This window comes from Chryseobacterium sp. YR221 (genome assembly GCF_900176315.1).
Lineage (GTDB): Bacteria > Bacteroidota > Bacteroidia > Flavobacteriales > Weeksellaceae > Chryseobacterium > Chryseobacterium rhizosphaerae.
Genome location: NZ_FWXM01000001.1, coordinates 749,727 through 807,397, shown reverse-complemented (window position 1 = coordinate 807,397; position 57,671 = coordinate 749,727). Strand labels below are relative to the sequence as shown.

The following is a 57,671-nucleotide window of genomic DNA, read 5'->3' as shown; positions in this document are numbered from 1 at the left end:
CAAACCCTGTTATCGCGAAAGATTAATAAAAAAGCCAATGGAACGACAGAAAACCTGGATACCTATTATGTATATGATGAGTTTGGTAACCTTTCGCTGGTGATTCCTCCAAAAGCTTCAGTCTCAGTATTAACTTTGGCTTTACAGGACCAGCTCTGTTACCAGTATAAATATGATAAATACAACAGAGTTGTAGAGACAAAGCTTCCAGGGAAAGGCTGGGAATACATGGTATACGATCAGCAGGGGCGCGTTGTGCTTTCTCAGGATGCTAATCTGAGAACGACAGGCAATAATTTCACCAAAAGAGGCTGGCTGTTTACTAAGTATGACAAATTCGGAAGAACGGTTTATACCGGGTTCTTTGCTAATACAGCGGAAAGAGCTGCAATGCAGGCTGCATTGAATAATATGTCTGCTAATGCCAATAATAACGAAACTCAAAGTACCACTCCATTTACCCTTAACGGGATGGATATTTACTATACAAAAACAGCTTTCCCAACAGAAAGCATGACCATTTTGGGTGTTAATTATTATGATGAATATCCTGTAGGATCACCAGACCAACCGGCACTAATACAAAACCAAACCACCTTAGCATCGGTTCCAACAACTATTGTTTCTAATGGATTAAGCTCAGTGAGAAGCACAAAAACACTTCCTACTGCAAGCTATACTAAGAATGTAGAGAATGACAGCTGGTCGTCTTCATTTGTCTGGTATGACACCGTAGGAAGGGTAATTGGAACCTTTGGTAACAATCATTTAGGAGGGTCTACACAGACCGAAGTACAACTGGATTTTTCCGGAACACCGCAAAAAACCTTTACCTATCATGCCCGTAAAGCAAATGAACCTGGGGTCACCATTAAAGAACGGTTCATCTATGATGCACAGAAAAGACCTAAACAGCATTATCATCAGGTAAATAATAAACCGGAGGAGCTTCTGACAGAAAATACCTATAATGAGCTTTCTCAACTGATCAACAAGAAAGTAGGAAACAATCTGCAGAGTATTGATTATACCTATAATATCCGGGGCTGGCTGACAGACATTAACAAAAACCAGATGGGGCTAGCTGATCTTGGTGGGAAGTTATTTACTTACAGAATCAAATACGGCCAAAAAGAAGGAATTGATAATCCCGATCAGGTTCAGTTCTCAGGAAAGAATGTGACTCCGAAATACGACGGCAGCATTGCGGAGATCGACTGGAGAGCTGTAGAAACAGTAGGGGTAAATCCACCTTTAACTCCAAAAAGATATGGATATTCATATGACAGTATGAACAGGATTCAGGCAGGATATTACCAAAACCCCAATAATCCTTACAGCAAAGAGAATACGGAATCTTTGGACTATGATCTGAACGGGAATATCAATAGCCTGTACAGGACTTCAGTAATAGCATCCGGAAGCAATACCGCTACGATGATAGATAATCTAAGCTATACCTATACGGGGAATCAGGCAATAAAGATTACCGATGATTCTCAAAATTTTGCCGGCTATGAAGGGGGAGGAGGTCCTATCACTTATGATGCGAATGGAAATATGATTACCATGCTGGATAAAGGAATACAGTCTGTTAAATATAATTTCCTTGATCTTCCTGCTGAAATGCTCATGACCAAAAACAGTAATGAGCTTGTTGCAGTAAAGACTTTATACAGGGCAGATGGAACAAAATTGAGAAAAGAGAGCAGTACCAGTATAACAGGAGTTGTAGGTTCCATTACTACAAAAAATACTACAGATTACCTGGATGGCTTTCAGTATTTGACCACTGAAAATGTTGATACAGGGGGTGGTACAGGATTAGAGATGCTTTCTTTATCCGGCAGGGCAATGGAACCGGAGGCTTTTTCCCCAGATGTAGTAAGAAAACTTACTCCCAAAACTCCCGATCTACAGTTTTTTGCCACCGCAGAAGGATTTTATGATTATGCAAAAGATCAGTATATTTACCAATACATAGACCAGCTTGGAAATGTAAGGGTTTCTTACGGAAGAAACAGCACAGGAGCTCTTGAGATTACAGATGCCAATGATTACTACCCATTCGGGATGAATCATTTAAAAACCGGGAACTCCTATTTTGCCCAGGGTAGCTATAAAAGCAATAAATACAACGGTAAAGAATTACAGGAAACCGGAATGTACAGCTACGGCTGGAGAGAATATATGCCGGATATTGCCAGATGGAATGGGATAGATCAGCTAGCAGAAAGTTATTATTCTCATTCTCCTTATGCTTATGTGATGAATAATCCGATCAATTTGTTTGATCCCAACGGAATGGTATCCCAAGCATTTATAGATGAACTATTGGACGCTCCTCACGGAACTACGTGGACAAACACAGGAAATGGCTTTACCAATAATTGGGGAGGACAGATGGATTATGACGGAAACCCAACCAATTACAATGGATATAGCAATATGGTTAATGGAGTTGGTAAGAAGAATCCAAATGATGGACCTAGCTTCGAAGTTCCTGAAGTTATTATTAAGGCCAAGGGAGGTATGTCAGGATGGAGTAATCATAAAAATATTGGAGAGAACAGCTTGTTAATGTATAGCAAGTTTACCGGAGTTTTAGGAGAATTTACATTTGATCAAAATAATTCATTGCTTTATGATGCCATAGAGAACACCAAAGTAGGACAGTCGGTATCAGCTGCTGAAAGGTTTCTGTTTTTGGAATTACCTGGTTCTTTTGTGGGAGGTGAACTTTTATCTGCTGGTTGGAGGGCTGCCGGACTAAGTAAAATTATCTGTGGTCCTCTTGGAAGACTTACCAATGGTTTGATAAAGATCTGTTTTACAGAGGGTACACTGGTGGTAGCAGAAAACGGAAATATAAAGATTGAAGACATTAAAGAAGGGGACCTTGTCTGGAGTTACAATGAAGAAACAGGCAAAAAAGAATTAAAAAGAGTGATAGCCTTATCTCGTAATACTTCTTCTTTATTGGTGAGAATTTCTGTAAATGATACAGAAATTAGCTGTACACCAGAACATCCATTTTATGTAAGTGGAAGCTGGATAGAAGCTAAAGACCTTACCGAAGGAATGCCTCTTACTACTTTAGATGGAAAAATTTCTCCTGTAGAATCTATTACATTTTTGGATGAGAAAGTAAAAGTTTATAACTTTGAAGTTGAGGGCAATCATAATTATTATGTTTCTGAGAAAGGAATTTTAGTGCATAATGATTGTGGACTTCCTCAGTTACTTTCTAGAGTAGAAGGTAATATGATTGGTGGAGAATTTAAATATGCTAGTGGGGAAATAATAGATTTTTTAGGATATCATAATGCTAAGGGAAGTACATTAGAAATAACAGAAATGGTTTTTTACCCTAGAGGTGCTGTTGGAAACGAAATGGCTAATCAATTTGGAAATAGACAAATGATTCAAAGTCTTAAAGTACTCCAAAACTATGCAAGGGAAAATGGATTTACACATTTAAGACTTCAATTTGAGAGAGCAGCTAACAGTTCAGCAAAGAATCCTGGTCATATACTCGATCAACTTTTTAAATTATAAAATATGAATAATACAGAGTTATTGGAAAAATATAAAGATTACACGATCACTAATATTGAAGATTTAATATTAAAAATGAAATTAGAAGATGATTTATCTATGATGCAATCAACAATGTTATTAGTTTTAAAATTTAAATTAAAAATTTCTGAAGCTGATAATTATGTATTAAATTCTAAAGCTTGGTCTGATCGTAAAGAGTCAGTAGAAAAACTTCGGGATAATATTTTTGATAAACTAAAAAATCAACATTAAATAAAAAGAAGTCGACTCAATGAAATGAGACGGCTTCTTTCTTTTTAAAAGTTCACAAATTTGAAGTAGAAGGTAACCTATTATGTTTCTGAGAAAGGGATTTTGGTACATAATATGTGTAATGAAGGGAAAAAATGCCCAGAGACTGAAGTTGCTGAAATAATAGAATATATTTTGAATCTTAATGTAGATAATTATGATAATATTCCATTAATAGAATCCTAAATAATAAAGAAGAGTAGTGTGAAAAGCTACTAGCTGCGCAAAGTTTATAACTTTGAGCTGATATAACAAAACCTCACAAAAAGTGAGGTTTTTACATTTTAAAATGATTGATTTGCATTCTAAAGAGAACTTTAATCCAGAAATGTTTTTAAGTTTATTATTGGGTGTTATGAAATATTTATATTTACTAGTACATAGACCAGTTTGGAAATGTAAGGGTTTCTTACGGAAGAAACAGCACAGGAGCTCTTGAGATTACAGATGCCAATGATTACTACCCATTCGGGATGAATCATTTAAAAACCGGGAACTCCTATTTTGCCCAGGGTAGCTATAAAAGCAATAAATACAACGGTAAAGAATTACAGGAAACCGGAATGTACAGCTACGGCTGGAGAGAATATATGCCGGATATTGCCAAATGGAATGGTATAGACCAGTTAGCAGAAAGTTATTATTCTCATTCTCCTTATGCTTATGTGATGAATAACCCGATCAATTTGTTTGATCCCAACGGAATGGTATCACAAGCATTTATAGATGAATTATTGGATGCTCCTCCTGGAACTACCTGGACAAACACAGGAAATGGCTTTACCAATAATTGGGGAGGACAGATGGATTATGACGGAAATCCAATCAATTATAAGGGATATACTAATATGGTTTATGGAGTTATCGCCATTCCTAATATCTCTCTTAAAGGAAAGGGAACGGCTTCTACGTGGAATAAGGAGGGTAATTATTTTCCTAATGTAAAGGCCATGATGGATGGCTTTAGTATGGCAGCCGATTTATTGAAAGGCAGAATAGAGAATGAAGCTTATCGAGAAAGTATGAGGTGGGTAAGTAGTGATCGAGGCATTGATATGATTGGCGGAGCCGGAGATCCTATAGGTTTATTTGATGTTGCAGGACAAATAATGAGCAATTGGAAGCCACAAAATAGATATCTTGCAATGATGGCAGGAATTCTTGGAGCTGTTGCCTTGAAAAAACCAGGAATAGCTACTGCTGAAATCCAAGCGGAAAAGAATCTTGCATTAGGTTTAGGTGATGATTTGTTCACCTTTGCAAAAAAAAATTCATTTCATACTTATAGAGATTTTTCTACAGGATTTAATCAAAGTAAAATATTAGATGCTATGAATAGTTATGATAAAATACATTTTAATACAACAGGATTTGGTAAAGTAAATTTTTCTAGATTTGATCCAACAGCTCCCCTTTCATACAAAAACTATACAAATTGGGAAATGCATACTATTATAAATAATCCTTCCTTATTAAAGAAGACGGTTTTCTACAGAAAAGCTACTGATGGTAGTTATCAAATATTGGACAGTTATTCACCTAGTTTTTAAAAATATAAAGTTTATGATATTTTATTCAAATAGAAAATTTAAAATGTGGGGCTATATTGCAAGCCACTCTTCATTGCTATTGCGCAGTGAAATGAAATATTCTGATGAAGATAATTATTCAGAAGATAATTCTTATAATATTGATTTCGAATTTTGGGCAGTAAATTACATGAATATTCCAACTTCTCTTTGCGAGATTACTATTAAAGAAATATCAAAAGATAAGTTGCTTATGGAAATTGATGAAGATTTATTGAAATATGATATGAAAATTTTTGAATTAGAATCAATGGGTAGAAAATATTACATTATTGCAGGAGGCCTCTTAATTGGCAAAAATGCATGGGGAAGCCAAGACAGAATTTTTGATTACAATCTAAATCTAAAGCATGATGAAATAATATTTCAAAGTAATTAGTATATACCCCTACTGATAAACATTCTAGTTACGCAAAGTTTATAACTTTGAGCTGATATACCAAAACCTCACTTTTTGTGAGGTTTTTACATTTTAAAATGATTGATTTGCATTCTAAAGAGAACTTTAATCCAGAAATGTTTTTAAGTTTATTATTGGGCGTTATGAAATATTTATATTTACCAATATACATAGGCCAGTTAGGAAATGTAAGGGTTTCTTACGGAAGAAACAGCGCAGGAGCCCTAGCTGCGCAAAGTTTATAACTTTGAGCTGATATAACAAAACCTCGATTTGGACATCATGGACATCAGATCCAAATGTAGCACGAGATTTTGCAACAAATTATGGAACATCATCTGGTGTTGTATTATCTAAAAGATTTAAAGTAGGTGTTAATGCCATTCCAAATGTATCACCAACAGGGAATTCGATGCAAGAAAGAGAATAGTTGATTTTTGGTCCAGTGATAAGAGCTGGTGTACAACATATAAAACCGTAGAGTATGAAAACAATAGAAGATATTTTTAATATAATAAAAAAAACTATCAATCTTAAAGATGATTTCATTGAATATGAAATTAGATTAAGTAATGGTACGTTTGAAAGAGATCATTTAATTAACATCTATAATATAAGGAAAGGTATAGCCATCCGTCAGGAAAATCACAAACGGACAGAGCAAATACAACACCTTCTTAATGGATTAGAAAATTATTCTGAAAAATTTTTAAAAGTCGCAGATATTTCAAATAATAACTATTTTACAATGTTTTATTTAAGCCAAGATTGGAATAGGGTCATTGGGTATTTAGAAAATGATATTAATGATGGCACTGGAATTTAGTAAAAGATTTCAAACTTTATTATTGAAGCATAGATTAACAGAGATGCTCAATTGGAGAAATGATTTAAATAATATACTGGTACTTTGATAATTCTTGTTCTTTGTAGGCATACCAATAACAATAATTGATAGGCAGTCTAGCTGCGCAAAGTTTATAACTTTGAGCTGCTATAACAAAACCTCACAAAAAGTGAGGTTTTTACATTTTAAAATGGTCAATATCTAAACAGTGGTATAATAGAGTAAAAAACCTATGCTGCCGCACGAATCCTTTCGTGTGGCATTTTTTTATTACCAATTAGTTATATTTACCAGTATAAAGACCACCTTGACAGATGAGTAAAAGAGAAGCTTTTATGAAGACTGCGAACGTAGTTCAGCCGGAATAAGTTTTACTAAAGCCATCGCAGGCTCTCTTGATCTCAGAGATATTAATGATTATTAGTTATTTAAATAAAAACATGCGCAAATTCATGAAAATTTGCACATGTTTTAGTTTGTAAACTTGACAGGAATTTATTCAACCCCTTTTTTAATTTTTTATGGCTCGAGTCCAGGACCACCACATGAGTTATAGGGAACGCATGTTAATTTATCATTGACAAAACATAGCCTGGTACAATCTGCACCTCCGACAATTGTTTTTAATGCTGCTTTTTCAAGTTTTTTTAAATTTTTCATATTAAAAATATTTTATGTTGTGGAACAAATTTCAAAAATAATTATTACATACTAGTTAAAATTAATAAATTTTAACTTTCAAAAATTACATATTATTTTTCATTGCTGTCTGATAAACAAGACTCCCAATTACTGCTTTTGGATTAACAACAAACGAAGCTGCAAGTCGACTATGACTGCCTCTGCGTTTTTGGGGTTTTAACCTTTTTTTGAAAATATCTCCACAGGGATCAAAATAGTCGTCCAGCACAAGGTACATACACTTACAATTTTTATTGGAGTTGTCATTTTAATTGTACTTTTGTGCGCCGAAAATACTTGTTTTCATTACTTGTAAACGTCTATAAGCATGAGAACCTTATATAAAAAAAACTATGACCAGAAAATTATCCCTATTACCATTTTTTATTTTAATCTGTAGTTCTACTTTTTCCCAGGAAAAATATGAAGACAGTATTAAAAACATTATTAAAAAGGATTTTGTCAACATTAAGACAACAGACTTTAAAAATTTAGTTCCTTATGAAACTGAAAAAGGGATGGGGTATTTAAACTCAAAAAACAATAAAATAGTTGTTTTGCCTAACTATTACCAATTAGATTTTGCCAAACCAAATTTAAGAGGGAACTATAATAATATTGCCTATTTTGAAATAAATAACAACACAAAGGAGATGGAGGTGTCTTTGCAAAACTGGGAGATTTTTGAAAATTCGTCAACAAAAAATCCTATAAGAAAAGAGTATTCAAAAGGGTTTTATGTTGTTAATAATGCTATTTTTTCTTTTTCAGGCACTTATACTTACTGTCCACAATTATTCAAATACAAGAATGAGGATTTTGCTATCGCTATTAAAGAAAATAGATATGCTGTTATAAAACCAAGTGGTGAAACTTTAAAAAATCTAGATTTTGATTATTCACATTTAGACCTAGTTTATGTAGGAAATGATAAGATTTGGTTCAAGTACAAAACTACGGAAGGAGAACAGGGGTTCATAGATATGGGTGGAGAAAAAAAACTCATAAATGATATAATCAGTAATAGTAGAAGTCAGACAGAGGGCTATTTCGCTTTTATTGATTCTGAGCATTCTATAAAAAGGAAATACTATGGGTATTCCATCGAATCAAATGATGAATTGTATGGAGTGTTAGATTTGTTAACAATGAATTGGTTAATCAGACCACAGAAAATATTTAAAATTGAGGAAATTAACTACAGTACGGATAAGGATCTGGGGGAAGGGTATAATGTAGAAGATAGGAAAAACTTAAAATTTTATTTCCTGGTTCGCGAAGGGGAAGGAGAAGCATCATATTACATTGACGACAAATTAAAAAAATTTATACCAAAAAGATAAACACTCTTGAATCTTTCTAGTATCATATATTTTTTTGATATAGTCTGTAACAAGAATAAGCCCTAGCTATGCTAAGTCTCCTGGCTTTGCGTTGATAAAAATAAAAACCATTGCAACTGCAGTGTTTTTTTCTTGCTGTAGGAGAACTACTATAATGCCTACATTATTTAAAAAGTAGCCCCACCAGGAATCGAACCTGGATCTAAAGTTTAGGAAACTTCTATTCTATCCATTGAACTATGAGGCCCTTTGAATCATAAAGATACATATTATTTAAACCTCTTTTGATAAGTTGAGGATGATAGAATGGAGGAGATGCATATTGATTGATCCATTAAAAAATAAAAGAACCCGCTCTTTAGGAGCGGATTCAGTAGATAATACATCTCATTTTTTTAATTAGACAACAATAAAAAGCACAGCCGACAATGCTGTGCTTAAATTTTTATTTCAAATTTAATTGCAATTTCAATAGTAGTAAGAAAAGCAAATAAAGTTTCCACTTCGATTATTATTACATAGTAAATGTACAAATAATTATAATACGAAATATGAACTTAATGTTAAAATTCACAAGTTATTCACAATTTTTTGTGGATAAGTATGGTTTTACGAATTTTCCGGTTCATAGAATAAGAGAGATAAAAAAACAGAGAGCTCACTGGCTCTCTGTTTTATAGTTAGTTTTCAAGTTTTTCCTTGATATATTTTGCGGTATAAGACTTCTTGTTTTTTGCCAGATCTTCCGGGGTTCCGGCGAATACTACTTCACCACCATGTTTTCCGGCTTCAGGGCCGATATCGATAATATGGTCTGCACATTTGATAATATCCGGCTGGTGCTCAATAACGATCACAGAATGGCCAAGATCAATCAGTGCCTGCAGGGATTTCAACAGTTTCTGAATATCATGGAAATGAAGCCCAGTAGAAGGCTCATCAAAAATAAACAGTGTTTTATCTGTTGTAACGCCTTTAACAAGGAATGATGCCAGTTTTACACGCTGTGCTTCACCACCGGAAAGGGTAGAAGAGCTCTGTCCCAGCTGCAGATAGCCCAGCCCAACCTCCTGTAAAGGTCTTAGCTTGGTAACAATCTTTTCTTCATTATTATCTTTAAAGAATTCCAGTGACTCATCTACGGTCATATGAAGGATATCGGAAATATTCTTTTCATCAAACCTTACTTCAAGGATCTCATTTTTGAAACGTGTTCCTTTGCAAACTTCACATTCCAGTTCTATATCAGCCATAAACTGCATAGAAACATTGATCACCCCTTCACCTTTACATTCGTCGCATCTTCCGCCATCTACGTTGAACGAGAAGTGTTTAGGTTTGTAACCCATCATTTTAGATATTTTCTGCTTGGCAAACAGATCACGGATGTCATCGTATGCTTTCAGATAGGTTACAGGGTTGGAACGGGAAGACTTTCCGATCGGGTTCTGATCGATTAGTTCAATATTTTTAATCAGTTTTTTAGGGAATTCCACAGAATCATAATCGCCTTTTTTACCCCCCATTCCTAATTGGATCTGGATATCATTGGTGAGGATTTCTTTCATTAACGTAGACTTTCCGCTTCCTGAAACTCCGGAGATTACCACCAGGCTTTCCAAAGGAATATCTACATCAATATTTTTAAGGTTATTCTGACGGGCTCCCTTGATATGAATCCATTCTTTACCTTTTCTGCGTTTTGTCGGAACTTCAATTTTCAGCCTTCCGGTAAGGTATTTTGAAGTAAGCGTATCTGCATCTTTCAGGTCTTTGTAATTACCGGCAAATACCAGTTCTCCACCAAGATAACCCGCTTCCGGACCAATATCTATAATATAATCGGCGGTTCTCATTACATCTTCATCATGCTCTACCACAATAACCGTATTTCCTAAGTCACGAAGGTTTTTCAAGACTTCGATCAGGTTTTCCGTATCCTTTGAATGAAGACCGATAGAAGGTTCATCCAGAATATAGATAGATCCTACTAAAGAACTTCCTAAGCTTGTTGCCAGATTAATTCTCTGACTTTCACCACCGGAAAGTGTATTGGAGGTTCTGTTTAACGTTAAATATCCTAAACCAACCTTTAATAAAAATTCCAGGCGGGTGGTGATTTCATATAACAGTCTTTTCGCTACTTCCTGGTCATGCTCAGACAGCTGTAATCCATTAATTAAAGGAGCCAGCTCATCCAAAGGAAGCTCAATCATCGATTGGATGTTGTGCCCGTCTACTTTTACCCAGCTGGTTTCCTCACGAAGCCTTAAGCCCTCGCAGGTATGGCATAATGTTTTTCCTCTGTAGCGGGAAAGCATCACACGGTACTGGATTTTATACAGGTTTTCCTCAAGCATCTTGAAGAAATTATTAATAGAAGGGAAATTATTACTTCCGTCACCTTTCCAAAGGAAGTTTTTCTGTTCCTTTGTTAACTGATGATAAGGTTTATGAATAGGGAAGTCGCCTGCCTTTTTGATAAAATCTTTTTTCCATTCGCTCATGGTTTCTCCTCTCCAGCATACTACGGCATCTTCATAGATAGATAAGGTTTTATTGGGTACCACAAGATCGTCATCAATTCCAATGACTTTTCCATAGCCTTCACAAGCCGGACATGCCCCATAAGGATTATTGAAGCTGAAAAAATGAACATTGGGTTCCAGAAATTCTATCCCATCCAGTTCAAACTTATTGGAGAATTCTTTTACCGCTCCCGTGTCCGGATTTTTCAGTGCACAATATCCGCGGCCTTCATAAAAAGCCATCTGGATAGAGTCTGCAAGCCGTTGTAAGAAACTTTCATCTTCCTCATAAGAAAAACGGTCAATCACAAGATTGATGATCATTCCTTTTTCAGGGACAAACCCGAAACTCTCCAAATCTTCTATTCCTGCTACATTTCCATTTATTTCAAGTCTTGTGAACCCTGCCAGCTTTAAAATATTCAGTGTTTCCTTAAAATTATCAGCATCATATTCCAAAGGTGCAGTTAATAAAAAAGGAGTGTCTTTTTTTGATGCTTTAATAAAATCGACCACATCAGAAACCGAATCCTTTTTCACTTCCTCTCCGGAAACCGGAGAAAAAGTTTTTCCGATTCTGGCAAACAGAAGCTTCATATAATCATAGATCTCAGTAGAGGTTCCTACTGTAGACCGTGGATTGGAAGAAATTACTTTCTGCTGGATGGCAATAGAAGGGGCCAGCCCTTTAATATCATCAATTTTAGGTTTTTCCAGTTTCCCTAAAAACTGTCGTGCATAAGAACTTAAACTTTCTACATACCTTCTCTGTCCCTCTGCATAAATCGTATCAAAAGCCAAAGATGATTTACCGCTTCCCGAAACTCCTGTAATCACGATCAGTTTGTTTTTAGGAATCAGAACATCTATATGTTTCAGATTGTTAAGATGTGCATTCTTAACGAAAATCTGTTTTTTTATATCTATTTCTGTTGTACTAGCCATATTCTGTTTATTCATAAAAGTAACTGTACAGTATTTAATCTGCCAGTAATGGTGTTTTGCCCCGAAATATTCCGGAACCGTCATCAATTGAACTTTTAAATTCATTCCTAAATTCTCCTGATATAAAACCGCATTGTGGATGAAATGCTGTTAGAAAATACAGTTGAAAAGAATGTCTTCTCCTGAAAAATTAAGACCCACAAAATTACGAATTTTTAGTGAAAATTCGATGCTTGTCTTGTTTTCAAAATAAATAGCAGAATAAGTGAAAAAAGACATCTGAAAACCAAATAATGCGCTGATAAAAAGGAAAATAGAACTTTTTTGAGTGGAGTTATTCTTTTCAGATATTTATTTTTCATTGTATTTTAAGGAATTTTATGATTTTAGTTATGTTTTTTTATACAACTATTGTTTTATGTTTAAAAATTATTTAAAATTGTATTCATAAATATGTAATATAGAGATGAGGAAATTATTCAGAGATCTGGTTACACATTTAATGAGAAAAAGATAGAAAAAATTACTCCCTCAAACAAAAGATGCAGCACCCCATGCTGCATCTTTTTTTATGACAAGTATCATTTGTCTGTATTGATGAACTCCCTTACTTTTGGAATCTGTTATAAAAGAAAACTACGGATACGTTATGATCAAAAAGATAGGAAGTGCTTTTTTTCTGGGATCACTGCTTTGGGTACAGGCACAGGAAAAGACGACAGATATTGAAAGCATTGAATTTCAGGGGAAATTTATCTCTACACCTTATAAAAGTGCCAATCAGAATATCAGTGTCATCACAAAAGAAGATATTGCCCATTCTCCGGCCAGAAGTATTGATGAAATTCTTCAGCAGGTTTCAGGTATGGATATCAGGAGGAGAGGAGCCAACGGGGTGCAGAGTGATATCGGCTTTCGGGGTAGTTCTTTTGAACAGGTCTTATTATTGCTGAATGGGATCAGAATGAATGATTCCCAAACCGGGCACAACAACATGAATATTCCGGTAGATTTAGCAGATGTAGAAAAAATAGAAGTTATCAAAGGTCCCGCTGCCAGACGATTTGGTCAGAATGCTTATGCGGGGGTGATCAATATTATCACTAAAGTAAATCCCGGAAAGCGGGTGAAAATCAGTGCTGATGGTGGAGATTATGAAACATATGGCCTCGGTTTCAATGCGCAGTTGGGAAATGAAAGGTTTTCAAGCGCGCTTCAGGCTAATTCAGCTTCTTCCCAAGGATATATGTACAATACTGATTATGAAATCAGGAATGTATTTTACCAGGGCCGGATGGGGATTAAAAACGGAGATCTTAAACTTCAGGCAGGTTTTTCTGAGAAGAAATTCGGAGCCAATGGATTTTATGCTTCTAAAAGTGCTACAGAACAGTATGAGGAAACCCAGGCATCCATTGTAAGTTTGGCCCATCAGCAAACTTTTGGAAAGCTGAAGCTTAATTCTAATGTATATTGGAGAAGAGGGCAGGATATGTACCTTTATAACAGGCAGAATCCGTCTTTTTACAGGAATATGCATATTGGAAATAATGTAGGGGGAGAAGTGAATTCCAGTTATCAGTGGGGGTTGGGAACAACCGGAGTTGGCGTGGAACTGAGGAAGGAATTTTTGGTAAGCAGTAATTTGGGTAACCCCAACCGTTTTGTGTCCCAGGTTTTCTTTGAACATCATTTTTCATTACTCGATAAAAAGCTGAATATCAGTCCGGGGATTTCATGGGCCAATTACTCCAAAGAAGGCAATTTTTTCTATCCGGGACTTGACGTAGGCTATAATTTCAATGCGAATAATAAAATCTACGGAAATATTGCAAAAGTACACCGTATTCCGACATTTACTGAGCTTTATTACGTAAGCCCAACCGAACATGGTAATGTCAATTTGCAGCCTGAGAATGCCATTTCATCAGAAGTTGGATATCAGTTTCAAAACAGCAGGATTCTTGCAAAAATCAGTGGATTTATGAGGAATTCCGATAATTCTATAGACTGGGTGAAAAATAATTTCAACGATAAGGTTTGGTATGCCCAAAATGTTGGTGAAATTAAAATAAAAGGAATAGAAGCTGAAGTGAATCACAAAGTAAATGATTGGTTGAGATATTCTGTAGGATATACTTTCCTGGATAGTAAATACAAAGAGAATAATGAGTTTGTTTCAAGATATATTCTTGATAATCTGAAACATCAGGTGGTAGCCAGATTAGAGACAAAATTCCTTAAAAATTTCACCAATGAACTGGTTTACAGATATAATGAAAGAGTGAGTCTGGGAACATATAACTTGTTGGATGCCAAATTAAACTTTACTCAAAAAGACTTTTCCGTCTATGTTCTGGTCAATAATATCACCAATACAAAATATACAGAAGCTTTTGGAGTGGAAATGCCTCAAAGATGGTTCCATATTGGGTTTTCTTACACTATTAATATTAAGTAGCTGTTAATCTAATATGAATTAAAGTTAATATTAACAAATTGTTAAAAAATATACATTTGCAAAAATTTTTTTATGAAACTTTTTTTAAGTCTAAGTCTACTTTTAAGTATTACATTATATAAAGCCCAGGAGCATCTTTCCAGCTTCAATGCTGTGACTTTAACCTACAAGTTTCATCCCAAATTTTTCATATATGCAGAAGGGCAGCTTCGTGGTAACGAAGATTATACTTACCCCGATTATTACGAAATAAAAGGTGGGCTAGGGTATAACCTTACCAAGAATCATAAACCTTTTGTAGGACTTGGAAGATATGTCAATTATAAAGACCATAGCTTAAGCAAAGAAGAATTCAGGGTATGGCTTCAGGATGTAATCGACTTAAAAAAAGGTATCGTAAAATTTGAAAACCGTTTTCGTGTAGAAAAAAGCTGGTTTTATGAACCACAGATCGATAAAACCTCTCAAAGGATGCGTTACCGCTACCGTTTGAATGTCAGTGTCCCTTTAAATGCTAAAACAATAAAGAAAGGAACTGTTTTTGCCAATGCCTATGACGAAATTTTCCTTGTATCACCTATGAAGCCTACTTTCGCCAGAAATAGGGTATATGGCGGTTTCGGCTATCAGATCGATGAATACTTTGGAGTTCTAACCGGGTATCTTTGGCAGCGTGAATTTGAAGCTAAAGGAAATAAAAACTTACACTTCATCTACCTTGCCCTGAATATCAATATTGACGGTACGGATCATCACGTGAAGACTTACGATTTCCCGGGTGCCGATTAATACTTGTCTATCAGATAATGATAGGCTTTCAGGTATTTATTAAACCTTTTGATATCTTTAGGGCTAAGTTCCCTGTTTACTCTTCTAAGGTCCATATTGTCCCGAAGGTCATTTAATTTTACTGCAACAGCCAGTGGTGATCTTTCGGTTCTTTTTACAAATTCGTCGTAATCTTCTTCCGGATCAAACTTGGTAAGACAGCTGATCGCGAAAATGATATATTCCGGGAAACCTTCGGTTCTTAAATAATCCAGGCTGAACTCCAGTGGATGATCTTCTACAACGTCATGCAGTACACCCACTATTTTTTCATCCAGTGTTTTGCCATATTCCATGACACGCATCACATGAGCAATATAGGGAGCATGGTACTTATCAGTTTGCCCTTTGTGTGCTTTGCTTGCTATTTTAATAGCTTTATGTAATAAATCTTCTTTTGTCATTTTTCTGAAAAAATAGAATACAAAAATAAAAAATGCCTTAAAAAGATAAGACATTTTGTTGAGAATATTTCAGATGTTTTTTACAAATTTGTTTCATCATCCAAAGAGGCATGTGGAGCATTGTTTTTTACGGATTCTATTCCGTTTTCCATGCCGTTTTCAGATTCGTACATCTGACTTGATCCTATGATCTGCCCGTTTCCAGCTTTAAGATTAAAATAACATCTGTCATCTTTAGCCTTATTTCTTTCATACTTTGTATCATCCTGAGAATTGGTTCTCACAGATTCTACTCCGTTTTCACAGGCAGATTTTGAGCTGTATCCCTGGCTTGTTAAGATTACCTGTCCGTTTCCTGCTTTAAGGTTAAATTGAAATTCACCGTTTGTTCTTTTTGAAATAACGAATTTTCCCATAAGTATTTATTTTAAGGTATTAGTTTATAAATAAAATTAGGAAAAAATATTGAATTCCAAAACTTTTTAAGATTCTATTGATATTTTATAATTTGTATATAAACATAAAAAACGCCCCAAAATGGGACGTTTTGAATCAAATTTATGTTATAAAAGACTAATAAGCTCCTTTTTCAATATAATGAGCCGCTACTTTTTCAGTTAAGGCCACTACATTTGGATGATTAGCATATTTTGTAAATCTTCTTAATCCTGAAAGCATCATTCTTTGCTCATCACCTTCAGCAAAAGAAATAATTCCTTCTTTAGCAGCAACGATGATCTTCTCAACAGCCTTGTAAAGGTTTAGCTGAGCCATTGCAGCTTGTACAGAATCAGGAGAGAAATGTTTCTCAACTCTTAATACCGCAGATTCTGCCATATAGATCTGGTTAAGGATTTCAGAAGCATTTAATAATAAATGTTGTTGCTTTTCAATATCCATCATATATTTCTGAAGAGCAGCTCCTGAAACCATTAGGAAAACTTTCTTAAGGTTTGCGATAATTGCTTTTTCCTCACTCATAAATTCTGAATAATCAGGAACTTCAAATGAAGGGATTCCCATCAACTCCTTGCTGATTGCCATTGCAGGAGATAAAAGGTCTAATTCACCTTTCATTGCTCTTTTAATAAGCATTCCTACTGCTAACAATCTGTTGATTTCGTTCGTTCCTTCATAGATTCTTGAAATTCTTGAATCTCTCCATGCAGATTCCATTGGAGTGTCTTCAGAGAATCCCATTCCTCCGTATACCTGGATTCCTTCATCAGCAGTGTGCTGTGCAAGGTCAGAAACGAATACTTTAAGGATTGAGCATTCTACAGCGAATTCTTCAACACCTTTCAGCTCAGCTGCCTGATGATCCATTCCGCCAGCAACCAATTCGTCAATTTTATCCTGAATATCCTTTGCCCCTCTGTAAGAACCAGCTTCACTTACGAATACACCGGTAGCCATTTCAGCAATTTTCTTTCTGATCGCCCCGAAAGTTGAAATAGAAACTCCAAACTGCTTTCTCTCGTTAGAATATTGGATAGAGTGGTTTAAAATTCTTCTCTGTGCATCTAAACAAGCTGCCGCTAATTTGATACGGCCAACGTTAAGCGCATTTAAAGCAATTTTAAAACCGTTGTTTCTTTCTCCTAAAAGATTTTCTACAGGAATTTTCATATCATTAAAGAATACCTGACGGGTAGAAGAGGCGCGAATACCTAGTTTATGTTCTTCTTCACCGAAAGTTAAGCTTTCAGGATTCTCAAGTTCAGAACGGTTAATTATAAAACCTGTGATATTTTTATCATCATCAATTTTAGCAAATAATGTGAATGTATCTGCAAATCCTGCATTGGAGATCCACATTTTCTGACCATTGATAATATAGTGTTTTCCGTCTTCGGAAAGTTTAGCTCTTGTTTTTCCTGAGTTGGCATCAGAACCAGCATCCGGTTCCGTTAAACAGTAAGCTCCGAATTTTGTTCCTGTTGCCAGGTCCGGAAGGTATTTTTTCTTTTGCTCTTCAGTTCCATAAAGAACGATAGGAAGAGTTCCAATACCCGTATGAGCACCGTAAGCTGTTGCTAATGATCCTGTAGCCCCGGAAATGTAATCACAGGCAAGCATGGTCGTTACAAAGCCCATTCCTAAACCTCCGTATTCTTCAGGAACAGATATCCCAAGCATTCCCATTTCACCCAATTTACGCATTGTTTCTTCAGTTAATGCATAATCTTTCTTTTCAAAACGCTCTTTTTGAGGAACCACCTCTCTGTCAATAAATTCTTTTGCAGAATCACGAAGCATTTTTTGTTCTTCGTTCAGTTCTTCAATACTGAAAATTTCGTTTGCAGGAATTTGTTTAATTAGGAATTCCCCGCCTTTTAATGTAGCCATATTTGTTTTTTTTATTTTTTGTAAAAAGTATAATGTAAAATGTACATTGTACTTTTCTTAGGGTATTATTTTGTAAGTCTTATTACTTTATACATTATACAACCGACATTGTACAATTACAGCAATTCAAAAATTGAAGCAGCACCTTGCCCTGTTCCTACACACATAGAAACCATTCCGTATTTGTTGCCACGCTTTCTCATTTCGTCTAAAAGCTGAACGGTAAGCTTGGTTCCTGTACATCCCAGTGGATGCCCAAGAGCGATTGCCCCTCCGTTTACATTTAAAATATCAGGGTTTAGGCCCAGTTCTTTTTTAATAGCAACAGACTGAGAAGCGAAAGCTTCATTAAGTTCAATCAAGTCAATATCTTTTAATTCTAAACCAGCCTGTTTTAACGCTTTTGGAATCGCATAAATAGGTCCCATTCCCATGATTCTCGGTTCAAGTCCTGCAGCTGCATAAGCTACCAGTCTTGCTTCCGGTTCCAATCCTAATTCCTTCACCATTTCTTCACTCATTACCATTACAAAAGCAGCTCCGTCACTCATCTGAGAAGAGTTTCCGGCAGTTACACTACCTCCGTTGGCAAATACAGGTCTTAATTTTGATAACCCTTCAAAAGAAGTGTCTTTTCTTGGACCTTCGTCTACAGAGAAATCGAACTTTTTAGTCTGCATTTTCTGATTTTCATCCAGGAAATTATATTCTACCGGGATCGGAACAATCTGATTGACAAATTTTCCTTCCTGATTAGCTTTTAAGGCTTTTACATGAGATTCAAAAGCAAACTGATCCTGCTCTTCTCTTGTGATATTATATTGCTTGGCTACTTCTTCAGCGGTGTAACCCATTCCCCAGTAGTAATCAGGGTTAGTCTTTGCAATATCCGTTTCAGGAACCGGTTTGTAACCTCCCATTGGAATATAAGACATAGATTCTGTACCACCGGCAATAATACAATCAGCCATTCCGGCCTGAATTTTTGCTGAAGCAATAGCAATAGCTTCACTTCCTGAAGCACAGTATCTGTTAACTGTCACTCCCGGAACTTTGTCTGTATTTAACCCCATTAAGGAGATCAGACGTGCCACGTTAAGCCCTTGTTCAGCTTCCGGCATAGCATTCCCAACAATAAGGTCATCAATTCTGTTTTTATCTAATTGTGGAAGCTCAGCCATTAATTTTTCAATAACGGTAGCTGCCATGACGTCAGGTCTTGTGAATCTTAAACTTCCTTTTGGAGCTTTTCCAACGGCAGATCTAAAACCCTTTACTATATATGCTTGTTTCATTTTTTATAAATTTTTGTAAAATGTATAATGTAAAATGTCGGCTGTACTTGTTACAAGATTTTATATACCCACACTGTACTTTGTACAATTCTATTTTGAATAATTTTGTTTTAATTTAATTATCATATTTTGAATATGTCTGATTTCGGTCATTAGTAATTCAAAGTCATTTTCCTTTATAAAACCTAAATCATTGCTGATTATAGCCTGAGTTTCAAATTCAAATGATGAACCTAATGCAATGTTTAAGAACTGACAAAATTGAGGATTACTGTCTCTTCCGGCTCCTTCAGCAATATTTGAAGGAATAGAATATAAACTTCTTCTTGATTGAGATGTTAATCCAAACAATTCATCTTTAGGGAAATCCTTGGAAATTAAATAATAATGCTTACACAGCATAATTGATTTTTTCCAAACTTCTAGTTCTCTAAAGTTGTGCATGTCAATACTTTTTACATTTTACAACCGACATTATACAAATTAATTTCTCAACGGTTTTCCATTCTGCAACATGTACTGGATTCTTTCAAGGGTTTTTCTTTCTCCGCAAAGGGATAAGAATGTTTCTCTTTCAAGGTTCAGTAAGTATTGTTCGGTAACTACTGTTGGTTCAGATAGATTTCCACCTACCATTACATTGGCCAGTTTATCTGCAATTTTCTTGTCGTGAGCAGAAATATAGTTTCCGGTAAGCATCTGGTCTGTTCCTACGTAGAACATTCCTAGTGCATCTTTACCTAATACTTTTACTCTTTGTTCGATAGGCTGGGTATATCCTTGTTCCGCTAATAGTTTTGCTACCTTTTTAGCTTCTGCAATCTGTCTGTTTTTGCTTACTGAAACGATGTCTTTACCTTTTTCAAGGATTCCCATATCGTAAGCCTCGTAAGCTGAAGTGGCTACTTTACCCATAGCAATGTTCATGAAAGCCTCACGAAGTCTGTTGTTTTTAACGTCATCGCTATGGAATTCTCTTGAAGTTCTTAGGGTAAGTTCTTTTGTACCACCTCCTCCAGGAATTACACCCACTCCAGTTTCTACCAGTCCGATGTATGTTTCTGCTGCGGCAACCACTCTGTCTGCATGCATGGTCATTTCACAACCACCTCCTAAAGTCATTCCGTGAGGAGCAACTACTACAGGAATAGAGGAGTATCTTACTCTCATCATTGTTTTCTGGAAGTAGGCGATCGCCATATTTAAATCATCCCAATCCTGCTCAATAGCCATCATAAGGATCATCGCAAGGTTAGCTCCTACAGAGAAGTTAGAACCCTGGTTTCCTACAACCAGTCCATCGTATTCTTTTTCTGCTAAATCAATTGCTCTGTTTAAGCCGTCAAGAACTTCGCCTCCAAGAGAGTTCATTTTGGAACGGATCTCAAAGTTGATGATTCCGTCTCCTAAATCTTCAATAGCAGCTCCTGAATTACTCCAGATTGTTTTGTTCTTTCTGATATTATCTAAGATGATGAAAGCATCTTGTCCCGGAATATTATTATAGTTTCCTGAGTTTTTGTCGTAAAAGATGCTTTGTCCTTCATCATTTACTTTATAGAAGGTTTCTCCTTTGTCGGCTAAAACTTTTACCCAGTCTGAAACTTCATATCCGGCATCTTTTGCCAGCTCTGTACCTTTTGCTACTCCTACGGCATCCCAGATCTCAAACGGGCCATTTTCCCATCCGAAACCGGCTCTCATAGCATCATCAATTTTGTAAACCTCGTCAGAAATTTCAGGAACTTTATGAGAAACGTAAGCGAATAGTGCTCCTAAAGATTTTCTATACAATTCACCCGCTTTATCTTTACCACCGATCAATACTTTGAATCTGTCGATTGGTTTGTCGATCGTTTTTGTAAGCTCAAGGGTAGGGAATGAAGATTTTCCCTGAAGTTCGTATTCTAAAGTATCAAGGTTTAATCCGTGAATTTCAGATTTACCTTCAGCATTTTTTACTTTTTTATAGAAGCCCTGTTCTGTTTTTGATCCTAACCATTTATTATCCATCATTTTCTGGATATAACCTGGAAGAGCAAATATATCATTGAAATCGTTAGCTTCAGCGCCGCTTTGACGAACTCCGTTTGCTACCATTACCAATGTATCAAGACCTACTACATCAGCGGTTCTGAATGTTGCAGATTTAGGACGTCCAATGACAGGACCTGTCAATTTATCTACATCAGAAACCGTTAATCCTAATTTCTGTACATTATGAAGAAGATCCATCATAGAAAATACACCAATTCTGTTGGCGATAAATGCTGGAGTATCTTTTGCCAGAACGGTAGTTTTACCCAGGAATTTAGCTCCATAATTCATATAGAAATCTATAATCTCAGGATCAGTATCGTTGGTAGGGATAATCTCTAAAAGAGGAAGATATCTTACCGGATTAAAGAAGTGTGTTCCAGCAAAATATTTTTTGAAATCCTCACTTCTTCCTTCTGTTAAGAAATGGATCGGAATACCGGATGTATTAGAAGAAATCAATGTACCCGGCTTTCTGAACTGTTCAATCTTTTCGTATACCGATTTCTTGATATCAAGTCTTTCTACCACTACTTCAATGATCCAGTCTGTATTTTTTATTTTCTGTAGATCATCATCGAAGTTTCCTACTTTGATTCTATCTGCAAACTTTGGAGAATAAAGAAGTGCAGGACTTGCTTTTTTCAGTTTTTCAAAGTTTTCGGTAGCAATTCTGTTTCTTACTACTTTGTCATCTTTGGTCAAACCTTTTTTCTGCTCAGCTTCAGTCAGTTCAAAAGGAACAATATCCAAAAGTGACACTTCAACACCGATGTTGGCGAAGTGAGCTGCGATACCGCTTCCCATAATTCCTGAACCAAGAACCGTTACATGTTTGATTCTTCTTTTCATATGTAAATTTTTATTTTTAATAAGGTCGTATGTAACCATACGGTTTCATTATAATTTATTTTCTGTTATTTAATAATTCGTTGGCTATCTTCATGATTTCAGTCATGACGTCTTTGAAAGTTTCAAGCTTCTCAGGAGCAATTTTTTCCATCACCTTTTTATTAAAGTTGACGACTACTTCCTTAGACATATTTCTTGAATTCAAACCTTTATCTGTAAGTTTAATGATCACCTCTCTTTTATCGGTGGTTGTCTTTTCCTTATAGATATATCCGTTATCTTCCAAAAGTTTGATAATCCTGGTCAAAGAGGTCGGCTCTATGGCCATCTTAGGGCCAAGATTCGTACTTCGGGTTCCTTCTTTGGGATCAATTTTAAGAAGGGTAAGGGCCTGTACTGCTGTAGAATCATGTTCCTGGGCTAATTCTGTGTACATTTTTGAAACAGCCAGCCAGGTCTGCTTTAAAATTAAGTCTACGTTTTCTATTTTATCTCTATCCATCATTTTTGCGCTAATGGTTTTACCCAAATTTAGTAAATATTATGCATGCATAGTATTTACTAACGTTAAATTTTGTTAATAATCTGATATTGAGTGGATTAAATTGTATGATTAGCATAATACTATGCATGCATAGTATGTGAAATAAGTAATAAAAACTAAGTATTAATGAATGTTTCCAATGAAATCAATGATTTCTTCAAAGGATTGGCATTGTTGTTTCGTGTTATCTTTAGTAATTACCCAAAAATGGTTCTGGAGATCGAAATGGAAGGCGGAAAGATCTTTTTGGAAGTTTTTTTGCAGCAGAGAATACAGCATTTCTTTATAAACCTGGGGTGCCGAGATATGAGGGGCTATAAAATTCTCACTCATTTGAAATAAAGAAGTGGTAGTCAGTTCCTCATTCTGAATCAAAATATCTTCTACAATTCCCGAGTATAGCTGATTATCCTTGATATACCATATTTTATCTGCAAATTCCTTCGCCAGCCTCCAGTCATGAGAAGAAAACAGGATAAGTTTATTCTGTTCTTTAGCCAGCTTTCTAAGGGTTTTAAGAATGATAATCTTATTTTTCTCATCCAGATGAGTAGTGGGTTCATCCAGAATAATAACAGGGGAATTCTGCGTTATAGCCCGTCCGATAAAAGCTTTCTGAAGATTACCGTCCGAAAGGTTTTTAAGAAGGGTATGTTGGTATTGGGTTAAATCTAATTCCTCAATAATATGAGTGACTTCTTTTCGGTCTTCTTCTTTTAATTCAAAATAAAAAGGATAGTAAATATATTTCCCCAACGAAATAAGATCTTCAACCGTATAATGCTTTGGAACAACTGATTTTGAAAAGACAACAGCAATCTGCTCAGCAATCTCTTTTACGGAAAACTTTTTTACATTTTTACCATTAATTACTATTTCTCCACTCCGTAAAGAAATCTGATGGAGAATAGATTTGATTAATGTCGTTTTCCCAACCCCGTTATTGCCGATCAACAGGCATACATCACCAAGCTTTGCCTCTGCATTAGCATTGGATATTAAAGTGGTCTGGTAACCGATGTTGGCTTGTTTTACTTGTAGATGCATATTTGAGGTGGTTAAACGCAAAATCGCGAAATATCTTACAAAAATACTGTTTTTAAGGCGCAAAGAATTTGACTTTGCCAGTTTTTTATACTTTTTATAGTTTATAAATGATTGACAACTCTTGTTACTCCATCTTTGAAAACATTGGATTGAAAGTTAAGTAATAAGCCTAATTTGCAATTTGTCATTTTTAAGTAGGTTAAAAGTTGAGCTTTATGGGTAGGGTTTATATAATCAACTGTTTTTATCTCTAAAATCAATTTATTTTCAATAATAATATCTAACCTGAAAGCATTCTCGATTCTTAAATCTTCATAAACAATGGGGAGCAATTTTTGTTTTTCTACTAAAAGTCCTGCTTTAGTTAGTTCATAAAACATGCATTCTTCATATACATGCTCAAATAATCCTGCTCCAAGTTTTTTATGGATTTTTAAACCCATATCAAAAACAATTCTTGATAATTCATTTTCTGTCATTTGTGGTATTTTAAATAAATATATGAATTGTTGGGTAAACGCAAAGGCGCAAGGGGGCTCATGAATTGCGTATATTTTAAGGCGCAAGAAAATCAAAGATTTTCAGGAAATACTTTTGGTCTTGATTGGTATATGAACTACCATTTTAGCAATGTGGGATTTAATTTTATCGGAGATAAAATCCTTGCGTCTTAATAACATTATAGTTTAAAAATTTCTTTGCGTCTTAGCGTATACCAACCCAAATCAGATTTTATTTTGGTTTAAAAGCATCATCAGGATCACTGGAATACCAAAAACGGAGCTTATTACATTCAATGGAATCTGTGTTTTTTCTGCAATGATGGAGAAAAATAACATGACCAGCATTCCTAAAAACATATTCAGGATCCACTGCTGCCATAGTTTAGACGGGTTATAGACCAGTCTGCAGAAGTGCGGAACAATAATTCCAATGAACAAGATAGGCCCTAAAAATGCCGTAATAGAGGCGGAGAGGAGAGAGGATGCTACAATGATTAAGAGCTTCAGACGCTTTAAATTTACCCCAAGGCTCTGTGCATAAGATGTTCCCAGAGAATTTCCGATCAGGGGTTTTATGGTTTTAAAACAAAAGAATAGCCCTATTAATATAAGGACAGATAAAACATAAATCTGATTTCTGCTTACCATATTATTAGCTCCAAAAGACCATAGAATATAGTTTTTAAGGCTTTGGTTCTCGGCATAGAACTGAAGCAGGGAAACAATAGCTCCTGCAAAAGCCGAGATAAGGAATCCGAAAATAATAAGGTAGGATTTATCCTGAAATTTATTAGACATCGATAACAAGACCAGCATCAGTACTAAGCTTCCTCCGATAGAGGATAAACTCAGAAAACTGTTTTGAAGAAATTCAGGAAGGAGGATATCCTGAGAGAAAAAAATGTAAAAAGCTACAGATAAACTGGCTACCGAAGTAATCCCCAATATATCCGGACCGGCTAATGGATTTTGAAAATATTCCTGCATCAGAAAACCGGAGGTAGGAATTGAGATTCCTGCAAGAAGCATAACCAAAACACGGTTGATACGGATTTCAGCAATTTGGCTATGGGCAGATTCTTGAAAAAAATCGTGCAGCTCTAAACTTAAAAATCCTGTGTTCAGATTAATGCCAGCACCTATAATAATAGCTACCAGAAATAATAAACACAGGATTCTAAACCTTTTTGACATTATTCAGAAAGAGTTTCTGTATATTTTACTTTAAAAAAGAATCGATTTTCGAATTCAGTACATCTTCCGTCATCATTCCTAAATACTCATCTGTTTTATCACCTTTTCTCATAAAAGTGAAGGGAATAGAACCTCCATCCCATTGTTTGAAGTTACGGGAGAAGAAAGTTGGATCTAATTTTTGTCCATCCAAAAGAATAACGCTACCTCCCAGATTATTTTCTACAACAAAATTTTTCACAGCACCATCCCAATCTGATTTTTCATCAAGATTTACAAACGTGAATTTTACAGGTTTCCCTTTCAATTCCTCCATTTTATTTTTAAAACTAGGAATCTCTTTCATGCACGGCCCACACCATGTTGCAAAAAAATTCGTTACGTATAAAGTATCATTATTTTTAGCTAAATATTGACCCACATTTTCCGGAGAAAGTTCTTTTGGAATATACGCAGTTGTTTCAGCAGCTGTATTTTTTGGTACTGAAAGTGAATCTGTAGTGGTATTTTCTGTTTTCTGGCTTTCTTTTTTACAGCTAAAAAGAGCCGTAATAATAAGCGTGGATAAAATTATCTTCTTCATAAATTATTTTTTATCTATTTTTGAATTGAAGTATGGAACAACAAATCTATAAAGGGAAACTGATACAGTTTCATTGGTTAAAAGTAGCGAAAAAGGAAGAACTGACCAAAAATACTTTTTCTCTGGAGTTTGAAATTCCTGAGAATTTAAGGGATAATTTTAAGTTTGAGGCAGGGCAATATGTGAGTGTAAAGTTTCAGTCTCATGGTGAAGAAGTGATTAATGATTATTCAATGACTTCGGCTCCGTATGAAGGGAAAATTTGTTTGGGAATAAAGGTTAATTCCCCTGAAGGAGCTACTTCGCAGCTATTTCAGAATTACAATGAAGGAGATCAGTTGTTGGTAGGCGAGCCTGCCGGAAGATTTACTTTAGGGTCTAAGCCAAGTGAATTCCGAACTATTGTTGCTTTTGCTGGAGGTATTGGAATTACTCCGGTTTTAAGTCATTTTAAAAATATTCTTCATAATGAGCCGAGGACAAGACTCTTTTTGTTTTTTGGAAATAAGAGTTCTGAGGAATTGATTTTCAAAGATCAGCTGGATCATCTTGCCAGAACCTGTGGAGACAGGCTTCAGATTTTTTATTTTTTCTCACAGGAAAAAACAGTGGATCAGTTTTTCTATGGCAGGCTGGATGAGAAAAAACTCAATTTGATCATCAATCAGATCCTGCATCTGGATGATACAGACGAAGAATCTACCATCTGGGATGCGGTAGATGAAGTCCTGATCTGTGGGAAGGGAGAAATGATAAAAACGCTGGCTAATGCCTGCTATCATCATGGAATTCCAAAAAAGAATATTCATTTTGAACTTTTTGAGGAATATAATGATGATATTTACCCTTTAGAAAAGGAATTTCCTCTTATTGAAAATATTGAAGTGGAGTTTACAATGTTGGGAAAAAAATATGCAACAATACTTCCCGATAACAGAGATAAAGTTTTGCAACAGCTTCTTATTCAAAAATTTCCTGTACCTTACTCCTGTAAATCTGGAATCTGTGGAAGCTGCGAATGTTCTTTGGAAGAAGGAGAAGTGGAACTCCTTGAAAATGAATATTTAACTGAAAAGGAGGAAGGACAAGGGCATATATTAGCCTGCATGTCGATTGTGAAAAGTAAAAAAATAAAGCTTAACTTTGATCTTAGTTGAGAATTTTTAAAAACATATTTGGTCTCGGTGTCATATCGGTAGAATTAGGAATTTTACTGATATGTTTCTGTAATGTCTGGGTTTTCGGGCTTACAAATGGCCGTACCTATACCAAGATATCCAAGATTCCCCCAAGAGAAATCGCTTTGGTTCTGGGAACATCACCTAAAATGAGATCGGGACTATCCAATCCTTATTTTACTAAAAGAATGGATGCGGCAGCACTTCTCTATCATCACGGGAAAATCAAAAAAATTATTGTAAGTGGAGAAAAGAGCAAAGGGTATAATGAGCCTGCCGCAATGAAAAACTATCTGGTGAATCAGGAAGGTGTTCCGGGAGATATTATTGTGGAAGATCCGAAAGGCTTCAATACGTATAAAAGTATATTACGGTGTAAAGATATTTACAAGAAGAAAAATGTGATTATCGTTTCGCAGGGATTTCATAACCTTCGTGCCTTATTTTTTGCAAGAAACAACGATATGAATGCGTTGGGTTTTGATGCACAGGATGTCACAAAACCTGAAAGTTTTTACAGAAATCAGGCGAGGGAAATCCTCGCCCGTGTAATTGCTGTAATTTATTTTGTTTTAGGCGTTTCTCCGGATTAAAAAGGATATCCAAACGCAATATTAAGAGTAGGTTTAAACGGCTGGATATTTTTGATTCTCCATCGGTCTCCCTCCGCTTTATTGGGGTCGTAGATCTTATAAGCAAGATCTATCCTTGCGGTGATGTAGGCAATATTTATTCTCAATCCAAATCCACTACCAATACCTACTTGCCCCAGGAATTTATTCAGTTTAAATTCGTCATTATATCCGTCATTATGATCACGCAGACTCCATGTATTTCCAATATCTGTAAATAAGGCTCCTTCATACATACTATTGAAAGGGATTCTGTATTCGATGTTTGTGGTAAGTTTTACATTATTGGTCATATAGGTACGTACTCTTTCATCTACCTGAGAGTCTGCCGGACCTAATCCGCCAAAGGCCACCCAGGCTCTGATATCATTAGAACCTCCATTGAAATAAGATTTAATAATAGGCATATCCTGAGAGTTTCCATAAGGAACACCCACTCCGATAAACTGGCGAAGAACCAATGTCTGATTTCCATTGAATTTAAAATATTTCCTTGCGTCGATATCAAATTTTATAAATTGAGCGTAAGGAATTCCAAAAATGGTTTTTTGAGGTGAGGTAACAACTCCACCATCATTATCTTTTTTGTTGAATAAGCTCAAAATATTACCGGCAAGCTCTACTTTACCATTGAAATAGAAAGCATTAGGGTAATCTTTCTTACCAATTTCACTATATACAAAATTATAGATCATGGAAGAAATCAATACATCTTGGGTCTGCCTGTCTTTATTGACCAATGTTCCTCTAAAAGCTGTTAAAAGATCTGTTCCCTTTTGGTCCAGATTGCCACGGTATTCCTGATCCTGTAAAAGAAGTTTTGAAACTTCATCAATACTAAGCTTGTTATTTTTATAATCGATTCCAATCTGGGGTCTGTACGCAAAATAGTTCCCAAAAATATCGTCTTTTACCCTTTCATCATTAACAAAATAGCTGTAATAAGCATCTTTGTTTTTTGTTAAACTGATTTGGGTATTAAATAAAGTCAGCTTATGATAAATCTGATCATTCACATTAGCCTGATAGTTAAGCCCCGTATTGAAATTGAGTCTTCCCAATCCGATATTATTCTGTATTGAGGCTCCCAATAAAATAGAGGAGGTAGGAGTATAACGTTTGGGAATAAACTTATAATAATTAAACGGAAGTAAGAGTCTTGGGAAATTAAGGGAAGCCTGTGCAGATATTTCGTATGCCGTACTTCTTTTATCAATATCCTGTGTACTTCTGATAGATCCGAAGGTTCCGGAAATACTGGTTGAAATATTTTCTGCTCCCCTAAACACATTACGGGTGGTAAGGTCTATAGAAGGAGAAATCCCCAGATTTAATAACTGGGAATAATTGACATCAGTTCCTACTTTAAGGTCATATTTTGGAAGTGGTTTCAATACATACAATACATCTACAATGCTATCATTTGGTGAAGTGATGCCACCTCTTCTTAGGGAATCCCGGGCTTTTACAATACTGAAATTGTTCATGGCCATAAAGTTCCTTTTGGTGACATCCAGTTTCTTTTGGTCATATACCTGTTTGCTGTCTACAATAACAGCTCTCCATAATGAGGACGTTTTATATTTATCATTCATCTTATGGAACCTTACTCTTCTTAAGCTGTCTTTAACGGTGTTTTTTGGAAAGTCACTAGGTTCGTCAACAATTGCAATATCTATATTTCCGAAAGTGGCTACTTTATAAGGACGGTCTAGAGAATCTTTATGAATCTCCAGCGTCAGGGGAACCTGTTTCTTACTCTTAATAGAATCTGCTATGAAATAGACCTCATCATTGGAACTGTTGAATTTATAGTATCCAAAATCTTTCATCAGGTCTGTAATTCTCGTCACCTCTTTTTCAAGAACTGTTTGGTCAAGAATTTGTCCCGATCTGATAAGGGTTTTTTCTTTCAGGTGAGAATATATATTTTTTATACCCTGATCCGGAATATTGTAATAATAATCTTTAATATAAGTAGGATCATTATGTTTGATGAAATAATTGACGGCTGCTTTTTTGGAGGCAGAATCCAGATTTTGTTTGAATTTTACATCTGCATCCCAAAAACCTCTGTATATAAGTCTTTTTTTGATAGATTCAGTACTTTTTTCACTTCTTGTCTGATCTAAAATTACCGGTGGTGTACCCCAGTTGTGCAATACACGGTCAAAAAACAGACTTTTTCCAACACTGCTTTGCATATTATATTTGATGAATAAAGAATCCCTTAGATTTTGATTTCTCATCTCCCGGGGATAGGTCATATATTCATTAAGTATCGTATCGTATTTGGAATTGGCCATATTGTAGAAAGCCAATGTTAAAGGCATGAATAGAAGCTGTTTTTTGTTAGGTTTCTGCTGAACGTAATCTTTCAGTTCTTCATCAAAAAACTCTTTCTTATCTTCGAATTCAAAGCTGTTTCTGGTGAGCAGATATTCACCATCCGGAACTTTTTTTGTCGTACTACAAGCATAAAGGAGACCAACAAATGTTGCAAATGATATAATTTTATAATACTTTTGAGGAGAATTCTTATAATGCTTACAGCTCATACAATAAAAATTTTACAGTCTTTAGATAAAAAGAAGTTCAGACAAAAATACAATTTGTTTTTGGTTGAAGGTAATAAAATCATTTGTGAACTTCCTAATTCTAATATTAAAGTTAAAGAAATATTCTCAACCGATCCGCAAAAATTGGACCGTACTGATATTCCTGTTTCCCATATCTCTGAAAATGAGTTAAAAAAAATTAGTTTCCTTAAAACTCCGAAAGATTCCGTAGCAGTATGTTATCTTGCTGCCGAAGAGAGAATGGAGGATAAAAATATTCAGCTTGTTTTGGATGGTATTCAGGATCCCGGAAATTTGGGAACCATTATCCGTCTTGCAGATTGGTTTGGGATAGAACAGATCATCTGCAGTGAAGATACTGTCGATTTCTATAATCCAAAAGTAATCCAGGCCAGTATGGGATCTTTTACCAGAGTAAATATAGTATATACTGATCTTGTGGAATATCTTTCAGAAACGGATAACGTAAATATCGGAACCGATATGGATGGTGAAAGTATTTATAGTTTTGAAAAACCGGAAAAGATAAATCTGATCTTAGGAAATGAAGGAAACGGAATGAGACCGGAAACAGAAGCACTTCTTCAACAGTGTATCACTATTCCAAGATTTGGAAGTTCCCAATCTACAGAAAGCCTGAATGTATCAATGGCGGCGGGAATTATTTTAGGACAGCTTTTTTCAAAATAGAAATCAGATTAAAGACATCAGATATCAGACAGAGAACTTTGACAGTAGTTATTAATCATAAATATGTACTATTTTAATTTAATCAACTGATCTAATGTATAAAGTACCGCATCTGATATCTAGAGTCTATATCTCATTATATTAACTGTTCCATACTTGAAACACTTTTATTTTTCTGGTATACCTCCAGCTTTTTTCTGACAAATTTTAGTGCAATAGGAGCGAGGTATATTAAAGCAGCGCCAACTAGTTTATTTTTCCAGTTGGTACTTTTCATATTCTTTTTGGCATAGTTTCCCACTATGGCAGTAATGCCCAGTTTTATAATGCCGTCTGCAATATTTCCATTAAACGCGGAACTGGCGATACCTACAGCTGTATTTTTACTGATGAGCAGATCTTTCACTTCTGAGGTAAGCTGTCTGGCAATTACATCTTTTCTCAAGACTACTTTTTCGTCTCCGTCTTCATCTATTTTTTCCTGAAGATACTGATCTGTTAACCCATTGGTAAAGGCACTTAAGCTTTCTTTTGTGTTCTTGAAGGTAAGAAGATTCTCAAGATCATTAATTTCACCCTGAAGCAGTTTTTTCTTTCTTCTTAATTCTTCTATGCTTTCGTATTTTCTGCCCATAGTTTAATGATTTAAAAATTTAATAACCTGATCTGCAACAGTATTGACAATCTTATTTTTAAAAGCAATGACAAAAGCCATTACTAAGGCATAAAATGCAGCAACAATTAAGAATCCATAGGAATAATTATCTAATGCTTTGCCAATGAGAAATGCAATTCCAAAATTGAAAAGAATAATAAAAAAAGCAAAAGCAACAAGCAGTACTACAAAGTAGGTAATGAGCCCGGCAGAAAGAGAAGACTTTTCAGTGGCTTCTATTTTCAGAAGATCTATTCTCTTCGAGGCGTATTCTTTAATAGTCTCTATCATTGTTTTTTTTTAAAGTTACAAAAAAAGGAACTTTTGTACAAAAGTTCCTTTCTGTAATTTACTTAAAAAAGATAAATTACTTATTTTTTTAGATCATTCAATTCTGCTTCTACATCTTTCACTACGTCTGCAGTTTTAGAAACAATCTGATCCTTATACTTATCGTATCCATCTTTCATGGTATGCGCTACATTATTCGCTGTTTCTTTGAAAGTGGAAGAGATATTACCATACTGGTCTTTTACTTTTTCAGAAACTTCTCCATATTTATTTTTAGCCTGATCTTTTAAATCATTCGCCTTATTCTTGATTTTCTTTCTTGTTTCTTTTCCTTCTTCCGGTGCATAAAGCATACCTAAGATTACACCCGCAGCAGCACCTGCAAGAAGTCCCGCTAATATACCTGCTGTATTTTTTTCTTTTCTAGACATTATAAGTTTTTTAATAGTTAATAATAGATTAGTTTTTTACAGTAATAAAACTTACAATTTGTATACCAAAGGAGGCTTTAAGCCTATTAAAAATTGTTAAATCTTTTGAATATAGGAGAGCATAAGTTGTATTGTTTCCTCTTTGCTCAATGTAGAGTTGTCAATAACAATTGCGTCGTCAGCCTGCTTTAGAGGGGCTATTTCACGCTCACTGTCTATTTTGTCTCTTTCAATAAGATTTTGTTTTACCTGCTCTTTATCTGCTTCAATTCCGAGTCCTTTTAATTCAAGAAATCTTCTGTTTGTTCTTTCGTCAATACTGGCAGTAAGAAAGAATTTATAGTCCGCTTTTGGCAGAACTACTGTCCCTATGTCACGTCCATCCATAATAACGCCGCCTTTTTCTGCCAAAGAACGCTGAGACTGCAGTAAAAAGTCTCTTACTTCTTTTTGCTTAGCCACCACGCTTACATGGTCTGAAACCTCATTCGAACGGATTTCTTTAGAGATATCAGTCTGATTAAGGAAAAGAACCAATGTTCCATCGTTATTTTTAAATTCGAGCTCAATTTGATCCAAAGAAGCGAATAATGCTTTCAGATCAATGTTGCCATTTTCATCCAAACAATGCTGCAATGCATACCAGGTAACCCCTCTGTAAAGTGCACCGGTATCCATATGAATAAGTCCTAATTGATCAGCAATGACTTTAGAGATAGAGCTTTTTCCGGTAGACGAGTACCCATCGATCGCTATTACAGGTTTTTTCATACTGCAAATTTCAAGATTTTTTTTAGAAAATCAAGAAATAATAAGAAATTTTAAGAAGGATTAAGATTATTTTTATTCTCCTCTGTGGCTGGAAAGGTCCATTGAGATTCCTATCTGATTGACGTTAGAAGAGTTGTGATATCTTACATGGGCATAATCTATACGGAATCTTGACAGTTTAACTCCAAACCCTGCAGAAAGCCCTGAAAAGTTTCTCTGATCTGCTACTGCAAGTTCATTTCCTCTTTTCACGTTGTATCCCAGTCTTATGTTAAAGTTCTTTTCTGGGAATAGTTCTGCTCCCAGAGAAAAGTGGTCGGCAATTTTTCTGCCGGCATTCACTTTTTGTCCGTCTGTATTAAATTCCGAAGAAATATCAAACTGCTGAAGATCATGAGCGGTAATAGTAACCGCAAGAGGAAAGGTTTTTAATATTTTGGTGTATCCTAAATCCACTCTGAAGGGAAGATTTTCCTTTACTCCATTGAATGATTTCAGCTGGAACCCAAAATTCCTTAGTACAAGGGAAAGAACTTCTTTGTTCTTTTTATTGTGATAGGTAACCCCTGCAGTTCCTGAAATGGCAGAAGAAGTATAATTATCAATTTTTGAAGTCACAAAATTAATTCCTCCACCAATCGTCCAGTCTTCTTCAAACTGGTATGCATAGCCTGCACCAATAGCAACATCAGAAGCTTTAAATTCTCCATTTTCAAAACCACTTTCATCAGTCCTCGGAATACTTCCATAGCTCATGTACCGGGCATTGATGGTGGCCATATGACCATTGTCAAAATCTTTGGCATACGCTATGGTTCCATATTTTGAATCAGCCAGATAAGCTGTGGCATTCACGGAAAGCTGTTTGTCAGAATCTTTATTTAACAGGGCAGGGTTTGCAATAGCAAAGGAAACATCATAATCTCTTATCGAAATTGCATCACCACCTAAAGCGGCTTGTCTTGCAGATACAGGTATATTTAAGAACGGATAAACATTTGTTCCTGTTTGTGCATAAGAAACAATTCCTGATAGAAATAATGAAAAAATGATAATTTTCTTCAATTCAATTTATAATTAATGCAAAAATAATCCTTTTTCGTACTTTTCAAAATATTTCTGACATTATTTCTAATTAAATATTTTTCTTTCATCAATATCTATAATGATTATATTTGCAAAATCAAATTTTGGAGAAATCAGCTCCGGTAAATCGTTATTAAAAATAAAAAATGAAATATAAAAGAATCCTTCTGAAACTAAGTGGTGAGGCTTTAATGGGTAACAGACAATACGGTATTGACACTGAAAGACTGCAGGAATATGCTGCAGAGATAAAAAAAGTAGTGGAAAAAGGTTGTGAAGTGGCGATTGTCATTGGAGGAGGAAACATTTTCCGAGGTGTTGCAGGAGCAGCAAAAGGAATGGATAGAGTGCAGGGAGACTATATGGGAATGCTGGCAACAGTAATCAACGGTATGGCATTGCAGGGGGCATTGGAAGATGCCGGAATTAAAACGAGACTTCAGTCTGCTATCGAAATGGATAAAGTAGCTGAGCCTTTTATCAAAAGAAGAGCGGTAAGACATCTTGAGAAAGGAAGAGTAGTTATCTTCGGAGCAGGGACAGGAAACCCATATTTTACAACAGATACAGCAGCTACTTTAAGAGCTATCGAAATTGGAGCTGATGTTATCTTAAAGGGAACAAGAGTAGACGGAATCTATGACAGTGATCCTGAAAAGAATGCAGATGCAGTAAAATACAACTCATTATCTTTTGATGAAGTATTTGAAAAAAATCTTAAAGTAATGGATATGACAGCATTTACTTTGAGTCATGAAAATAAATTACCTATTATTGTATTCGATATGAATAAAGATGGGAATTTAGAGAAAATTGTGGAAGGAGAAAATGTTGGTACTTTAGTTAATTTGTAATCGGGTAACAGGTGATAGGTAGCAGATAAGAGGGATTAGTGAATGTAAAATTCTTCATTACTCATTACTTATTACCCATCAATTATCAATTATCAATTATAACAATTAATGTGTAATTTATCAAACTATAATATAATAATGGAAGAATTAGATCTTATATTAGAATCTGTAAAGCAGGATATGGACGCAGCTGTAAAGCACTTGGATCATGCATTTCAAAGAATCAGAGCAGGACGTGCTTCTACTGCAATGGTTCAGGATGTAATGGTTGAATATTATGGTGCTCCCACTCCAATCAACCAGGTAGCTAATGTTTCTGTGCCGGATGCGATGACTATCTCTATCCAGCCTTGGGACAGAACAGCAATCAATGCAATTGAAAAAGCTATTATTAATTCTAATTTAGGTTTTGCGCCTTCTAACAATGGTGAGAATATTATTCTTAATGTTCCGCCTTTAACGGAGGAAAGAAGAAAAGAATTGGCAAAACAGGCTAAAATAGAAGCTGAAAACACTAAAGTAACAGTAAGAAATGCAAGACAAGATGGCTTGAAAGAACTTAAAAAGCTAGAAGGTGTTTCTGAAGATGTTGTAAAAGGAGTTGAAGAAGAAATTCAGGGATTCACAGACAAATATGTAAAGCTTTGCGATGAGCATCTTAAGACAAAAGAAGCAGAAATTATGAAAGTATAATTTTTAGTTTTTTAAATATTAATAAGAGGTTTCCGAGAGGGAACCTCTTTTGTTTTCTGTATATCAGAACTTTAATTTTGCTTTTAATGAATTTTATTTTTTGATCGATATAAAATTTTGAATTATTAAGCCCTGTTACTATAATATTTTAATAGATATTAGCGTTAAATCATTATATTTATAAAATTATTCCTGAAACACCTTAAAAAAGACAGGAAACAAAACATTATAGTGATGACGAGAATTATTGGTGTAGGGAACTACATTCCATCTGAAACGATAACCAATCTATTTTTTGATAAGCATGTTTTTCTTAATAAAGAAGGAGTGTTATTAAAAGAAAACAATGCATCTATTACGGATAAATTAAAAAAAATTACGGGCATTGAAGAGAGGAGGTATGCGAGCAGTACACAGGTTACTTCAGATTTGGGGCTTATTGCAGCTCAGGCTGCTATAGAAAATGCAGGAATAGATCCTGAAACTTTAGACTATATTATCTTTGCCCATAATTTTGGGGATGTACGCTTCGGGACAGTTCAGTCTGATACTGTTCCCTGTCTTGCAGCAAGGGTAAAACATTTACTGGGAATCAGAAACAACTTTTGTGTTGCCTATGATGTTCTTTTCGGATGTCCCGGTTGGATTGAAGGAATGATACAGGCCAATGCTTTTATTAAAGCAGGTATTGCAAAACGCTGTTTGGTCATAGGAGCTGAGACACTTTCCCGTGTAGTAGATATTCACGACAGAGACAGTATGATTTATGCTGATGGGGCAGGAGCCGCCATTCTAGAAAACAGTACTGATGATTCCGGGATTAAGTCTCATCTTTCTGCTTCTTATACATTGACGGAAAAAGACTATCTGTATTTTGGCAAATCTTATAATAATGAACGATGCCCTGATACGAAATACATCAAAATGGATGGAAGGAAAATCTATGAATTTGCACTTTCCAATGTTCCTGATGCTATGAAAAAATGTCTTGATAATAGTGGGTATACTATTGATCAGCTGGATAAGATTATTATTCACCAGGCTAATGAAAAAATGGATGAAGCTATTGTTAACAGGTTTTATCAGTTGTATAATACGCCGCTTCCTGAGAATATCATGCCTATGGTAATTCATAAATTAGGAAACAGCAGTGTAGCAACTATTCCAACTTTGCTTACGATGATTCTCAACGGGGAATTGGAACAACATGAAATCAAGAAAGATGATATCGTCCTGTTTGCTTCTGTAGGAGCAGGAATGAATATTAACGCATTTGTGTACAAGTTTTAACTGGCATCGATGTTTGACATACAAAAAGAGGTTTCCGGGGTCGGAAACCTCTTTTTTATTTACACCTGTGATTTGATTTCTCCTTTTGGGTCTTCATGTTTTTTTAAGAGATTGATCATTTATGAGGAGGGATTTGATTTCTTTTCAGGAGAAAAATTTCCAGTAGCGATATATTGTGTACTGTAAAAGATTCCCATCACTTAAAGTGGGGGTTATTGAGCCATATTCTCCATGAAATGGTTGTTTCGTTATAGTGATGAGCCATGTCATTTTATACTTTAAAAAATAGAAACTCCGATCTTCTGTTTTCAGAAATAAAAAGACCCGGAATTTCCGGGTCTGTATTGTATTGAATATTCAATTTCGGGTATCTATTGATACCGCTGATGCTCTTTACTTTTTGAAAATCTCTTAGTAATGGGCTTAAATAATGCCTTATATTTCTCTGCATCGAATAGCTGAGAATCTGTAAGTGCTTTATATGTCATCCAGATTCCAAAAGGAAGAAGAATGAAGTTAGGAAGCCATGCTGCCAGATACGGATTCATTTTTCCGCTCCATGATAAATTTTCTACCCCTACATTCATGACATAGAAAATAATGAAAATAACAATGGCTATAATTACGGGAAGCCCCATACCTCCTTTTCGGATGATAGAACCCAAACTGGCTCCAATCAGGAAGAAGATAATACAGGTTACAGAATAGGAGACTATTCTTTGCTGATAAATAACCACCTTGCTGAAATATTTTACATTCGTACTGAACTCACTTTTTTTACTTTCCAGTGAGGTTTTCAGGTTATCAAGCCTGTTGTAAGCATTATAGAGGATTTCCAACTTTTTGTCACTTTTTATGGTGTCCAGTTTTACCTGTGGTTTTGGAGCCGCCTTATGTGCATTACCTCTATCCATGTAGGCAACAACAGAATTGGTCTGCCCCAGGACATCTGCTCCTACATTATCAAAAAACAGTTTGTTTTCTTTTTTACTTTTAGTAATAGTTTGGTTCAATTGACCATATGTTTGGAAACGATAGTCATCCGTAATCTGTTCTTTTTCGATAGCCTGGTTGATAATTTCACTGATATCAAAGTGAGAGGTCAGCGTATCAAATTTAATAGCCTGATCAGGCTGTTTCATTCTGACATTTTCTCCCTTTCCAGCAAAATTGTCCTCAAATACATATCCGTTATGCAGAACAAGTTTTAAAAAGTTCTTATTGGCTGCCGGAACAAATTTTCCTTTTTCAGCGACAATAGACTGTTGGTTTTCATAGGTGTTGGCTTTTCTGTGAACAAAAACGCCCTCAATATTTTCCCCGTTTTCTCCATAAATTTTGTCAAATTTCACCATATAACCGGGAATCTGATCAATAAATTGTCCGGGAGTGAAGTTAAGCGCAGGTTTAGTCTGTGCAATATTGAAAAGCATGTTTTTCGCCTTCTTCTGGAAATCGGGAATAATATTATTTGAAAAGAAGAAAAGCATAATCGCCAGTACGGTGGCAACGCCCAGAAGAGGCATCATAACTCTTGTCAGAGAAATTCCGGCAGCCTTCATCGCAGCAAGCTCATATCTTTCACCAAATTCTCCGAAGGACATAATACTGGCCAGAAGGATAGTAAGAGGAAGCACCATACTGATAACGCTTACCCCAAGATAAAAAAGAAGTTTAAGGATTTGCCAGTAGCTTAATCCTTTTCCCATAAATTGACCTAATTGAACCCAGATAATGTTTACAATAAAGATGAAAAACAATACGCTGAATATAAAGAAAAACGGTCCAAAGAAGGTTTTTATGATATATCGGTCTAGTATTTTTAACATGCGCCAAAATTAATCAAAAAGCCGCAAATTTTACTTGCGGCTTTTATATTTTGTTATTTTTTTAACTTAAAAACAGAATGGAGTATTTATAACCCTGTTTTCTTGCTTTTTAAAGTTCAGTAATTACGTAGTTTTTAAATTTATTCTTATCGAAAACAAACATATTCGGGTCCAAATCCTGGTTTTCCTTATATTCTTTGATCGCTATGACAGCAACATCTTTGTTGTTTCCGTGCTGTTCAAGCTTTACCATTTGTTTTTTTACAGAATCTACAAAAAGATACACGTATTTTATACCGTTTGATTTTACAGGAGTCAGTTTGATAAAATCAGCATTCACACCGTTGACCATTTTCTTTCCGTTATACGTTACGTTATAGTCATTTCTATAGGTACTCAGGTAATTGATAGGGGAGAAGAGGGTGCTGTTTCCATTAGGTTTTGCAATCGTTACTTCCATATCATCCGTACTGATGTTATAAATCTTGTTTCCATCAAAGATCTGTTCGGTATCCATGATTTTCAACTTGTATTTATCTCCTGCCGAATAATAAATTCCAGGCTCGGTTTTGGTTACCTGATCATTAAGACCGCTTCCAAAAGAAAATTTGAAGTAAGAATTCTTTTTAGAATTGTAATTGGCTGTAATATCATCCAATATCTTTTTGGCTTTAGCGTCTATTTTCTGAGCACTGGCCATACCAACTGCACCTACAACAAAACTTCCTAATATAACTTTTGAAATAATATTTTTCATTTTTTATTTAATAATCTTTAGACATTTTCTAACTCTTAAGGGGAGAGCCATTCGCTTTTTTCCCCTTAACTACGCAAATCTTCCAAAAACTGTTCCAAAAAAATTCGCTATTTTTAATATTCAAGTGAAAAAATGTAAATTGGTTTTTCTTTAACCTTTTTTAATTTTTAAGAACCTGTTCCAGTGAATAAAGCATGTCCTTGTTGATAATGTTTTATAAATTATCTTGTCTCCGGTCTTTCAAGATATTTATCAAAGTTTTCAGGAAGAATATTGGTTACTGTTAATTTGTTAGAAGTGATGGTAGGCTCAATCTTAATAACTTTAGTGCTTGCATTAATTTCAACAGGATGTTTACTTCTCATATTCACCATATCTATGTGAAGAGCAGTGAATTCATGTTTCCCGTTTTCTAAATTAACAATAACATATTCTTTAGGCCTGATCTGCCCCAGAGATTTGCCATCAAGTCCAATATTTAATCTTGCTGTATTATCCATTTTATGGAGAACTCCGGCACCGTTATAAATGAGTACTTTGCCATTTCCCAACGTATTATTGTCTATGACATCTAGTCTTACAGAAGAATAGTCACTGGGAACAGATCTTAATGCACAGGAAGATAATGTAAGTACAGATGCCAAAAGCCCCAGTTTGAAGATTTGTTTTATTGTAATTTTCATGATAATAGTTGAATTGAATATTATTTATATTTCCCGGGTTATGTTGTTGCATACCCGGGATTCATTACTTTGTATGATGAATTAGCTCCTTAAATCTTCCAAAAACTGTTCTAAAGAATGAAGATCACTGATGATCACCTCTCTTGCTTTAGCTCCGTTAAAGCCTCCGACAATACCGCTTGCTTCCAGTTGGTCCATAATTCTTCCCGCTCTGTTATAACCAAGTTTCAATTGACGCTGAAGCATAGAAGTAGAGCCTTGTTGGGTAGATACGATAATTCTTGCTGCCTCTTCAAATAATGCATCTTTTTCATTAGGATCAAAAGCTCCTACCGAACTTGTAGAATCTTCAGAAACATATTCAGGAAGCAGGAATGCCGATGCATATCCTTTTTGCTCCCCAATGTATTCTGCAAGTCTTTCAACCTCCGGAGTATCTACAAAAGCACACTGAAGTCTTAGAATTTCATTACCGTTGAAATAAAGCATGTCTCCTTTACCAATCAGCTGATCTGCACCCGTAGAGTCGAGAATTGTTCTTGAATCCACACTGGAGATCACCCTGAATGCTGCTCTTGCAGGGAAGTTTGCTTTAATCATACCTGTAATTACATTCACAGAAGGTCTTTGTGTTGCTACAATAAGGTGAATACCTACGGCTCTTGCAAGCTGTGCCAGTCTGGCAATTGGTAACTCTACCTCTTTTCCAGCGGTCATAATCAGATCGGCAAACTCATCTACTACCAAAACAATATAGGGTAAAAAACGGTGCCCATTTTCAGGATTTAATTTTCTTTCTGCAAACTTCTTGTTGTATTCTTTTAGGTTTTTACAGAATGCATTTTTAAGAAGATCATATCTTGTATCCATCTCGATACAAAGTGAGTTGAGGGTATTGATCACTTTGTTTGTATCTGTGATAATAGCTTCATCCACATCCGGAAGTTTAGCCAGATAATGTCTTTCTATTTTTGAGTATAATGAAAGTTCTACCTTTTTAGGATCCACCATTACAAATTTCAGTTCACTAGGGTGTTTCTTATAAAGCAGAGAGGTAAGAATAGCATTAATTCCTACAGATTTACCCTGTCCCGTTGCTCCGGCCATCAATAAGTGAGGCATCTTTGCAAGGTCAGCCATGAAAACTTCGTTGGAAATTGTTTTTCCGAAAACTACCGGAAGATCCATATCTGTATTTTGGAATTTCTGAGAAGCAATAACAGAGCGCATAGAAACCATGGTAGGATTCTTTCTTGGTACTTCAATACCAATAGTTCCTTTTCCTGGCATTGGCGCAATAATCCTGATCCCTAAAGCTGAAAGATTCAAAGCAATGTCATCCTGCAGTTTTTTAATGGCTGCCACCCTGATACCCGCTTCCGGAACAATTTCGTATAAGGTAACTGTTGGCCCGATGGTCGCTTTGATCTCGGCAATACCTACATTAAAGTTCTTTAAGAGCCCAACAATTTTATTTTTATTTTCTTCAAGTTCTTCCTTATTGATTGATATCTCTTCATTGCCGTAATCTTTTAATAAATCTACCGGAGGCATCTGGAAATTAGCAAGATCTAATTTATGATCATACAAACCATGCATTTCTACCAGTTCCTGAGACTTTTTATCTGAATCATCCAGGGTATCAATTACAGGAGCAATTTCTACCTTAAATTTAATGTCTTCGTGAACAGGTGCAGAGGTAGAGACCGAAGATGGAGTAGAAGGTCTGATATCAAAAGCTTCCTCAGGAGTAGACATCGGAACAGCCGGTTTCGTACTAAGGTTTAAATTCGCCGATTGCGTTATCTCTTTGTGATCATTTTCAAAAGAAGTATGATTCGGAGTGACAATAGTTTCTATATCTGTAGTAAGGGGAACTTCTGAAACCTGTTTTGGAATAGATACAGGTTCCTGTTCTTTTATTTTATTAATAGGATTAGCAGAGGTCTGCTGGGTAAGGTCGCTTACCGTAACGTTAGCTGCTACGTCTTCAACCTCTTCCTTCATTTCTTCATCCGCTTCAAAATCTTCATTAGAATCCGGCATCATAGCCTTTACCTTTCCTATGGTGTTTTCATTGATTTTATTCAGTTTAGCTTTGATAGAGCTTGGACGAAGATTGAATTCCAGGATGAAATACAGAAGAATGCTTGCCGCTAATACTGTCCACAACCCTACAGCTCCAATGATGGAATTAAGATAATCCATGATCTGGTAACCATATACACCTCCTAAAACGCCTTGCCCTTTGGTAAGCGCTCCCATAAAAATAGGAAGCCAGCAAATAAAAAACAGTGAATGTCCAATGGTCTTCCATGGCTTGAACATTTTCTTTTTAAGGATCATTGTTCCTACTACAAGGAATAAAAATGCAATAATAAATGAGGCAATACCAATACTTTCAAATATGAAAACATTCCCAAACCAGTCTCCTAATTTTCCAAAAATGTTTGAAGATTTTATACCCTTATCAAGCATTGTTCCTGCCTGGCTCTGGTCTGCTTTCCAGTTCATTAAATAGGAAATGAATGAGAATGCTAGAACAATAGAGAAAAGGATAAAAGTAAGCCCAAAGAATATACGCGGCTTAGATAAAATTCGGCCTGCTTCCGGCGATTCAGTCTGTTTTTTTTGTGTCTTTTTGTCCATAATATCAATATCGCAAATTTAATGTTTTTCCCACATTAAAACCTTTTTTGTAAAAAAAATCATTTTAATTTCAACAATAACAATTCCAAAAATAAAAGATATAATTATTTTTTATTTCAAATGATTGTTATTGTTATTATTTTGATTCTAGAATTTCAAATAATTTGATTTAAAATATTCTTTATTTGGTGAGAAATATATAAAATAATAATATTTTTCACTTTATTTAATTTAAAATAAAAACACATAATATCGGAAAATAAATCTAATTATGAGTCATTTTGATTGATTATTACCATATAAAGTGATGATAGCCTGATTTTTTTGAAAAAAATATATTGTACCTTTGAAATCTGCTGTAAGGTAAATAATACAAAAAGTTCCCTCAAAATTTATTATTCATCACAGGTTGAGATTGATCCCTCTTTCAGATAAGAAAATATGTAATCATACATAAGCTAACACAGAAAAGAAACCCAATAGGATCATCTGTAAAATTTTCCCGGAACTTATTTGTATTCAAAGCTGGTTTTTTACGATCCGGATATTCTGTACATATAGGTGGTTACTCATTGGTAGAAGAATGTCTTTCTAACCTATCCTGATTGTATGTGGGAATTCTCCCAGTAAACAGCTATCCAATTTTCAAATAACGACAAGAAAATACTTGGTTTATAATAAAAATTCTAACAAATGAAAAAGCTTTTATTTCTATCCTCCCAATTGCTAAGTTGCTTTGTCTTCGGACAAATTCCTGCACCAGGTGGAATTTCAAATAACCTGCAGGTGTGGGTGAAAGCCAATGCCGGTACCGGTACTTCCACAGATAATGCTCAGGTTCCCGTATGGGCAAACCAAAGAACGGGTGGAGCTGATGGCATAGCCAATCAAGGTATGCCGGGGTATTATGCTGATCCTGGGATTTCTGCAAGACCTGTCTACCGTACAGAATCTTCAATATCCGGGTTTAATTTCAATCCCGCTATAGAAATTGTAAGTACAAACGGATACAGATCAGGATATAAATTTCCTTCAGGATTTCCGGATAATGCTACGAATTCACTGACTTCATATACCCATCTTTCCAGAACGGCATCGGCAACCTACAGAAGTGTTTTTGTGATGAATGGTACTGCTCAGAGTTCAAATACGACAAGTATTGCCGGAGTTTGGCAGTCTCCATTCTTTGGAACCAAAACCAACCGTCCTGAATTTTATAACGAAAAAGAATTCGGGGACGTATTTTTCGGAACCGATGTAATCAATACTGTAGAAAGTAATACTCCCAGTATACAATCTTATTATAATACCAGTGTAGGAGGGAATATGAAGTACTTTTTTGATAATAACGGGTTTACCTACGGTGAAGCTTCCAATGGAGTTTCTTCTACCAATAATTATCCGGGAATGGTTCTTCTGATGGATAATGATGGAGGTTCAGGATCCACTTCCTTAGCCGGAGACAGAATAGGAGAATTTATATTGTATTCAGGTACGCAGACTCCTGAAGAAAGACAGAGAGTGAATTCTTATCTCGCTGTTAAATATGGAATAACCTTACAGCAGCCACAAAATTACCTGGGGTCTGATCAGTCTGTTACATGGAATGGCGGTATTAATGCCGTTTTTAATCATAATATCTTTGGGATTGCCCTGGATGATCAGTCTGTTTTGAATCAAAAAGTGAGTAATAGTATAAATACCGAAAATAATACGATGCTTACACTGGCAACAACAAATGATTTTACTTCCGCTAATGCCCATCCGGGAAGAACTTCATTTTCTCAGGATAAAACTTTTTTAATAACCGGAGATAATAATGTTCAGGACCTGGCTCTGGTTAATTTTGGAACAGGTTCAGGGAGAATCATTCAAAGAAAATGGCTTGCTCAAAAGACTAATGATACAGGTTCTATATGGTTGCAGGCTGATCTTTCAAGATATACTGATATTGCAGCAACTGATAAAGTGTTTATGATGGTTGCTGATGATGAAGCATTTACCCAAAATGTACAGATGATTTCTGCGACCGCTTTTGTAAATGGGAAGGCTGTGTTTAATCATTCATTTGTAAGCAATAGATATTTCGTCTTTGGAGTAAATCTTCTGGAGTATTGTACTAAAGATCCTGCACCCGGTACGCCGGATAGCTATACCAGGATAGGTATTACAGGGCATACCCATATTCAGTCAGGGTGGCCCGGAAATGTTCCAAACGGATTTATAGCACTGGAGTCTAAAAATAAAGGTTTCGTGATTACCAGAACAACTTCAGCAAGCATTGTCAATCCTGTAGAAGGTATGCTGATTTATGATACCGCGGAACAATGTTTCAAATTATACAACGGGACTTCGTGGAATTGTATTGTAAGATCTTGTAATGACTAATTAACTAACATCACAAAGAAAAAGATAAGAAATGAAAAAAATAATCATCATAACAGGATTGCTTTGTGCTATGGTAACATCGGCACAGACTGCAATAGATAAAAATCAGGCTGAGGGAGACGGAATATTGGATTTTGCAGCCAATACGACAAAAGGTATTTTATTACCCATTGTGGAAACGTTACCTGCAGATGCTGTGGGAGGAACTATTCTGATGGACAAGAATGATAGAATAGTAAAGATGAAGGTGGGAGCGGCGTGGACCCCGCTGAGTGATGCAGGATCTGTTGATGGAGCAGTATTCAATACCAACGAGGAAATCCCCGGGCAGAATAGAATTATTATGGGAGCTTCCGAAACAGCTGCGCCGGGAGTATTGGTTCTGGAATCTTCTGATAAGGCACTAATCCTTCCTAAAGTGGCGAACCCACATATTAATGTAAAAAGCCCATATCCGGGAATGGTATGTTATGATACTGTCAGTAAAAATATGGCTGTATTTGATGGCTTAAAATGGAGCTATTGGAAATAAAATATGAGCAGACCATTGAAGCTGCTCAACCGGAAGAATTTCTTCCGGTTTTTTCATGAATATGATTTTTTGAACTAGTTCAAAGGTCAGGAACTATTCCTGTCATAATTTTGTCATATCGATTTATAACAGGGAAATAATGAAAGACACTTTTAAAAGTATTCTGACTTTATGTTTGATTTTAATATCATTCGTATCAATGAACGCACAACAAAAAAGAAAAATGGAAAACACAGCACTATTAATTATTGACGTACAAAACGACTATTTTCCGGGAGGGAAAATGACACTGGAAGGTGCGGAAAAGGCCGCGAAAAACACGCAGGACATTCTGAAATATTTTAGGGAAAATAATCTTCCCGTGGTTCACATTATGCATATTGCCACCGATGATGGCGCTGCTTTTTTTATTCCGGATACTCACGGAGTGGAGATCAGTTCATGGGTTGCCCCAAAATCTGATGAAAAGGTTCTGGTAAAACATTTTCCGAATAGTTTCAGGGAAACGGATCTGTTGCAGTTTCTTCAGGCAAAAAAGATCAAAAATCTGGTGATTACAGGTATGATGACAGATGTATGTGTGGAATCAACCACTAGAGCTGCATTTGACTTTGGTTTTACCAATACCATTATTGGAGATGCTACTGCAACACGAGACCGGGAATTGAACGGGCAGGTGATAAAAGCGGCAGAAGTACAAAGGTCATTTTTAGCAGGGATCTCCGCATTAGGAAATCTTTACGCCAGAATTGTCAGTACAGATGATTTCTTACATGGAAAATAAGTAACGGATAACAGGGTAATAAATAAAGGTATCAATAATAATTGGTATCTTTATTTTGCTTAAACAGAATAATGCTTGATTTACTTTATCAAAACATCAGCCGGTATATAGACTTATCCGAAGAGGAATTCAGTCGTTTTGCTTCTCCATTTGAATATAAAGTCTTTAAAAAGAAAGAGGTGATTCTTAAAGAAGGGGATTACTGCTCTTTTGAAGGATTTGTTGTCAGTGGATGCTGTAAAGTATATTATCTCAATGAAAACGGTTTTGAACAGACGTTGTATTTTGCGATCGAAGGATGGTGGATCACAGATATCGACAGTCTCATTAATCATGTTCCCAGCATTCTCAATATTGAAGCTCTAGAGGATAGTGAGGTTCTTATGATTTCCCAAAAGGAGAAAGAACACCTTTATGAAACAATGCCCCAGGTAGAAAAACTTTTTAGAATGATGAATCAGCAGTCATCAGTAGGATTACAGAGAAGGATTCTTTCCTTGACAGGGAAGACGGCTGATAAAAGATATGTAGAATTTTTAAAAAAATATCCGGGACTCGAACAAAAGCTTACCCAACAACAAATTGCTTCCTATTTGGGAATTACTCATGAATTCTTGAGTAAGATCAGGAAAAAAATATCCCTCGGGAAATAAATTGTAAACTCCTTTTATTTTTTATAAAACTGATGTTGATTTATTGTGTTGTAAATCAGTATTTTGTGTTTTATGTCGGTTATTTCTGAATAGAAGTTTTCAATCACCGGTATAGGTACAATGAATCTGGAATTGCCGGGTTTTAAAAATTGAATTTTTCTTAGTGCTTTTTTAGTTATTAAGAATGGTTCAAAATAAGCGAAACGGGCTTTAAAATGACAAAAAACAGCTTTTTTTAATCTCTTTGTAGTTTATCATGCTTATTTTTGCATGTCAAGTATAATTAAATCATGAAGAAGCTCCAAGATATTCTTATCTCAACCAGGACAATGGCTGTTTTGTTACTGGTGTATGCATTTGCGATGGCTTATGCAACGTTCCTAGAAAACGACTATGGAACGCCTACAGCGAAAGCATTAATTTATGAGGCCAAATGGTTTGAACTGATCATGGTCCTGCTTATTCTCAATTTCATAGGAAATATCGGCAGATACAGACTTTGGAAAAGAGAAAAGTGGCCGGTTCTTGTTTTTCACCTGGCTTTTATATTTATTTTTATGGGCGGTGCCATTACCAGATACATCAGTTTCGAAGGGCAAATGCACATCAGAGAAGGAGAAACCTCCAACGAAATCGTAACGGACAAAAATTTCTTTAAAATCCAGATCGAAGAGAAAGGGGATGTTCTTAATTATCAGGATGTACCTTATCTGATGTCTCCACTGCATAAAGATTTCAATGCAACCTATGACTTTCATGGGAAAGAAGTGAAAGTTTTTGCGAAGGAATACATCCAAAGAAAAAAAGACAGTCTGGTTGCTGAGCCGAATGGTGCAGAATACCTTCACCTGGTGTCTACAGCAAGTACGGGAAGACAGAATATTTACATCAAACCGGGAGAGACCAAGTCGATCAACGGAACTTTGGTAACATTCAACAGAGCTATTGAAGGAGCTGTGGAATTCAAAAACGAAGGTGGAAAATTATTCATCAAAACTCCTGTTGATGCAAGTTATATGACTATGGCTACTCAGGCTACCGGAAGTACAAAGAAAGATGAATTCCAGCCTTTGGCAATGAGAAGTTTATACAGTATTAATGAACTGAAACTTGTAGTGCCTGAAGGACTGAAAAAAGGAAGACTTATCGCTATTGAAGGTGATAGAAAGAAAGATGCGAGTGTTCCTGATATGCTTCAGATAGAATTACAGGGTCCAAAAACAAAGCGTTTGGTTGACCTTTCTGTAGAAAGAGGAAATCCAAATGCCTATAAACAGGTTACCATGGATGGATTAAATATCATGGTTGGATTCGGACCTAAGGTTTACAATACTCCTTTTGCGCTGAAGTTAGAAGATTTCGTGATGGAAACTTATCCTGGAAGTTCTTCTCCAAGTGCTTATGAAAGCCATGTGAAAATTGTTGATGAAGGTAAAGAAACACCTTATAAAATTTATATGAACCACGTTCTTAACCATAAAGGATACCGTTTCTTCCAGTCGAGTTTTGATCCGGACAGAATGGGAACAGTACTTTCTGTAAACCATGATTTCTGGGGAACTCTGATCTCTTATATCGGATACGGATTATTATTCTTAGGAATGTTTGTGATCTTCTTCTGGAAGGGAACTCACTTCTGGAAATTAAATAAAATGTTGGCTGATGCCAGCAAGAAAAAAGCAAAAACAGCAGCTGTTCTTTTACTGTTTTTAAGTATAGGGATCAATGCTCAGAAAATTGAAACACACGGAACAACCGACGGAAGCAGAGAACATGTACATGTAGAAGGTGACGGGCATACTCATGCTCCGGCTCCATCTGTCCAGCCTCTTGACGGTGCTGCTCCAAAGCAGAATTCTCTGGCAACTCCGATGAATAAAATGAGATCCGTCTCTCCGGATGAAATTATTGCGAGAAACAGGATCAGCGAAGAGCATGCGGATAAATTCGGATACCTTCTGGTACAAAGTTTTGAAGGAAGAATTGTTCCTATCAATACAGTGGCATTGGATGTTTTAAGAAAACTTTACAAGAAAGATAAATTCAAAGGGACTGACGGGAAATACCTTACGGCTAACCAGTGGTTCCTATCCGTAAATACTGATACCCCAAGCTGGACAATGGTTCCCATGATTAAAGTAGGACCGAAAGGAGGGGATGAACTGAAAAATAAGACCAAAGCAGATGATGATGGATATACTTCATTAATGAACCTTTTCCCTGCAGATGCTAACGGTAATTTAACATACATTCTTGAGCATGATTATAACACTGCTTTCCGTAAAAAGCCGGCAGATCAAACAAATTATGACAAAGAAGTAATTTCTGTAAACGAAAGAGTTCAGATTTTCAACGAGTTTTTCAGTGGTCAGTTTATGAGAATTGTACCGGTGAAAAATGACGCTAACCATACATGGCATTCATGGCTGGATCAGAAGTTTGAACCGGATATGGAATCTCAGCAGGTAATGGGACCTTATTTTGCAGAAGTTCTTACCGCTCAGAAATCAGGAAATTGGAGTAAAGCAGATTCGGAACTTGTTAAACTTTCAGAATATCAGCAGAAATGGGGTAAAAGCGTTGTTCCTGCTCAATCTAAAGTAGATCTTGAGGTCTTCATGAATAAAGCGGATATTAACTTCAAATTATTAATATTCTACACCATCATAGGAGGGCTTCTTTTGATCTTAGGTTTTGTTGAATTATTCAAATCACACAAGATTTTAAATAAGGCTATTAAGATCATTATTGCAATTGGCTTAATAGGATATTTTTGTCACTTCTTAGGCCTTGTGGCAAGATGGTATATTTCAGGGCACGCACCTTGGAGTAACGGGTATGAAGCGATTATCTTTATTTCCTGGGTAGGAATTACAGCAGGACTTGTTCTTTACAGAAATTCCAATGCACTAATTCCAGCAGCCGGATTTATGGTAGCGGTAATTATGATGGGATTTGCTCATGGAGGTTCAGCTCTTGATCCACAGATTACACCATTGGTTCCTGTATTGAAATCTTACTGGTTAATTGTTCACGTAGCGATTATTACCTCCAGCTATGGATTCTTTGCACTATCGATGATCATTGCTGTGATCTCTCTGGTATTTTATATTATTTCAAATAAAGAGACCTATAAAATTCATCATGATACCACATTGAAAGAATTGGTAGTGGTTTCTGAAATGTCTCTTACTATTGGTCTTTTTGCTTTAACAGTAGGAAACTTCTTAGGAGGAATCTGGGCCAACGAATCTTGGGGAAGATACTGGAGCTGGGACCCGAAAGAAACATGGGCTTTCATCTCGATCATGGTGTACGCGTTCGTACTGCACATGAGATTAGTACCTGGGTTGAGAAGCAGATGGGCGTTCCACGTGGCAACAATGTTTGCATTCTGTTCAATGGTAATGACTTATTTTGGGGTAAATTACTACTTAAGCGGACTTCACTCTTATGCAGCAGGAGACCCGGTACCGGTACCGGCCTGGGTATACATAGGAATCGCAACAATGATTACTTTATCAGCAGTTTCTTATTTCAAGTTTAAAAAATTAACGAAGAAGTAAAAGCGGCAGACCTATAAAATCAAAATCCTGGAATTTATTTTCCGGGATTTTTTTTACGTGCTATGAGGTGTAGAACAATGCGTGGTGCGGGTTACGTGGGAAGTGTAATATAGAACCTTCTTAAGATAGCTAGGCTTGCAAATCCTGCTATTGCTTACCCAATATGGATAACTCAGGCAATGCGGATCACGTTCCTCTGCCGTATCCCGAATTTTTGCTTTTCTTACCCCGCATCCCGCAAAAAAAAGCATTATTAATATTTGACATTCAAAAATTACTGCTATCTTTATGATATCAAAATAATATCAAATTAAAAATTCAGTTATGGAAAAAACATTAAAACCTATGTCGGGTTATATTACCTTAGTAATCTGTCTGGCTTTATTTGTCGCTTCGGTTTATTTCTTTATTTCCGGAGTTGATCAGAGTATTGCCTATGTGATTATTGCGATGTTTTGCTTTTTACTTTCATGCTTCTTCCTGAAAGGACTCATGATTATTCAACCTAATCACTCCAGGGTGTTAAACTTTTTTGGAAAATATGTGGGTTCAGTAAAAGAAAACGGACTGTTTTTTATCAATCCTCTGTATTCGTCACAGAAAATATCATTGCGTTCAGAAAATTTGCAGGGACAAACCTTGAAAGTCAATGATAAAATGGGAAATCCGATTGAAATTGCAGTAGTAATCGTATGGAAAGTAGGAGATACTTATAAAGCGGCTTTTGACGTTGAACGCTATTCGGATTTTGTGAAAATGCAGAGTGAAGCAGCAGTGCGACATTTGGCCATGAGTTTTCCTTATGACAATCTGGAGGACGACCATGCACCGATTACTTTAAGAGAAGGTGGTGAAAAGATCAATTCTATTTTGGAACAGGAGCTTACAGACCGTCTTTCAAAAGCAGGAATTATCATTCAGGAAGCAAGGATCTCCCATTTGGCGTATGCATCAGAAATAGCAGGAGCTATGCTTCAAAGACAACAGGCTACTGCCATTGTTGCAGCGAGAACTAAAATTGTAGAAGGAGCTGTAGGAATGGTTGATCTTGCCCTGAAAAAGCTTTCCGAAGGTAATATCGTTGAACTTGATGACGAAAGAAAAGCAGCAATGGTAAGTAATTTAATGGTGGTTTTGTGTGGTGAAAAAGCGGCAACCCCAATATTAAATGCAGGCACCCTGTATAACTAAAATATTAATAATTTCCAGGTTTATTGGGAAGCTATAAACAATGAATCTGGAAAATAAATCTTCACGCATCTTGCGTTAAAAACAAGAAAAATGAAATCAGAAAAAGCTCAAAACTCTTCCGAAGGCAAAGGTAAAAAATCCTTTGTCATAAGGATAGATGAGTCTACTTATAAACTCCTGGAAAAATGGGCCAATGATGAATTCAGAAGTGTAAACGGACAGATTGAATACTTACTGCATCAGAAACTGGTCGATTCGGGAAGGAAGAAGAAGGAATAGTTTATATTTATTATAACTATTCAATTAACTTTATTATAAAAAGAAAGCTGAGAATTTTCTCAGCTTTCTTTTTATATGTATTATCAGTTATCTTACCCGAACATTGTTGAAAAATATTTGGTAATAACGTTCCAAAAATTCTTTCCAAGAAAATAAATTAAAGTAGAGGTAATGATCCCTTTTACGGTGAAAAATATAATTCCCCCGACGCCAAAGCGTTTCACCCATTGTTTCCACTTTGAATTGTCTTTTTGTTTTGAAAAATCTTCTTTTGATGTATTATTCTCCATTTCCGAATGTCAAAATTTTACCCTACAAAGATAAGCATGTTTATAATTAGTCCAAATAAAAAACAAGTTAAAAATTAAAGTTTTGAGGTTCGCATAATATTTTTATCTTTAGAGAGAACGAAAAGTAAGATTTTATGTCAAAAAAAGTAAAGGATTTCGGAATCGAAACAACACTCAAAAACCTTGGTATTAAAGAAGAAAATAAAGGGACTTCAGTGGGCGGAAAATATTTCGCTTCAGGAAAGACAATAGAAAGTATCTCTCCTGTAGATGGTAAATTAATCGCTAAAGTAAAGACTTCCGGAGAAAGTGATTATGACAAAGTAATTGAGACTGCTCAAAAGGCATTTCAGGAATTCAGAATGATCCCGGCTCCTAAAAGAGGAGAAATTGTAAGACAACTGGGTCTGAAGTTACGAGAATATAAAGATGATCTTGGAAAACTGGTTTCCTATGAAATGGGTAAATCATTACAGGAAGGTCTTGGAGAAGTACAGGAAATGATTGATATCTGTGATTTTGCTGTGGGACTTTCCAGACAGCTTCAGGGATATACGATGCACTCAGAGAGACCAGGACACAGAATGTATGAGCAATACCATCCTCTAGGTGTGGTAGGAATCATCACAGCATTCAACTTTCCGGTGGCTGTATGGTCATGGAACACTGCATTGGCTTGGATCTGTGGTAACGTTACCATCTGGAAGCCATCTGAAAAAACACCATTGTGTGCGATTGCATGTCAGAATATCATGAATGAAGTTTTAAAGGAAAATAATCTTCCTGAAGGAGTTTCAAGTGTATTGGTATCAGACCATGAGATCGGACAGAAACTGGTAGATGATAAGAGAGTAGCTTTAGTATCTTTCACAGGATCTACAAGAGTGGGAAGAATGGTTTCTTCTAAAGTAGCAGAAAGATTCGGAAAATCTATCCTTGAGCTGGGAGGTAACAATGCAATTATCATTACGAAAGAAGCAGATATCGATATGTCTATTATCGGAGCGGTTTTCGGAGCCGTAGGAACAGCCGGTCAGAGATGTACTTCCACAAGAAGACTGATTATCCACGAGAGTGTGTATAATGAAGTGAAAACAAGATTGACAAAAGCTTATGGTCAGTTAAAGATCGGAAATCCATTGGATGAGAAAAACCATGTAGGTCCTTTAATTGATACTGATGCGGTGAATCAATATGAAGAAGCTATCAAAAAATGTAAAAAAGAAGGCGGAAAATTTGTTGTTGAAGGAGGTGTATTAACCGGGAAAGAATATGAATCAGGATGCTACGTAAAACCTTGCGTTGCCGAAGTGAAAAATTCTTATGAGATTGTACAGCATGAAACTTTTGCCCCGATTTTATATTTGATCAAATACAAAACCCTGGAAGAAGCCATTGCTATTCAAAATGATGTTCCTCAGGGATTATCTTCAGCGATTATGACTCAAAACCTTAGAGAGGCAGAATTATTCCTTTCTCATGCAGGTTCAGACTGTGGTATTGCTAACGTAAATATTGGAACTTCAGGTGCTGAAATCGGAGGTGCTTTCGGTGGAGAAAAAGAAACCGGAGGAGGAAGAGAATCAGGATCTGATGCCTGGAAGTACTATATGAGAAGACAAACCAATACTATAAATTACACAGCTCAACTTCCTTTAGCACAAGGGATTAAATTTGACTTATAAAAGCTTTACTTAAAGCACACAAAAAATAAAAACAAAAATTAATAACCTGAATGATAGTAGTTTCATTCTGTGATGCTCTAACCATTCATTTATTAAATCACACATCAATTTATTATGGAACAAACATTAGATATAAAGGCAAATAAAGTAAAAGAAACAGTAGGAAAACACGTTTTGGCGGATGGGTTTGACTTCGTGATGGACATTGAAAAATCTCACGGATCATGGCTTTACGACAAACTTACAGACAGAGAATATCTGGATATGTTCTCTATGTTTGCATCAGCTTCCGTAGGATATAACCACCCTTATCTGGTAGAAAGATCAGAGTGGTTAGGAAGAATGGCTGTCAACAAACCTACTTTAGCAGATGTTTACTCCGAAGAATATGCTCATTTCTTAGAAGTATTTGAAAGAGTAGTTATTCCTGAAGAATTACAATATGCTTTCTTTATCGAAGGCGGAACTTTAGGGGTTGAAAATGCTTTAAAGGCATGTTTCGACTGGAAGACCCGTAAAAACTTTGCAAAAGGACTTCAGACAGAAGCCGGAATCTGTATCCATTTCAGACAGGCTTTCCACGGAAGAAGCGGTTATACTTTAAGCTTAACCAACACTTCAGATCCAAGAAAATACCAATATTTTCCTTTATTTGACTGGCCAAGAATCCTAAATCCTAAATTATCATTCCCGATCACGGAAGAAAATCTGGAAGAAACCATTAAAAATGAAAAGCTTGCTTTATTACAAATTGAAGAAGCTATTTTGATGAATCCGGATAAAGTGGCTTGTATTATCATAGAGCCTATCCAGGCAGAAGGAGGTGATAACCATTTCAGAGACGAATTCTTATTAGGCTTAAGACAGCTTTGTGATCAAAATGAAATCTTACTTATTTTTGATGAAGTTCAGACCGGTATTGCCATTACAGGAAAAATGTGGGCTTTCCAGCACTTTACTGCAAAACCTGATATCATTTCTTTCGGTAAAAAAGCACAGGTTTGTGGAGTTTTAGCCAATAAAGAAAAATTTGATGAAGTTCCTAATAATGTATTCAGAGAAAGCTCAAGAATCAACTCTACTTTCGGAGGTAACTTTATCGATATGCTTCGTTTCCAATTGGTAATGGAGGTTATTGAAAAAGAAAATCTTGTAGAAAATGCCAGAGTCGTAGGAGACTTTTTGCTGGATAGCCTGAAAGCTCTTGCTGAGAAATATCCTGAGAAAATTTCCAATGCAAGAGGAAGAGGATTGATGTGCGCCATTGATCTTCCATCAGCCGGAGACCGAAATAAAATGATGAGTGAACTCTTCAATGACGGATTGATCATTTTACCATGCGGTGACCAGTCTTTACGCTTCAGACCTCACCTGAATGTTACTAAAGAGGAAATTCAGTTGGCACTGGATAAAATAGAAAACAATATTAACAAAATTTAAAACTAGGATTTGTAATTTTCAAAAAATCATTGTATATTTAGATACTCAAACAATATAGAATATGGAAAGAAGCACGAGAGTATCGGTTTTTGAAAGTGATAACCCTTCAGAAATTCAGTTGGTTAAGTCTAAATTGGATGATGCGCAAATTACAAACACAGTTGAAAATAATTATCTTACATTTACCACAACTCCCACGGCTACGTCGTTAAAAGTAATGGTAGATCTGCAGGATGAAAAAAGAGCATTTGAAATTGTAGATGCTTACCTTCAACAAAGTGAAAATCAATAAAACAATTTCATAATTTTAAATTTTACTACTTCGAACCGAAAATTAATTTTAATTAGTTTTCGGTTTTTTAATTAGCTGCTAATTATTAAAAAAAATAAAAATCATCAAAGGATTGAAAGAACAAAGTCTTGATTTTTAATCCTTTATTTCAAAAATTAAAGAACAATGAATCCAGAAATTACACTCAGAAAAGCGGAAATTGAAGACAGAGATATTATTTGGGGAATTATCCAGCAGTCTATTGAAAGAAGAAGACAGGATGGGAGCACACAATGGCAAAATGGATATCCTAACCTGGGAACGGTAGAAAGTGATATTGCCAAGGGTTTTGGATATGTTCTTACAGTAGATGGCGAAATTGCAGTCTTTGCTGCTTTGATTTTAAACGATGAACCTGCTTACAGTACCATTGAAGGAGCCTGGCTGAGTGATGGAGAATTTGTGGTAGTGCACAGAATTGCAGTAGATGAAAAGTTTGCAGGGCAGGGAATGGTGAAAAAACTTTTCGACCATATTGAAGATTTTACAAGATCCCATGAAATTCAGAGTGTAAAAGTAGATACGAATTACGATAATATTGCCATGTTGAAAATTCTGGAAGGCAAAGGATATTCCTATTGTGGAGAGGTTCTTTTGAAAGACGGAATGAGAAAAGCTTTTGAGAAGATTATAATTTAAGCCAAAAGTTAAATCAACTTTCATTGAATTTTTAAAAGAAACTGTATTTATAATCTCTATCATCTTTGTTCGTTTAGTTCTGAACTAATTTCTACTTTTGTTTAAATTTTTATAACATGCACCAAAGTATAGAAATTGATGAAAGAATATTTCAGGATGCTGTAAAGTTTTATGGCTTTCTTTTCAACATACCCCCATTAGCCTCAAAAATCTATTCCTACCTTCTTTTTGACTATGAGAAAGTAGGAATTACTTTTGACGAGTTTGTGGAAGTGCTTTCTGCAAGCAAAAGCTCCGTGTCCACAAGTATTTCATTACTTCTCAATATGCAGCTTATCGTAGACCACAACAAGATGGATGAGAGGAAAAGGTATTTTTTCACCAATGATGAATATAAGAAAATCCGATTCGAAAAAGTTGTCCAAAAGATGCAGGACGAATTGAAATTATTAGATGATTTAAACAATTTTAAAAAAAATAAAGACGATGAATACAACGAAAGAATAGAAGCCTATAAAGCACTACTTAATAAAAACATACAAA

At 35.7% G+C, this 57,671-nt stretch carries 50 protein-coding genes and 1 tRNA gene (2 of these 51 cut by a window edge); 26 read left to right on the top strand and 25 right to left on the bottom strand.

Annotation, left to right across the window (positions count from 1 at the left end; genetic code table 11):
* The 5 genes from B8967_RS03685 to B8967_RS03665 form a co-directional block, all read left to right on the top strand.
* On the top strand, positions 1 to 3,558 hold the 3' portion of the coding sequence (locus B8967_RS03685) for a DUF6443 domain-containing protein (RefSeq protein ID WP_084084475.1). Its footprint begins 672 nt before the window's first position; 3,558 of the gene's 4,230 nt are visible here — the last part of the coding sequence; its start codon lies off the left edge, out of view; its stop codon occupies positions 3,556 to 3,558.
* A 3-nt stretch (positions 3,559 to 3,561) separates the two neighbouring features.
* Positions 3,562 to 3,813 (top strand): hypothetical protein, encoded by a 252-nt coding sequence (locus B8967_RS03680; RefSeq protein ID WP_084084473.1) that lies wholly within the window; start codon positions 3,562 to 3,564, stop codon positions 3,811 to 3,813.
* Positions 3,814 to 4,325: 512 nt separating this feature from the next.
* Positions 4,326 to 5,402, top strand: coding sequence for an RHS repeat-associated core domain-containing protein (locus tag B8967_RS03675; protein ID WP_084084471.1), 1,077 nt, complete (start codon positions 4,326 to 4,328; stop codon positions 5,400 to 5,402).
* A gap of 13 nt (positions 5,403 to 5,415) precedes the next feature.
* Entirely contained in the window at positions 5,416 to 5,820 is a 405-nt protein-coding gene (locus B8967_RS03670; RefSeq protein WP_143330454.1) for a hypothetical protein, read from the top strand.
* 505 nt (positions 5,821 to 6,325) lie between these two features.
* A complete protein-coding gene (locus tag B8967_RS03665) occupies positions 6,326 to 6,667 on the top strand; it encodes a hypothetical protein (RefSeq protein ID WP_084084467.1) in 342 nt (113 codons plus the stop codon).
* A 540-nt stretch (positions 6,668 to 7,207) separates the two neighbouring features.
* Here the strand turns inward: B8967_RS03665 and B8967_RS22380 are convergent.
* Positions 7,208 to 7,348, bottom strand: coding sequence for a bacteriocin-like protein (locus tag B8967_RS22380; RefSeq protein WP_156126137.1), 141 nt, complete (start codon positions 7,346 to 7,348; stop codon positions 7,208 to 7,210).
* 374 nt (positions 7,349 to 7,722) lie between these two features.
* Between B8967_RS22380 and B8967_RS03660 the strand changes: the two genes are divergently transcribed.
* Positions 7,723 to 8,712 carry a hypothetical protein gene (locus B8967_RS03660; RefSeq protein WP_084084465.1) on the top strand — a complete coding sequence of 330 codons (990 nt, stop codon included), beginning with the start codon at positions 7,723 to 7,725 and terminating at the stop codon, positions 8,710 to 8,712.
* Between the two features lie 175 nt (positions 8,713 to 8,887).
* Here the strand turns inward: B8967_RS03660 and B8967_RS03655 are convergent.
* Positions 8,888 to 8,959, bottom strand: a tRNA-Arg gene (locus B8967_RS03655).
* A gap of 433 nt (positions 8,960 to 9,392) precedes the next feature.
* Positions 9,393 to 12,185: an excinuclease ABC subunit UvrA gene (gene uvrA / locus B8967_RS03650; RefSeq protein ID WP_084084940.1), complete on the bottom strand. Its 2,793-nt coding sequence runs from the start codon at positions 12,183 to 12,185 to the stop codon at positions 9,393 to 9,395.
* A 649-nt stretch (positions 12,186 to 12,834) separates the two neighbouring features.
* Between uvrA and B8967_RS03645 the strand changes: the two genes are divergently transcribed.
* The gene (locus tag B8967_RS03645; protein ID WP_084084463.1) at positions 12,835 to 14,646 is read left to right on the top strand and encodes a TonB-dependent receptor plug domain-containing protein; all 1,812 of its coding nucleotides are present in this window, start codon (positions 12,835 to 12,837) and stop codon (positions 14,644 to 14,646) included.
* 72 nt (positions 14,647 to 14,718) lie between these two features.
* Entirely contained in the window at positions 14,719 to 15,435 is a 717-nt protein-coding gene (locus tag B8967_RS03640) for a DUF2490 domain-containing protein (protein ID WP_047496044.1), read from the top strand.
* Here the strand turns inward: B8967_RS03640 and B8967_RS03635 are convergent.
* The 11 genes from B8967_RS03635 to B8967_RS03585 form a co-directional block, all read right to left on the bottom strand.
* Positions 15,432 to 15,878 (bottom strand): phosphohydrolase, encoded by a 447-nt coding sequence (locus tag B8967_RS03635; RefSeq protein WP_047496311.1) that lies wholly within the window; start codon positions 15,876 to 15,878, stop codon positions 15,432 to 15,434. The two genes, B8967_RS03640 and B8967_RS03635, sit on opposite strands and share 4 nt — an antisense overlap.
* Before the next feature lie 80 nt (positions 15,879 to 15,958).
* Complete coding sequence (locus tag B8967_RS03630; RefSeq protein ID WP_047496041.1) at positions 15,959 to 16,294, bottom strand: YegP family protein; 336 nt, start codon at positions 16,292 to 16,294, stop codon at positions 15,959 to 15,961.
* A 157-nt stretch (positions 16,295 to 16,451) separates the two neighbouring features.
* Positions 16,452 to 18,227, bottom strand: coding sequence for an acyl-CoA dehydrogenase family protein (locus B8967_RS03625; RefSeq protein ID WP_084084461.1), 1,776 nt, complete (start codon positions 18,225 to 18,227; stop codon positions 16,452 to 16,454).
* A 116-nt stretch (positions 18,228 to 18,343) separates the two neighbouring features.
* Positions 18,344 to 19,522, bottom strand: coding sequence for a thiolase family protein (locus B8967_RS03620; protein WP_047496036.1), 1,179 nt, complete (start codon positions 19,520 to 19,522; stop codon positions 18,344 to 18,346).
* A 90-nt stretch (positions 19,523 to 19,612) separates the two neighbouring features.
* Positions 19,613 to 19,966 (bottom strand): four helix bundle protein, encoded by a 354-nt coding sequence (locus B8967_RS03615; RefSeq protein ID WP_047496033.1) that lies wholly within the window; start codon positions 19,964 to 19,966, stop codon positions 19,613 to 19,615.
* Between the two features lie 39 nt (positions 19,967 to 20,005).
* Complete coding sequence (locus B8967_RS03610) at positions 20,006 to 22,411, bottom strand: 3-hydroxyacyl-CoA dehydrogenase/enoyl-CoA hydratase family protein (RefSeq protein ID WP_084084939.1); 2,406 nt, start codon at positions 22,409 to 22,411, stop codon at positions 20,006 to 20,008.
* 55 nt (positions 22,412 to 22,466) lie between these two features.
* Complete coding sequence (locus B8967_RS03605) at positions 22,467 to 22,916, bottom strand: MarR family winged helix-turn-helix transcriptional regulator (RefSeq protein WP_373866368.1); 450 nt, start codon at positions 22,914 to 22,916, stop codon at positions 22,467 to 22,469.
* A 162-nt stretch (positions 22,917 to 23,078) separates the two neighbouring features.
* Entirely contained in the window at positions 23,079 to 24,002 is a 924-nt protein-coding gene (locus B8967_RS03600; RefSeq protein WP_084084459.1) for an ABC transporter ATP-binding protein, read from the bottom strand.
* A 101-nt stretch (positions 24,003 to 24,103) separates the two neighbouring features.
* Positions 24,104 to 24,481 carry a GxxExxY protein gene (locus tag B8967_RS03595; protein ID WP_084084457.1) on the bottom strand — a complete coding sequence of 126 codons (378 nt, stop codon included), beginning with the start codon at positions 24,479 to 24,481 and terminating at the stop codon, positions 24,104 to 24,106.
* Positions 24,482 to 24,727: 246 nt separating this feature from the next.
* On the bottom strand, positions 24,728 to 25,699 hold the full coding sequence (locus tag B8967_RS03590) for a FecCD family ABC transporter permease (protein ID WP_084084455.1): 972 nt from the start codon (positions 25,697 to 25,699) through the stop codon (positions 24,728 to 24,730).
* Between the two features lie 25 nt (positions 25,700 to 25,724).
* Positions 25,725 to 26,282, bottom strand: a complete 558-nt coding sequence (locus B8967_RS03585; RefSeq protein WP_084084453.1) for a TlpA family protein disulfide reductase — start codon at positions 26,280 to 26,282, stop codon at positions 25,725 to 25,727.
* A 32-nt stretch (positions 26,283 to 26,314) separates the two neighbouring features.
* Here B8967_RS03585 and B8967_RS03580 point away from each other — a divergent pair, with 32 nt between their 5' ends.
* Both B8967_RS03580 and B8967_RS03575 read left to right on the top strand, forming a co-directional pair.
* Complete coding sequence (locus tag B8967_RS03580; protein WP_084084451.1) at positions 26,315 to 27,439, top strand: ferredoxin--NADP reductase; 1,125 nt, start codon at positions 26,315 to 26,317, stop codon at positions 27,437 to 27,439.
* Positions 27,436 to 28,053, top strand: a complete 618-nt coding sequence (locus B8967_RS03575; RefSeq protein ID WP_047496014.1) for a SanA/YdcF family protein — start codon at positions 27,436 to 27,438, stop codon at positions 28,051 to 28,053. The genes B8967_RS03580 and B8967_RS03575 overlap by 4 nt, the downstream gene beginning before the upstream one ends.
* Here the strand turns inward: B8967_RS03575 and B8967_RS03570 are convergent.
* A complete protein-coding gene (locus tag B8967_RS03570) occupies positions 28,050 to 30,650 on the bottom strand; it encodes a translocation and assembly module lipoprotein TamL (RefSeq protein WP_084084449.1) in 2,601 nt (866 codons plus the stop codon). The two genes, B8967_RS03575 and B8967_RS03570, sit on opposite strands and share 4 nt — an antisense overlap.
* Here B8967_RS03570 and B8967_RS03565 point away from each other — a divergent pair.
* The gene (locus tag B8967_RS03565) at positions 30,636 to 31,361 is read left to right on the top strand and encodes a TrmH family RNA methyltransferase (protein WP_047496009.1); all 726 of its coding nucleotides are present in this window, start codon (positions 30,636 to 30,638) and stop codon (positions 31,359 to 31,361) included. The two genes, B8967_RS03570 and B8967_RS03565, sit on opposite strands and share 15 nt — an antisense overlap.
* 136 nt (positions 31,362 to 31,497) lie before the next feature.
* Here the strand turns inward: B8967_RS03565 and B8967_RS03560 are convergent, their stop codons facing one another.
* The 5 genes from B8967_RS03560 to porQ all read right to left on the bottom strand — a co-directional run bounded on the left by B8967_RS03560 (position 31,498) and on the right by porQ (position 34,574).
* Positions 31,498 to 31,995 (bottom strand): phosphoribosyl-ATP pyrophosphatase, encoded by a 498-nt coding sequence (locus tag B8967_RS03560; RefSeq protein WP_084084447.1) that lies wholly within the window; start codon positions 31,993 to 31,995, stop codon positions 31,498 to 31,500.
* Positions 31,996 to 31,998: 3 nt separating this feature from the next.
* Positions 31,999 to 32,307 carry a phage holin family protein gene (locus B8967_RS03555; RefSeq protein WP_047496002.1) on the bottom strand — a complete coding sequence of 103 codons (309 nt, stop codon included), beginning with the start codon at positions 32,305 to 32,307 and terminating at the stop codon, positions 31,999 to 32,001.
* A gap of 80 nt (positions 32,308 to 32,387) precedes the next feature.
* Positions 32,388 to 32,738 (bottom strand): YtxH domain-containing protein, encoded by a 351-nt coding sequence (locus B8967_RS03550; RefSeq protein ID WP_047496001.1) that lies wholly within the window; start codon positions 32,736 to 32,738, stop codon positions 32,388 to 32,390.
* A gap of 96 nt (positions 32,739 to 32,834) precedes the next feature.
* The gene (gene cmk / locus B8967_RS03545) at positions 32,835 to 33,509 is read right to left on the bottom strand and encodes a (d)CMP kinase (RefSeq protein WP_047495998.1); all 675 of its coding nucleotides are present in this window, start codon (positions 33,507 to 33,509) and stop codon (positions 32,835 to 32,837) included.
* A gap of 72 nt (positions 33,510 to 33,581) precedes the next feature.
* On the bottom strand, positions 33,582 to 34,574 hold the full coding sequence (gene porQ / locus B8967_RS03540; protein WP_084084445.1) for a type IX secretion system protein PorQ: 993 nt from the start codon (positions 34,572 to 34,574) through the stop codon (positions 33,582 to 33,584).
* A gap of 167 nt (positions 34,575 to 34,741) precedes the next feature.
* Between porQ and pyrH the strand changes: the two genes are divergently transcribed.
* The 3 genes from pyrH (at position 34,742) to B8967_RS03525 (ending at position 37,432) form a co-directional block, all read left to right on the top strand.
* Positions 34,742 to 35,449: a UMP kinase gene (gene pyrH, locus B8967_RS03535; protein WP_047495991.1), complete on the top strand. Its 708-nt coding sequence runs from the start codon at positions 34,742 to 34,744 to the stop codon at positions 35,447 to 35,449.
* A gap of 138 nt (positions 35,450 to 35,587) precedes the next feature.
* The gene (frr, locus tag B8967_RS03530; RefSeq protein ID WP_047495988.1) at positions 35,588 to 36,142 is read left to right on the top strand and encodes a ribosome recycling factor; all 555 of its coding nucleotides are present in this window, start codon (positions 35,588 to 35,590) and stop codon (positions 36,140 to 36,142) included.
* 231 nt (positions 36,143 to 36,373) lie between these two features.
* A complete protein-coding gene (locus tag B8967_RS03525) occupies positions 36,374 to 37,432 on the top strand; it encodes a 3-oxoacyl-ACP synthase III family protein (RefSeq protein ID WP_115919125.1) in 1,059 nt (352 codons plus the stop codon).
* A gap of 371 nt (positions 37,433 to 37,803) precedes the next feature.
* On the opposite strand, the gene B8967_RS03520 is transcribed toward B8967_RS03525, so the two are convergent.
* The 4 genes from B8967_RS03520 to B8967_RS03505 form a co-directional block, all read right to left on the bottom strand.
* On the bottom strand, positions 37,804 to 39,261 hold the full coding sequence (locus tag B8967_RS03520) for an LptF/LptG family permease (RefSeq protein WP_084084442.1): 1,458 nt from the start codon (positions 39,259 to 39,261) through the stop codon (positions 37,804 to 37,806).
* A 109-nt stretch (positions 39,262 to 39,370) separates the two neighbouring features.
* On the bottom strand, positions 39,371 to 40,018 hold the full coding sequence (locus B8967_RS03515) for an outer membrane lipoprotein periplasmic chaperone LolA1 (RefSeq protein WP_047495980.1): 648 nt from the start codon (positions 40,016 to 40,018) through the stop codon (positions 39,371 to 39,373).
* A 221-nt stretch (positions 40,019 to 40,239) separates the two neighbouring features.
* Positions 40,240 to 40,701 carry a hypothetical protein gene (locus tag B8967_RS03510; RefSeq protein WP_084084441.1) on the bottom strand — a complete coding sequence of 154 codons (462 nt, stop codon included), beginning with the start codon at positions 40,699 to 40,701 and terminating at the stop codon, positions 40,240 to 40,242.
* Positions 40,702 to 40,782: 81 nt separating this feature from the next.
* On the bottom strand, positions 40,783 to 43,350 hold the full coding sequence (locus tag B8967_RS03505; RefSeq protein WP_084084440.1) for an FtsK/SpoIIIE family DNA translocase: 2,568 nt from the start codon (positions 43,348 to 43,350) through the stop codon (positions 40,783 to 40,785).
* Positions 43,351 to 44,043: 693 nt separating this feature from the next.
* Between B8967_RS03505 and B8967_RS03500 the strand changes: the two genes are divergently transcribed.
* From B8967_RS03500 to B8967_RS03470, 7 genes are all read left to right on the top strand, one after another.
* Entirely contained in the window at positions 44,044 to 45,738 is a 1,695-nt protein-coding gene (locus B8967_RS03500; protein ID WP_084084439.1) for a DUF8202 domain-containing protein, read from the top strand.
* A gap of 31 nt (positions 45,739 to 45,769) precedes the next feature.
* The gene (locus tag B8967_RS03495; RefSeq protein ID WP_084084438.1) at positions 45,770 to 46,270 is read left to right on the top strand and encodes a hypothetical protein; all 501 of its coding nucleotides are present in this window, start codon (positions 45,770 to 45,772) and stop codon (positions 46,268 to 46,270) included.
* A gap of 223 nt (positions 46,271 to 46,493) precedes the next feature.
* A complete protein-coding gene (locus tag B8967_RS03490) occupies positions 46,494 to 47,054 on the top strand; it encodes a cysteine hydrolase family protein (RefSeq protein WP_228406007.1) in 561 nt (186 codons plus the stop codon).
* Positions 47,055 to 47,125: 71 nt separating this feature from the next.
* Positions 47,126 to 47,707, top strand: a complete 582-nt coding sequence (locus B8967_RS03485) for a Crp/Fnr family transcriptional regulator (RefSeq protein WP_084084436.1) — start codon at positions 47,126 to 47,128, stop codon at positions 47,705 to 47,707.
* 290 nt (positions 47,708 to 47,997) lie between these two features.
* The gene (ccsA, locus tag B8967_RS03480) at positions 47,998 to 51,273 is read left to right on the top strand and encodes a cytochrome c biogenesis protein CcsA (protein WP_084084435.1); all 3,276 of its coding nucleotides are present in this window, start codon (positions 47,998 to 48,000) and stop codon (positions 51,271 to 51,273) included.
* 324 nt (positions 51,274 to 51,597) lie between these two features.
* A complete protein-coding gene (locus B8967_RS03475) occupies positions 51,598 to 52,464 on the top strand; it encodes an SPFH domain-containing protein (RefSeq protein WP_084084433.1) in 867 nt (288 codons plus the stop codon).
* Positions 52,465 to 52,554: 90 nt separating this feature from the next.
* A complete protein-coding gene (locus B8967_RS03470) occupies positions 52,555 to 52,743 on the top strand; it encodes a type II toxin-antitoxin system antitoxin (protein ID WP_047495965.1) in 189 nt (62 codons plus the stop codon).
* A gap of 92 nt (positions 52,744 to 52,835) precedes the next feature.
* Here B8967_RS03470 and B8967_RS03465 read toward each other — a convergent pair whose 3' ends face one another.
* Complete coding sequence (locus tag B8967_RS03465) at positions 52,836 to 53,033, bottom strand: hypothetical protein (protein ID WP_047495961.1); 198 nt, start codon at positions 53,031 to 53,033, stop codon at positions 52,836 to 52,838.
* Between the two features lie 134 nt (positions 53,034 to 53,167).
* Between B8967_RS03465 and B8967_RS03460 the strand changes: the two genes are divergently transcribed.
* From B8967_RS03460 to B8967_RS03440, 5 genes are all read left to right on the top strand, one after another.
* On the top strand, positions 53,168 to 54,718 hold the full coding sequence (locus B8967_RS03460) for an L-piperidine-6-carboxylate dehydrogenase (RefSeq protein ID WP_047495959.1): 1,551 nt from the start codon (positions 53,168 to 53,170) through the stop codon (positions 54,716 to 54,718).
* 114 nt (positions 54,719 to 54,832) lie between these two features.
* A complete protein-coding gene (gene lat, locus B8967_RS03455; protein WP_084084431.1) occupies positions 54,833 to 56,158 on the top strand; it encodes an L-lysine 6-transaminase in 1,326 nt (441 codons plus the stop codon).
* A gap of 61 nt (positions 56,159 to 56,219) precedes the next feature.
* Positions 56,220 to 56,450: a DUF2007 domain-containing protein gene (locus B8967_RS03450; protein ID WP_047495952.1), complete on the top strand. Its 231-nt coding sequence runs from the start codon at positions 56,220 to 56,222 to the stop codon at positions 56,448 to 56,450.
* Between the two features lie 165 nt (positions 56,451 to 56,615).
* Positions 56,616 to 57,128, top strand: coding sequence for a GNAT family N-acetyltransferase (locus tag B8967_RS03445; protein ID WP_047495949.1), 513 nt, complete (start codon positions 56,616 to 56,618; stop codon positions 57,126 to 57,128).
* A gap of 116 nt (positions 57,129 to 57,244) precedes the next feature.
* On the top strand, positions 57,245 to 57,671 hold the 5' portion of the coding sequence (locus B8967_RS03440) for a transcriptional regulator (protein WP_047495947.1). The gene runs 29 nt beyond the window's last position; only the first 427 of its 456 coding nucleotides appear in the window; its start codon is at positions 57,245 to 57,247; its stop codon lies beyond the right edge, outside the window.

What these genes read in the sequence shown, in the direction of transcription:
- B8967_RS03680 (WP_084084473.1), top strand. Translation starts at nt 3,562, where the DNA reads ATGAATAATACAGAGTTATTGGAAAAATATAAAGATTACACGATCACT.
- B8967_RS03675 (WP_084084471.1), top strand. Translation starts at nt 4,326, where the DNA reads ATGAATCATTTAAAAACCGGGAACTCCTATTTTGCCCAGGGTAGCTAT.
- B8967_RS03670 (WP_143330454.1), top strand. Translation starts at nt 5,416, where the DNA reads ATGATATTTTATTCAAATAGAAAATTTAAAATGTGGGGCTATATTGCA.
- B8967_RS03665 (WP_084084467.1), top strand. Translation starts at nt 6,326, where the DNA reads ATGAAAACAATAGAAGATATTTTTAATATAATAAAAAAAACTATCAAT.
- B8967_RS22380 (WP_156126137.1), bottom strand. Translation starts at nt 7,348, where the DNA reads ATGAAAAATTTAAAAAAACTTGAAAAAGCAGCATTAAAAACAATTGTC.
- B8967_RS03660 (WP_084084465.1), top strand. Translation starts at nt 7,723, where the DNA reads ATGACCAGAAAATTATCCCTATTACCATTTTTTATTTTAATCTGTAGT.
- uvrA (WP_084084940.1), bottom strand. Translation starts at nt 12,185, where the DNA reads ATGGCTAGTACAACAGAAATAGATATAAAAAAACAGATTTTCGTTAAG.
- B8967_RS03645 (WP_084084463.1), top strand. Translation starts at nt 12,835, where the DNA reads ATGATCAAAAAGATAGGAAGTGCTTTTTTTCTGGGATCACTGCTTTGG.
- B8967_RS03640 (WP_047496044.1), top strand. Translation starts at nt 14,719, where the DNA reads ATGAAACTTTTTTTAAGTCTAAGTCTACTTTTAAGTATTACATTATAT.
- B8967_RS03635 (WP_047496311.1), bottom strand. Translation starts at nt 15,878, where the DNA reads ATGACAAAAGAAGATTTATTACATAAAGCTATTAAAATAGCAAGCAAA.
- B8967_RS03630 (WP_047496041.1), bottom strand. Translation starts at nt 16,294, where the DNA reads ATGGGAAAATTCGTTATTTCAAAAAGAACAAACGGTGAATTTCAATTT.
- B8967_RS03625 (WP_084084461.1), bottom strand. Translation starts at nt 18,227, where the DNA reads ATGGCTACATTAAAAGGCGGGGAATTCCTAATTAAACAAATTCCTGCA.
- B8967_RS03620 (WP_047496036.1), bottom strand. Translation starts at nt 19,522, where the DNA reads ATGAAACAAGCATATATAGTAAAGGGTTTTAGATCTGCCGTTGGAAAA.
- B8967_RS03615 (WP_047496033.1), bottom strand. Translation starts at nt 19,966, where the DNA reads ATGCACAACTTTAGAGAACTAGAAGTTTGGAAAAAATCAATTATGCTG.
- B8967_RS03610 (WP_084084939.1), bottom strand. Translation starts at nt 22,411, where the DNA reads ATGAAAAGAAGAATCAAACATGTAACGGTTCTTGGTTCAGGAATTATG.
- B8967_RS03605 (WP_373866368.1), bottom strand. Translation starts at nt 22,916, where the DNA reads ATGATGGATAGAGATAAAATAGAAAACGTAGACTTAATTTTAAAGCAG.
- B8967_RS03600 (WP_084084459.1), bottom strand. Translation starts at nt 24,002, where the DNA reads ATGCATCTACAAGTAAAACAAGCCAACATCGGTTACCAGACCACTTTA.
- B8967_RS03595 (WP_084084457.1), bottom strand. Translation starts at nt 24,481, where the DNA reads ATGACAGAAAATGAATTATCAAGAATTGTTTTTGATATGGGTTTAAAA.
- B8967_RS03590 (WP_084084455.1), bottom strand. Translation starts at nt 25,699, where the DNA reads ATGTCAAAAAGGTTTAGAATCCTGTGTTTATTATTTCTGGTAGCTATT.
- B8967_RS03585 (WP_084084453.1), bottom strand. Translation starts at nt 26,282, where the DNA reads ATGAAGAAGATAATTTTATCCACGCTTATTATTACGGCTCTTTTTAGC.
- B8967_RS03580 (WP_084084451.1), top strand. Translation starts at nt 26,315, where the DNA reads ATGGAACAACAAATCTATAAAGGGAAACTGATACAGTTTCATTGGTTA.
- B8967_RS03565 (WP_047496009.1), top strand. Translation starts at nt 30,636, where the DNA reads ATGCTTACAGCTCATACAATAAAAATTTTACAGTCTTTAGATAAAAAG.
- B8967_RS03570 (WP_084084449.1), bottom strand. Translation starts at nt 30,650, where the DNA reads ATGAGCTGTAAGCATTATAAGAATTCTCCTCAAAAGTATTATAAAATT.
- B8967_RS03560 (WP_084084447.1), bottom strand. Translation starts at nt 31,995, where the DNA reads ATGGGCAGAAAATACGAAAGCATAGAAGAATTAAGAAGAAAGAAAAAA.
- B8967_RS03555 (WP_047496002.1), bottom strand. Translation starts at nt 32,307, where the DNA reads ATGATAGAGACTATTAAAGAATACGCCTCGAAGAGAATAGATCTTCTG.
- B8967_RS03550 (WP_047496001.1), bottom strand. Translation starts at nt 32,738, where the DNA reads ATGTCTAGAAAAGAAAAAAATACAGCAGGTATATTAGCGGGACTTCTT.
- cmk (WP_047495998.1), bottom strand. Translation starts at nt 33,509, where the DNA reads ATGAAAAAACCTGTAATAGCGATCGATGGGTACTCGTCTACCGGAAAA.
- pyrH (WP_047495991.1), top strand. Translation starts at nt 34,742, where the DNA reads ATGAAATATAAAAGAATCCTTCTGAAACTAAGTGGTGAGGCTTTAATG.
- frr (WP_047495988.1), top strand. Translation starts at nt 35,588, where the DNA reads ATGGAAGAATTAGATCTTATATTAGAATCTGTAAAGCAGGATATGGAC.
- B8967_RS03520 (WP_084084442.1), bottom strand. Translation starts at nt 39,261, where the DNA reads ATGTTAAAAATACTAGACCGATATATCATAAAAACCTTCTTTGGACCG.
- B8967_RS03515 (WP_047495980.1), bottom strand. Translation starts at nt 40,018, where the DNA reads ATGAAAAATATTATTTCAAAAGTTATATTAGGAAGTTTTGTTGTAGGT.
- B8967_RS03510 (WP_084084441.1), bottom strand. Translation starts at nt 40,701, where the DNA reads ATGAAAATTACAATAAAACAAATCTTCAAACTGGGGCTTTTGGCATCT.
- B8967_RS03505 (WP_084084440.1), bottom strand. Translation starts at nt 43,350, where the DNA reads ATGGACAAAAAGACACAAAAAAAACAGACTGAATCGCCGGAAGCAGGC.
- B8967_RS03500 (WP_084084439.1), top strand. Translation starts at nt 44,044, where the DNA reads ATGAAAAAGCTTTTATTTCTATCCTCCCAATTGCTAAGTTGCTTTGTC.
- B8967_RS03495 (WP_084084438.1), top strand. Translation starts at nt 45,770, where the DNA reads ATGAAAAAAATAATCATCATAACAGGATTGCTTTGTGCTATGGTAACA.
- B8967_RS03490 (WP_228406007.1), top strand. Translation starts at nt 46,494, where the DNA reads ATGGAAAACACAGCACTATTAATTATTGACGTACAAAACGACTATTTT.
- B8967_RS03485 (WP_084084436.1), top strand. Translation starts at nt 47,126, where the DNA reads ATGCTTGATTTACTTTATCAAAACATCAGCCGGTATATAGACTTATCC.
- ccsA (WP_084084435.1), top strand. Translation starts at nt 47,998, where the DNA reads ATGAAGAAGCTCCAAGATATTCTTATCTCAACCAGGACAATGGCTGTT.
- B8967_RS03475 (WP_084084433.1), top strand. Translation starts at nt 51,598, where the DNA reads ATGGAAAAAACATTAAAACCTATGTCGGGTTATATTACCTTAGTAATC.
- B8967_RS03470 (WP_047495965.1), top strand. Translation starts at nt 52,555, where the DNA reads ATGAAATCAGAAAAAGCTCAAAACTCTTCCGAAGGCAAAGGTAAAAAA.
- B8967_RS03465 (WP_047495961.1), bottom strand. Translation starts at nt 53,033, where the DNA reads ATGGAGAATAATACATCAAAAGAAGATTTTTCAAAACAAAAAGACAAT.
- B8967_RS03460 (WP_047495959.1), top strand. Translation starts at nt 53,168, where the DNA reads ATGTCAAAAAAAGTAAAGGATTTCGGAATCGAAACAACACTCAAAAAC.
- lat (WP_084084431.1), top strand. Translation starts at nt 54,833, where the DNA reads ATGGAACAAACATTAGATATAAAGGCAAATAAAGTAAAAGAAACAGTA.
- B8967_RS03450 (WP_047495952.1), top strand. Translation starts at nt 56,220, where the DNA reads ATGGAAAGAAGCACGAGAGTATCGGTTTTTGAAAGTGATAACCCTTCA.
- B8967_RS03445 (WP_047495949.1), top strand. Translation starts at nt 56,616, where the DNA reads ATGAATCCAGAAATTACACTCAGAAAAGCGGAAATTGAAGACAGAGAT.